The sequence below is a fragment of the Fontimonas sp. FW305-C-3 genome (assembly GCF_058783185.1).
This window is the reverse complement of sequence record NZ_JBYSYK010000005.1, coordinates 170,402-228,072: the sequence shown is the minus strand read 5'-3', so window position 1 is coordinate 228,072 and position 57,671 is coordinate 170,402. Positions and strand designations below refer to the sequence as shown.

At 66.6% G+C, this 57,671-nt stretch carries 45 protein-coding genes (1 of these 45 cut by a window edge); 21 read left to right on the top strand and 24 right to left on the bottom strand.

From position 1 onward, the window contains the following. Positions 1 to 22 precede the first annotated feature (22 nt). Positions 23 to 844 carry a methyltransferase domain-containing protein gene (locus AC3WUF_RS19705; RefSeq protein ID WP_492428841.1) on the top strand — a complete coding sequence of 274 codons (822 nt, stop codon included), beginning with the start codon at positions 23 to 25 and terminating at the stop codon, positions 842 to 844. A gap of 142 nt (positions 845 to 986) precedes the next feature. On the opposite strand, the gene AC3WUF_RS19700 is transcribed toward AC3WUF_RS19705, so the two are convergent. The 7 genes from AC3WUF_RS19700 to AC3WUF_RS19670 all read right to left on the bottom strand — a co-directional run bounded on the left by AC3WUF_RS19700 (position 987) and on the right by AC3WUF_RS19670 (position 19,643). Beyond that, on the bottom strand, positions 987 to 1,181 hold the full coding sequence (locus AC3WUF_RS19700) for a hypothetical protein (RefSeq protein ID WP_492428839.1): 195 nt from the start codon (positions 1,179 to 1,181) through the stop codon (positions 987 to 989). A 16-nt stretch (positions 1,182 to 1,197) separates the two neighbouring features. Next, complete coding sequence (locus AC3WUF_RS19695; RefSeq protein WP_492428837.1) at positions 1,198 to 2,067, bottom strand: CatB-related O-acetyltransferase; 870 nt, start codon at positions 2,065 to 2,067, stop codon at positions 1,198 to 1,200. Positions 2,068 to 2,204: 137 nt separating this feature from the next. Beyond that, the gene (locus tag AC3WUF_RS19690; protein ID WP_492428835.1) at positions 2,205 to 3,830 is read right to left on the bottom strand and encodes an alkaline phosphatase family protein; all 1,626 of its coding nucleotides are present in this window, start codon (positions 3,828 to 3,830) and stop codon (positions 2,205 to 2,207) included. A 48-nt stretch (positions 3,831 to 3,878) separates the two neighbouring features. Then, the gene (locus AC3WUF_RS19685) at positions 3,879 to 8,702 is read right to left on the bottom strand and encodes a beta-ketoacyl synthase N-terminal-like domain-containing protein (RefSeq protein ID WP_492428833.1); all 4,824 of its coding nucleotides are present in this window, start codon (positions 8,700 to 8,702) and stop codon (positions 3,879 to 3,881) included. Positions 8,703 to 8,713: 11 nt separating this feature from the next. Beyond that, positions 8,714 to 17,629, bottom strand: a complete 8,916-nt coding sequence (locus tag AC3WUF_RS19680; RefSeq protein WP_492428831.1) for an SDR family NAD(P)-dependent oxidoreductase — start codon at positions 17,627 to 17,629, stop codon at positions 8,714 to 8,716. A gap of 75 nt (positions 17,630 to 17,704) precedes the next feature. Next, positions 17,705 to 18,520, bottom strand: a complete 816-nt coding sequence (locus tag AC3WUF_RS19675) for a sulfatase-like hydrolase/transferase (RefSeq protein ID WP_492428829.1) — start codon at positions 18,518 to 18,520, stop codon at positions 17,705 to 17,707. Between the two features lie 295 nt (positions 18,521 to 18,815). Next, positions 18,816 to 19,643 carry a symmetrical bis(5'-nucleosyl)-tetraphosphatase gene (locus AC3WUF_RS19670; RefSeq protein ID WP_492428827.1) on the bottom strand — a complete coding sequence of 276 codons (828 nt, stop codon included), beginning with the start codon at positions 19,641 to 19,643 and terminating at the stop codon, positions 18,816 to 18,818. Positions 19,644 to 19,843: 200 nt separating this feature from the next. On the opposite strand from AC3WUF_RS19670, the gene AC3WUF_RS19665 reads away from it, so the two are divergent. The 13 genes from AC3WUF_RS19665 to AC3WUF_RS19605 all read left to right on the top strand — a co-directional run bounded on the left by AC3WUF_RS19665 (position 19,844) and on the right by AC3WUF_RS19605 (position 33,514). Beyond that, entirely contained in the window at positions 19,844 to 20,038 is a 195-nt protein-coding gene (locus AC3WUF_RS19665; RefSeq protein WP_492428825.1) for a Flp family type IVb pilin, read from the top strand. 36 nt (positions 20,039 to 20,074) lie between these two features. Next, complete coding sequence (locus AC3WUF_RS19660) at positions 20,075 to 20,494, top strand: prepilin peptidase (protein ID WP_492428823.1); 420 nt, start codon at positions 20,075 to 20,077, stop codon at positions 20,492 to 20,494. 11 nt (positions 20,495 to 20,505) lie between these two features. After that, complete coding sequence (locus AC3WUF_RS19655; RefSeq protein ID WP_492428821.1) at positions 20,506 to 21,015, top strand: TadE/TadG family type IV pilus assembly protein; 510 nt, start codon at positions 20,506 to 20,508, stop codon at positions 21,013 to 21,015. Positions 21,016 to 21,103: 88 nt separating this feature from the next. After that, complete coding sequence (gene cpaB / locus AC3WUF_RS19650) at positions 21,104 to 22,009, top strand: Flp pilus assembly protein CpaB (protein ID WP_492428819.1); 906 nt, start codon at positions 21,104 to 21,106, stop codon at positions 22,007 to 22,009. Between the two features lie 8 nt (positions 22,010 to 22,017). Beyond that, the gene (locus tag AC3WUF_RS19645; RefSeq protein WP_492428817.1) at positions 22,018 to 23,370 is read left to right on the top strand and encodes a type II and III secretion system protein family protein; all 1,353 of its coding nucleotides are present in this window, start codon (positions 22,018 to 22,020) and stop codon (positions 23,368 to 23,370) included. A 50-nt stretch (positions 23,371 to 23,420) separates the two neighbouring features. Further along, a complete protein-coding gene (locus AC3WUF_RS19640; protein WP_492428815.1) occupies positions 23,421 to 24,611 on the top strand; it encodes a CpaE/TadZ family protein in 1,191 nt (396 codons plus the stop codon). 13 nt (positions 24,612 to 24,624) lie between these two features. Next, positions 24,625 to 25,854 carry a TadA family conjugal transfer-associated ATPase gene (locus AC3WUF_RS19635; RefSeq protein ID WP_492428813.1) on the top strand — a complete coding sequence of 410 codons (1,230 nt, stop codon included), beginning with the start codon at positions 24,625 to 24,627 and terminating at the stop codon, positions 25,852 to 25,854. After that, positions 25,851 to 26,774: a type II secretion system F family protein gene (locus AC3WUF_RS19630; protein WP_492428811.1), complete on the top strand. Its 924-nt coding sequence runs from the start codon at positions 25,851 to 25,853 to the stop codon at positions 26,772 to 26,774. Before AC3WUF_RS19635 ends, AC3WUF_RS19630 begins: the two co-directional genes overlap by 4 nt. Next, positions 26,771 to 27,706 (top strand): type II secretion system F family protein, encoded by a 936-nt coding sequence (locus AC3WUF_RS19625; protein ID WP_492428809.1) that lies wholly within the window; start codon positions 26,771 to 26,773, stop codon positions 27,704 to 27,706. The genes AC3WUF_RS19630 and AC3WUF_RS19625 overlap by 4 nt, the downstream gene beginning before the upstream one ends. Then, positions 27,699 to 28,364, top strand: a complete 666-nt coding sequence (locus AC3WUF_RS19620) for a tetratricopeptide repeat protein (RefSeq protein WP_492428807.1) — start codon at positions 27,699 to 27,701, stop codon at positions 28,362 to 28,364. Before AC3WUF_RS19625 ends, AC3WUF_RS19620 begins: the two co-directional genes overlap by 8 nt. Positions 28,365 to 28,390: 26 nt before the next feature. Beyond that, the gene (locus tag AC3WUF_RS19615; RefSeq protein WP_492428805.1) at positions 28,391 to 28,696 is read left to right on the top strand and encodes a DUF3613 domain-containing protein; all 306 of its coding nucleotides are present in this window, start codon (positions 28,391 to 28,393) and stop codon (positions 28,694 to 28,696) included. 2 nt (positions 28,697 to 28,698) lie between these two features. Further along, complete coding sequence (locus AC3WUF_RS19610; protein WP_492428803.1) at positions 28,699 to 30,420, top strand: pilus assembly protein TadG-related protein; 1,722 nt, start codon at positions 28,699 to 28,701, stop codon at positions 30,418 to 30,420. Positions 30,421 to 30,541: 121 nt separating this feature from the next. Further along, positions 30,542 to 33,514, top strand: coding sequence for a sensor domain-containing protein (locus tag AC3WUF_RS19605; protein ID WP_492428801.1), 2,973 nt, complete (start codon positions 30,542 to 30,544; stop codon positions 33,512 to 33,514). Positions 33,515 to 33,517: 3 nt separating this feature from the next. Here the strand turns inward: AC3WUF_RS19605 and AC3WUF_RS19600 are convergent, their stop codons facing one another. The 15 genes from AC3WUF_RS19600 to AC3WUF_RS19530 form a co-directional block, all read right to left on the bottom strand. Further along, the gene (locus AC3WUF_RS19600) at positions 33,518 to 34,039 is read right to left on the bottom strand and encodes a hypothetical protein (RefSeq protein WP_492428799.1); all 522 of its coding nucleotides are present in this window, start codon (positions 34,037 to 34,039) and stop codon (positions 33,518 to 33,520) included. Continuing rightward, positions 34,036 to 34,464, bottom strand: coding sequence for a VOC family protein (locus AC3WUF_RS19595; RefSeq protein ID WP_492428797.1), 429 nt, complete (start codon positions 34,462 to 34,464; stop codon positions 34,036 to 34,038). Before AC3WUF_RS19595 ends, AC3WUF_RS19600 begins: the two co-directional genes overlap by 4 nt. A 17-nt stretch (positions 34,465 to 34,481) precedes the next feature. Further along, complete coding sequence (locus AC3WUF_RS19590) at positions 34,482 to 35,204, bottom strand: hypothetical protein (protein WP_492428795.1); 723 nt, start codon at positions 35,202 to 35,204, stop codon at positions 34,482 to 34,484. Between the two features lie 29 nt (positions 35,205 to 35,233). Further along, entirely contained in the window at positions 35,234 to 35,620 is a 387-nt protein-coding gene (locus AC3WUF_RS19585; protein WP_492428793.1) for a DUF488 domain-containing protein, read from the bottom strand. Then, complete coding sequence (locus AC3WUF_RS19580) at positions 35,617 to 36,099, bottom strand: YybH family protein (RefSeq protein WP_492428791.1); 483 nt, start codon at positions 36,097 to 36,099, stop codon at positions 35,617 to 35,619. Before AC3WUF_RS19580 ends, AC3WUF_RS19585 begins: the two co-directional genes overlap by 4 nt. A 32-nt stretch (positions 36,100 to 36,131) precedes the next feature. Then, positions 36,132 to 36,590: an SRPBCC family protein gene (locus AC3WUF_RS19575; protein WP_492428789.1), complete on the bottom strand. Its 459-nt coding sequence runs from the start codon at positions 36,588 to 36,590 to the stop codon at positions 36,132 to 36,134. Further along, a complete protein-coding gene (locus tag AC3WUF_RS19570) occupies positions 36,587 to 37,051 on the bottom strand; it encodes a GNAT family N-acetyltransferase (RefSeq protein WP_492428787.1) in 465 nt (154 codons plus the stop codon). Before AC3WUF_RS19570 ends, AC3WUF_RS19575 begins: the two co-directional genes overlap by 4 nt. Positions 37,052 to 37,073: 22 nt before the next feature. Further along, positions 37,074 to 37,496 (bottom strand): hypothetical protein, encoded by a 423-nt coding sequence (locus AC3WUF_RS19565; RefSeq protein ID WP_492428785.1) that lies wholly within the window; start codon positions 37,494 to 37,496, stop codon positions 37,074 to 37,076. A 160-nt stretch (positions 37,497 to 37,656) separates the two neighbouring features. Beyond that, positions 37,657 to 38,061: a VOC family protein gene (locus AC3WUF_RS19560; RefSeq protein WP_492428783.1), complete on the bottom strand. Its 405-nt coding sequence runs from the start codon at positions 38,059 to 38,061 to the stop codon at positions 37,657 to 37,659. A gap of 9 nt (positions 38,062 to 38,070) precedes the next feature. Then, positions 38,071 to 38,421, bottom strand: a complete 351-nt coding sequence (locus AC3WUF_RS19555) for a hypothetical protein (protein ID WP_492428781.1) — start codon at positions 38,419 to 38,421, stop codon at positions 38,071 to 38,073. Between the two features lie 20 nt (positions 38,422 to 38,441). Continuing rightward, a complete protein-coding gene (locus tag AC3WUF_RS19550) occupies positions 38,442 to 38,882 on the bottom strand; it encodes a universal stress protein (RefSeq protein ID WP_492428779.1) in 441 nt (146 codons plus the stop codon). 81 nt (positions 38,883 to 38,963) lie between these two features. Then, positions 38,964 to 39,785 carry a 16S rRNA (adenine(1518)-N(6)/adenine(1519)-N(6))-dimethyltransferase RsmA gene (rsmA, locus tag AC3WUF_RS19545; protein ID WP_492428777.1) on the bottom strand — a complete coding sequence of 274 codons (822 nt, stop codon included), beginning with the start codon at positions 39,783 to 39,785 and terminating at the stop codon, positions 38,964 to 38,966. Beyond that, positions 39,782 to 40,789, bottom strand: coding sequence for a 4-hydroxythreonine-4-phosphate dehydrogenase PdxA (gene pdxA, locus AC3WUF_RS19540; RefSeq protein ID WP_492428775.1), 1,008 nt, complete (start codon positions 40,787 to 40,789; stop codon positions 39,782 to 39,784). Before pdxA ends, rsmA begins: the two co-directional genes overlap by 4 nt. Positions 40,790 to 40,810: 21 nt before the next feature. Further along, on the bottom strand, positions 40,811 to 42,157 hold the full coding sequence (locus AC3WUF_RS19535; RefSeq protein WP_492428773.1) for a peptidylprolyl isomerase: 1,347 nt from the start codon (positions 42,155 to 42,157) through the stop codon (positions 40,811 to 40,813). A gap of 84 nt (positions 42,158 to 42,241) precedes the next feature. Further along, positions 42,242 to 44,404, bottom strand: a complete 2,163-nt coding sequence (locus AC3WUF_RS19530) for an LPS-assembly protein LptD (protein WP_492428771.1) — start codon at positions 44,402 to 44,404, stop codon at positions 42,242 to 42,244. 106 nt (positions 44,405 to 44,510) lie between these two features. Between AC3WUF_RS19530 and AC3WUF_RS19525 the strand changes: the two genes are divergently transcribed. From AC3WUF_RS19525 to pmbA, 3 genes are read left to right on the top strand one after another with little or no spacing between them, the layout of a single operon-like run. After that, the gene (locus tag AC3WUF_RS19525; protein WP_492428769.1) at positions 44,511 to 45,539 is read left to right on the top strand and encodes an aminoglycoside phosphotransferase family protein; all 1,029 of its coding nucleotides are present in this window, start codon (positions 44,511 to 44,513) and stop codon (positions 45,537 to 45,539) included. A 14-nt stretch (positions 45,540 to 45,553) separates the two neighbouring features. Further along, on the top strand, positions 45,554 to 46,234 hold the full coding sequence (gene murU / locus AC3WUF_RS19520) for an N-acetylmuramate alpha-1-phosphate uridylyltransferase MurU (RefSeq protein WP_492429083.1): 681 nt from the start codon (positions 45,554 to 45,556) through the stop codon (positions 46,232 to 46,234). A gap of 8 nt (positions 46,235 to 46,242) precedes the next feature. Continuing rightward, positions 46,243 to 47,598, top strand: a complete 1,356-nt coding sequence (gene pmbA, locus AC3WUF_RS19515) for a metalloprotease PmbA (RefSeq protein WP_492428767.1) — start codon at positions 46,243 to 46,245, stop codon at positions 47,596 to 47,598. 86 nt (positions 47,599 to 47,684) lie between these two features. On the opposite strand, the gene AC3WUF_RS19510 is transcribed toward pmbA, so the two are convergent. Continuing rightward, positions 47,685 to 48,278, bottom strand: a complete 594-nt coding sequence (locus tag AC3WUF_RS19510; protein WP_492428765.1) for a TetR family transcriptional regulator — start codon at positions 48,276 to 48,278, stop codon at positions 47,685 to 47,687. A 234-nt stretch (positions 48,279 to 48,512) separates the two neighbouring features. On the opposite strand from AC3WUF_RS19510, the gene AC3WUF_RS19505 reads away from it, so the two are divergent. Together AC3WUF_RS19505 and AC3WUF_RS19500 are read left to right on the top strand one after the other, a co-directional pair. Then, the gene (locus AC3WUF_RS19505) at positions 48,513 to 49,613 is read left to right on the top strand and encodes a ferredoxin reductase (protein ID WP_492428763.1); all 1,101 of its coding nucleotides are present in this window, start codon (positions 48,513 to 48,515) and stop codon (positions 49,611 to 49,613) included. A gap of 29 nt (positions 49,614 to 49,642) precedes the next feature. Beyond that, the gene (locus tag AC3WUF_RS19500) at positions 49,643 to 50,743 is read left to right on the top strand and encodes a fatty acid desaturase family protein (protein WP_492428761.1); all 1,101 of its coding nucleotides are present in this window, start codon (positions 49,643 to 49,645) and stop codon (positions 50,741 to 50,743) included. 75 nt (positions 50,744 to 50,818) lie between these two features. Here the strand turns inward: AC3WUF_RS19500 and AC3WUF_RS19495 are convergent, their stop codons facing one another. Then, positions 50,819 to 53,722, bottom strand: coding sequence for a thrombospondin type 3 repeat-containing protein (locus AC3WUF_RS19495; protein ID WP_492428759.1), 2,904 nt, complete (start codon positions 53,720 to 53,722; stop codon positions 50,819 to 50,821). A 559-nt stretch (positions 53,723 to 54,281) separates the two neighbouring features. On the opposite strand from AC3WUF_RS19495, the gene AC3WUF_RS19490 reads away from it, so the two are divergent. Both AC3WUF_RS19490 and AC3WUF_RS19485 read left to right on the top strand, forming a co-directional pair. Next, positions 54,282 to 56,426: a glycoside hydrolase family 31 protein gene (locus AC3WUF_RS19490; RefSeq protein WP_492428757.1), complete on the top strand. Its 2,145-nt coding sequence runs from the start codon at positions 54,282 to 54,284 to the stop codon at positions 56,424 to 56,426. Beyond that, on the top strand, positions 56,423 to 57,671 hold the 5' portion of the coding sequence (locus AC3WUF_RS19485; RefSeq protein ID WP_492428755.1) for a metallophosphoesterase. The gene runs 128 nt beyond the window's last position; the window shows 1,249 of its 1,377 coding nt (coding positions 1–1,249); it begins with the start codon at positions 56,423 to 56,425; its stop codon lies beyond the right edge, outside the window. Before AC3WUF_RS19490 ends, AC3WUF_RS19485 begins: the two co-directional genes overlap by 4 nt.

Below are 57,671 nucleotides of genomic sequence, written 5' to 3'. Positions count from 1 at the left end.
GGTATTTGAGGAGTCAGCAGCAATGACGTCGGAGCATACGGAAGGCATCGTCAAATACTACACGCGCCGCCACACGCAGCGCAGGGATGCCTTCGACCGGCCGTATGCCAACTACGGTTACTGGACGCGGCCCGGCCTGTCGATGGCGGACGCCGCCGAGGCGATGGCCGGCCTGGTCGCCGGCGCGGCGGGCCTCGGCCCGCAGGACGAGGTGCTGGAGGTCGGCTGCGGCTATGGCGCCTGCGCGGTGCGCTACGCAAGCTGCTTCGGGCCGAAGTCCATCGTCGGCATCGACATCACGCCGACCCGCATCGAGCATGGCCGTGAGTACGTGGAGCAGTGCGGTCTGTCGAAGACGATCGACCTGCGCCTCGGCGATGCGACGAATCTCGATTTTGCCGACGCCAGCTTCGACAAGCTGATCGCGGTCGAATGCGCGTTCCACTTCGACACCCGCCGCGACTTCCTGCGCGAGGCCGGGCGCGTGCTGCGGCCGGGCGGCACACTGGTGCTGACCGACCTGATCCCGAAGCGCGGCACTGACATCGCGCGCTATGTCGCCGCCGAGAACGAGCTGGCGGCCGACATCGACATGTACAACGAGAAGAACGCCTACGACGCCGACGTCTACACCGGCTATCTGCGCGAGTCGGGCTTTGCCGAGATCCGCATCGAGTCGATCCTGCCGCTGGCGCTTGCGCGCTTCGTGCCCGCCTGCCGCGAGTACGCGCAGCGGCCGACGACGGTGGGTGGCGACAAGATCATGCAGCACGCCGACAAGCTGCAGGCGGTGATCGACGCGGGCGAGGACTACGTGCTGGTGGTGGCTCGCAAGGCCGAGTAAGGGTTGGCGCTAGTCTCTCGATACACCGTGCGCCTTGCGCACGGCACTCGAGACGAACGGCATTTTGTTGTAGCCCGAAGGGGGCAGCCAAAAGCCCGTTCGTCTCGAGTGCCGCCGAAGGCGGTGTATCGAGAGACCGCCGCTACGCCGTGTGCGCCGCGATGTACTTCGCAATCTGCCCAATCGACAGATCGTCGACATACCGCCCATCCTTCATCAGCAGCGCATCGAAGGACAGCTTGCGGCGGACAACTTCTTCCTGGATCGCGACGACGAGCTGGATGATGTCGATCGATTCGAAGCCCAGGTCGGCGAGCAGCTTGGTGTCGCTGCCCATCGGGCCTTCGAAATCGTTATCCCAGTCTTGCGTGAAGTCTTCGAGGAGTGCGATCAGTTTCTGCTGGTAGGGGTCGCTGGGGGACATCGTTGTCTCTGGGGTAGTACAGCGACTCCGGCAGCTTTTCGAGGTCAAAGCCCTCGCAGTTGCGGCGGACGCAGTAGGTATCGGGTTTCAGGACCCGCAGTTTACCCATTGCGCGCTGTTCTTCCAGATAGTCCAGCGTGGCTTCGACATCGGCGAAGTCCAGCTCCCCCTTGTGCGGGGCGAGATCGTAGCGCCACCACTCGAGCGCCAGCAGGCGTTCGATCTGGTCTTCCGGCAGCCGCATGCGCATGAGCTTGGCCGGCGTGCCGGCAACGATCGCGTACGGCGGTACGTCCTTGGTCACCACCGAACGCGCGGCGACGACCGCGCCGATGCCGATCGTGACGCCGCGCTTCACGAAGGCGCCGGCACCGACATAGGCGTCGTGGCCGATGACGGTCTTCTGCGGCAGCGTGAACGCTGTCGGTGTCGGGCCATCCGGCGCCAGGCGCGCGGCTTCCGGCAGTTCATAGAAGCGCGGCAGATATTCGCGCTGGGTGAACGTGAACATGTGCGTGCTGAACCAGTCCATCGGATGTTCCGGCGGACCGATCACGCAGGATTCGCCGATCTGGCCATAGCGGCCCACCTCGGTTGCGTACATGCTCGAGGTGCTGTGGCCGTTGAAATAGGTGAAGGCGCCGACCTTGCAGTTCTTGATGCGCCGCGGGTCGAGAATGAAGGCCGGATTCTCGTAAATCAGCGTGCCGGCAATTCCTTTGCCTTCGTAGATCTTGAGACCGTGGTCCAGCAACTGCTTGGCCGTGAGGCCGGTCAACCGGTTCGTCTGAGGTTTCATGTCTGGCGGGCTCATGCGGGGGGACACTGAGGCTCCATGCTGCAAATATGCAGCAAGCATCATGCCCGCGCAGAGCCCTGGCGCCTGCCAGAAAAGCCCTACGCGGAAGTCAGCATTCGACGTTGTCTGCTCTTCGTTTACTCCATGTAGCCGAGCATTTGCAGCTGCTCGATGATCTGCTTCTGCTCGCCGGCGTCCATTTCGGTTTCCAGCTCGCGACGCTGCGGTGCCTTGGTGCGTGCACCCTTCTTGACCGGGTTCGCGGCGAGCCATTCGGCGCTGAAGAACGTGTCCGGCACCTGGCCTTCGAAGTCGACCGGTACGGCGAGGCCGACGCTGTGCAGCAGCGTCGGCGCCACATCGACGATCTGCCGCAGACCGACCATGCCGGCCGCCGGAATGCCGGGACCGACGGCCATGAAGATGCCATCCGGATGATGCGTGCCGGCCGCATGCGGGCGATCGGCGACGCAGGGCTGCAGGTTCTTGATCGACACGAAGCCGTTGTCCGACAGCACCAGCGTCAGGTCGCAGGCGCGCTGCATGTGCTTGCCGGGAAACCACTCCTCGCGCTTGAGCACGTCGGTGATGATCTGCTCGCCGGTTTTCGGATGCTTCAGCGACTTGAGGTCGGCGATGAGTTTTTCGCGGAAGCTTTCGTAGTCTTCCGGCTTGATGCCCGGATCGCCCGGCTTCTCGGCGACGCGGATGTGAATACCGTTGCTCGACGGCGTGCGGCAGTACGCGGTGGTCTTCGACCAGTCGAGGTTCGCGAAGTCGGCGGCTTCTCGGCGGATCGCCATGTCGGTGCCGTCGCTCTTCGCCCACGCGAGATAGCCCTTCTCCTCGAGAAAGGCGTTGATGCGCAGCACATAGGTCGATGCGGTGAAGCCGTGGTCGGACGCGAAGAACACCTGCGTGTCCGGCCCCGCCAGCTTGACCAGCTTCTCGATATAGCCGTCGAGATTGCGGAAGTATTCGATGCAGACCTCGCGCATTTCCTTGTCGTGGCCCTGCGGATTCGCCGGCAGCAGATCCTTGTCGAGCCACGGCCAGGCCTGGTGCTGGATCTTGTCGGTGCCGTCGAACATCACGGCCATCAGGTCCGGCTGATCGTTCTGCAGAATGAATTCGGCGACGCGGAACCACTGTTCCTCGCGCGGCAGGTGATAGCGCACCCACTTCGCGGTCTCGTCGGCCGACAAGGATTCCATCGCCTGCTTTTCCTTGTCGAAGTCCCAGGCCAGCTCCTTCGGATCGAAGCCGGGAATCTGCGTCTTGATGCGCTCGAACAGCTCGCGCGGATGGGTGTTGCGACGCAGGTGCTTGGCCGGGATGAAGCCCGGCACGATCGAACCCTTGAGGTCCTCGGCGGCCGGCGCGGTGAGCGGGAAGTTCAGTGCCGCGACGGACTTGGCCTTGCGCGAGCAGATCGACCAGATCGTCTCGCAGTCGATGTCGCGCGCGTCGTACAGCGTCCAGTAGACCTCACCGCCGCGGTCTTCCGCGCGGATGAAGTCGAACACGCCGTGCTCGCCGGGATTGCGGCCGGTCATGATCGAGCACCAGGCCGGCGGCGTCAGCGGGTTCGGCGTCGAGCGCAGCTTGGCGCGCACGCCGCGTTCGACCAGCGATTTCATGAACGGCATCGTCACGCCTTCGCCGGGCAGATCGCTGATCATCTGGTCGAGCACGGTGAAGGTGCAGCCGTCGAGGCCGATGAACAGGGTTTTGGTGGCGCTTTTCGGGGCGGTTTCAGACATTGGGGGAATCGGAGGTGACGCGGGGGGATGAGTAGTGTGCTTCAGTTTCTATGAAGATGTGACGCGCTGGCCGCCGGCATGCGCGGCGACGACGCACAGCGCGCTGACCGCCGCGGGTTCGACGAACTGCAGCGCCACATCGTAAAGCTGCCCGTTGTGGCTGATGCGTGCCGAGCCGAAGGCCACGGCGCGCGGATCGAGCTGACAGGCGGTCACGGTCCAGTCCTGCGGACGGCCTTCGAGACCGCTGCCGGCGGCTTTCGACGCGGCTTCCTTGGCCGACCATAGCGCGGCGGCGGCGAGGCCGCGGTCCTTCGCATCGAAGCCGGCGAACCATTTCTGCTCGGCATCGCCGAAGCCGCCCTGGATCAGTTCGTCGGCCTGCACGCGTTGCAGCGGCTGATAGTCGAGGCCGACCGCGAGGCCCGGATCGGCGACGACTGCCGCCGCCCAGCCGTGGCTGTGCGAGATCGACACGGCCGGCATCTGTACGTTGTTCAGCGCCGCAATTCGCAGCAGCGGCCGGCCGCGCGCGTCGTTGTCGACTTCGATGTCGGCGGAAGCCAGTTCCAGCTGCAGGCGCGTGCGCACCCAGTCGCGCGCCGCCTCCTTCGCGGCGATGCGGCCCATCAGCCATTCCTCGCGGCGCGGGCCGCTGGCCGGCAGCGCATACCAGGCGGCGCGTTCGCGCACGCCGAGCACCATGTGCGCGAGGCCGCGGCCCCAGATGCCGCCACCCTGCGCGAGCAGATCGTTGTCGAACGGCGCGACGCGGCGCGCGTGCAGGCCCGGCGGCAGCAGGCCGTCCATCCAGACTTCGCCGAGGAAACCGCGCGGCGGGTCGAGGCGGAAGCGGTAGTAGCGATCGGCGACGTCGAAGGTGCGGTCTTCCCAGTTCGTCGCGCGCATCAGCACACGGCCGTCGGTGGTCGTCGCCTCGACATCGCCGGCGAGGCGGTCAGCGGCGGGCAGGCTGACCAGTGCGCGGCTCAGCACCGTGGTGCCTGCGGGCTGCGGCGGCGCATACAGCGCGATGCGTTCGATGCCGAACGGGAAACAGTTGATCTGGCCGCCGTGCTGCTCCTGCAGCCAGTAATAGAACGTCTGGCCCAGCACGTCGGCGAGTGTCGGATCGATCTGCAGGCGCGGGCTTTGCGTGAAGCTGAAATAGTCCTGCGTCGGCAGGATGCGCAGTTCGGCATCGAGGTGCTGGGTGTTCCAGCCCAGCAGTTTGTGCGCGCCCTGCAGGCCCGGGCCGTGGAACATGCCGCGTGCGTAGAGTGCGTCGTCGCTGTTGAAGGCGGCGGGCTTGCCGGCCGCCGGTGCGCTCAATGCCGCAGGCGCGGACGGATACGTTGCGGCGAGCGCGACCTGCGCTTCGAAGACGACCAGCCCCATCGCGGGGCCGCCCTGGCCGAGCAGGAACAGGCGCACATGCGCGCGCGCCGCCTCGCCGGTGCTGGCGCCGACGCGTTCGGCGACGATGCGCAGCTGCAGCTCGCCGTCGTCGAGCGCCAGCCAGCGCGAACCGCGCGCCTGCTCGATCGCGGTGACCTTCAGCGCCGGATCGCCGATCAGACGCGCGGCGGCTTCGGCACAGATTTCCAGGCTGAACGTGAACGGGATGACCGGAATCGCCAGCAGCGACGGGTCGCGCAGGCTCGGCGTGCCGCCGACGCAGTGATCGCGCAGGAAGCGATCGGTCTGCAGGTCGTAGCGGCGCTCGCAGACTTCGCGCGCGTCGCTGCGTTCGAGCACCGGACCGAGCAGCGGGAAGCGGGCATCGAGGCCGTTGCTGGTCGGCGCCGTCGTCGATGTGGCCGTTGCAGGGCCTTGCCCGGTCGCCAGGCCCAGCACGCGCGCCTGGCTGTCGAGGAAAGCCTGCATCAGCGAGAAATGGCTTTGCAGCACGGCGAGGCGTCGATCGTCGGCCGCCGGTGCAGCGATAACGGGTGCGACGGCCGCAGCCGGCGCAGCACTGGGCATTGGACGCTTCCAGTGTTCGGGCAGGCTGATCTGCGGCATCTGCAGCGCGACTTTCGCCGGCTTCTTCTTCGCGACGCGCGGTGCCGCGAGCAGATCGAAGCTGGCGATGTCGCGCTGCGCATAGAGGCGCCGCGGATCGAAGGACACGCCGGCGGCGAACAGCTGCGCCAGCGCGCCGTGCAGCTGCGCGAGACTGCCGCGGCGACGGTTGTCGCTGGCGATGGAAATCACATCGGCCTTGTCGCGTAGCGTGTCGGTGACGAAGGAACTCAGGTTGCCGCCGGGTCCGACTTCGAGAAACACGCGATAGCCATCGGCATACAGGCGTTCGATCGTCGCGGTGAAGCGCACCGGATTTTCCCACTGCTGGGCGGCGAGCTCGCGGATTGCATCCGGTTCCTGCGGGAAAAGGCCGACGCTGCGCGCGCTGTACAGCGTCGTGCGGCCGGGGCCGAAGTCCAGCGTGCGGAAATACTCGCGGAAAGCATCCGCCAGCGGCTTGAACAGCGGCGTGTGGTAGGCGCGGCCGAACGGCAGGGCCTGGCAGATCGCACCTTCCGCCGCGCAGCGTTCGCGCAGGCGTTCGGCCGCGGCCGGCTCGCCGAACATGACGAGCTGGTTCGGGCAGTTGTCCATCGCCAGCTGCATGCCGTCGCTGCCGGCCAGCAGGCGTTCGCGCGCCGCCGCATCGAGGCCGCCGATCGACAGCAGCGTGCCGTGCACGATCTGCTGGCGGCTTTCGAGCGTCTGGTAGATGCCATGCACGGCCTCGACCGCGTCGTCGAGTTCCTCGCGCGATGCATAGCGGCGCAGGCCGCTGGTCGTCAGCGCGGTGTTCTCGCCGGTGGAATGACCGAGCATCGCGTCAAACTTGAGGCCGAGCTCGTCGTACAGCGCCTGCAAGGCCAGGCTCGCGGTGAACACGGACTCCGCGCCGAGATCCATCGCATGCAGCGCCTGCTCGTTCGCGGCTACCTGACCGGCATCGAGTCCGGTCGGCGCGGGGAACAGCACCCGGGCCGGCGGGGTCGCACCGCGCCGCGTGGCGCCCGCGGCCATGCGGTCGAAAGCCTCGCGCACCGGCGGAAAACGCAGGCAGACGTCGGCGAGCATGTCGGGATACTGCGAACCTTCGCCCGGGAACAGCAGGCAGACCTTGCCGTTCAGCGCGCCGTGCGCGTAGGCCACGCCGGTACGCGTCTTGAACGCCTTGGCACCGGGCACGGCGAGCTTGTCGAGTGCGCCGCGCAGTTTCTTGATGAGATCGGCGCTGCTGTCGCAGCTGGCGGCGAGGCGATGCATGCCGTCGCAATAGGCGGACGCCGCGGCGGCGCACTCGGCGAGCGTCAGCGGCAGCGGCCCTTCGAGCTGGGCCAGCGTCGCATTGATGCGCGCGATCAGTTCGGCCTGCGAGTTCGCAGCGAGCAGGAAGACTTCGCCGGTCTGCGGTGCGTTCAGCGCTGCGGCCTGCGCCAGCGGTGTCGCGCGCGGCACATACTCCTCGAGGACGACGTGCGCATTGATGCCGCCGAAGCCGAAGGCATTGACGCCCGCGCGGCGCGGCGTCTCCGCGCCGTGAATCCACGGCCGCGTCTGGTTGTTGATGTAGAACGGCGTCTGGTCGAGATTCAGTGCCGGGTCCGGCTCGTCGCACAGCATGGGCGGCAGCACCTTGTGGTGCAGCGCCAATGCGGTCTTGATCAGCGATGCGGTGCCGGTGGCCGGCAGGCAATGGCCGATCATCGACTTCACCGCCGAGATCGCGATCTGCGGCCCCGCGCCGCGCGCGCCGAAGACTGCGTTGAGCGCTTCGATCTCGGTCTTGTCGCCGACGACGGTGCCGGTGCCGTGCGCTTCGATCAGGTCGACCGTCAGCGGATCGACGCCGCTGGACTCATAGGCGCGATGCAGCGCGAGCACTTCACCTTCCAGGCGCGGCGCGAGCAGGCCCTTGGCCTTGCCGTCCGATGCGCTGCCGATGCCCTTGATGACGGCGTAGATGCGGTCGCCGTCGCGTTCGGCATCCGCAAGACGTTTCAGCACCAGCATGCCGCTGCCTTCGCCGATCAGCGTGCCGTCCGAGCCTTTCTGGAACGGCCGCAGGCGGTCGCGCGACAGCGCCTGGATCTGGCAGAACTGGATGAACAGCTGCGGCGGCGTCTGCGCCTGCGTACCGCCGCACAGCATCAGGTCGCAGCGGCCGTTGACGAGTTCCTGCACGGCCTGGTCGAGTGCGATCAGCGACGACGCGCAGGCGGCATCGACGATGTAGCTCGGCCCCATCATGTCGAGCCGGTTGGCGATCAGGCCGGCAATGACATTCGGCGTCAGCACGCCGACGAAGTCGCCACCGTAGGGCGGCAGCTGCTGCTTGAGATCGGTCTGCAGTGCGCGGATGTCGGTGTCCGTGAAGTCCGGGCGCAGGCCGCGGATCACGTCCATCATCTGATCCATGAAGAAGCCGCGCGACAGCATGCTGGCGAGGCCGCGGTTGCCGTAGGTGCCGCGCGCAATGACGACGCCGGCGCGCCGGCCGTCGAAGGCCTTGCCGCCGGCCGATGCGAGGTAGCCGGCGTCGGCAAGCGCATCGCGCGCCATCTTCAGCGCGAGCAGATGATCCGGATCGCTGCCGACCGCGACGCTTGGCATGACGCCGACTTCCATCGGATCGACATGCGCCAGCTCGTGCAGGAAGCCGCCCTTGGTCGTGTAGATGCGGTCGTCGGCGCTGGTGCCGGCTTCGAAGTAAGGGCCGACCCAATCCGCCGGCGCATCGCTGATCGCGTCGACCTTGGCGCAGATGTTCTGCCAGAACGCACGCGCGTCGGGCGCGCCGGGATAGACCCCGGCGAGCCCGACGATGGCGATGTCGAGTGGCTGGCTCACGAACGCGGAACTTAGCGTGCGCCGCCGATGGCGGGGTCAACGTAGTCCGGCGAGCTCGGCGCGAGACGGTTGAGCGCGGTGCTGATCGTGCTCTCGGCGTCCTCGATGACGTAGCGCACGGCGCCGCTGCTGTCGACGAACTCGGCGACCGAGGTCAGCTGTTCGTTGTCGCCGGCGACGAAATGCTGCACCAGGGTCAGCGTGCCGCTGACCGGCTGCAGGCCGAAGCGACGCAGGCGGCCGATGCGTTGCGGCATCACGCCCTTGCCTTGATGGCGCTGCGCCCAGACGAAGGCGAGCTGCGCAGCAGCGTCGAGCAGTGCGGGGTCGAACAGCCATGCGGCGCTGCTGCCGGCGATGAAGCGATCCGGCGACGAAGCCCGCACGCTGGCGACGGCGCCGTTGGCGGCCAGCGCGCCGATGTGGTCGACCGCGCGCAGGCGTTGGCCGCGGCACAGATGCTGTGCGTAGGCTTCGCCGGCGCTCATCGGATCGAGTTCGCTGAGCGCTGCCAGTTGCGCGGCGATGCCCTTCGGCAGCTGCTGCATCAGCACGACGGTGGCGCGGAACCAGGGCTCATCGGCGCGGTTCGGCGTGCCGAGTTGCACGGTGATGCACTGGCTGCCCGGTTCGGAATGCGTCGCCGCCTTGGCGCGCAGCTGGATGTCGGTGCCGGTCTCCGGATCGACGACCAGCGCCGCGTGCGTGCGCAGATCGCGGATCTCCGCGACCGTCCATTCCGGCCAGCCGCAGGCGACAAACTGGGCGATCGTCTCCAGCGCAATCGCCAGCGGCACGACCGGCTGACCATCGACGACGTGATCGCGCAGCCAGGGGTCCTCGGCGACGTTGAGCTTGTGATCAAGCGTGACAGCGCCGCCGACGCCGATGCGTACCGGCTTGCGCGCGAAGGCGTAACGCAGGCCAGCCGCAGCGCCCGGTGCTGGTGCCGCAGTCGCGAGGGCGCCCCAAGGCCCCTGACCGGCGACGAGTTCGACATCATGGCGCGGGCCGTTGGCGAGTTCGTCAAGGAAGAACTGGCAGCCGGAAGGCAGCGGGATCGGCTCCATGCCGCGCTCGCGCAGCTGGCGCTTGATGCCCTCGCTCGCCATGCCGCCGTCCCAGGGGCCCCAGTTCACTGCCATCACGCGGGTCTGCGTCCAGCGCCGATGCAGGTCCCAGGCGAGGCGGTTGAGGGTTTCGTTGGCGGCGGCGTAGTCGCTCTGGCCGCGGTTGCCGTAACGGCCGGCGACCGACGTGAAGAAGGCAATCAGCTTCAGCGTGTCGGGCTTGAGCTTCTGCGTCAGCACGAACGCCGGATCGAGCTTGGTGCCAAGCACGCGCTCGAAGGATTCCGCCTGCTTGTCGGCGAGCAGCTTGTCCTCGATGACGCCGGCGCCGTGAATCACCGCGTCGATGCGACCATGCTGCGCGTAGATGCCGTCGATCAACGCACCAAAGGCGGCTTCATCGCGGACATCGCAGGCGCGGTAGTCGACGACTGCGCCGGCGGCGCGCAGGCTTTGCAGGTTCTCGCGCAGTTCGCGATCGACCTGGATGCGGCTGACCTCGCGATCGATGTCGACCGGCCGCGGGCGTTCGCCGCGGGCGAGGCGCTCGGCGAGCAAGCCCTTGCGCAGCGCGTCGGTGTCGGCGAAGGCGCGCGTCGCGGCGGCTTCCTCGCCGGGCTCCGCGGTGCGGCCCAGCAGCACCAGGCGCATGCCCGGCTTGACCATGCGTTCGATGATCTGCGCGGTGATGCCGCGCGCGCCGCCGGTCGCAAGCAGCACCCAATCGCCGTCCGGCGTCAGGTGCGAGCCGAAGGGGCTGACGGCGAGCGCCTGTTCCAGCGTTGCAGCGCCGTAGCGTTCGCTGCCGATGTAGCCGGCCTCGGTTTCGCCGTCGTCGGCAAACACTTCGTCGATCAGCAGGCGCACGACCTGCGCGTCGCTGTGGCCGTCGAAGTCGACGGCGCGTGCGACGCAGCCCGGCACTTCGATGCGCAGGCAGTTGAGGATGCCGTTGGCGCCGCCGGAAATCGGCAGGCCTTCGCCGATCGCGTCGCGGCCGAAGGTGCCGCCGTTGCGGCTCGCGGCGATGACGCGTGCGGCCGGCAGGTCGACGAGCGAAACCTGGATTGCGTGGAACAGACCGACGATGTCGCGCTGCCAGGCCTGCTGCCAGCCGCGCAGATCGCTGACCGGCTGCATGCGCAGGCCGTGCAGGTTCAGCAGCAGCTTGACCGGACCGTGCGCGCTGCGCGCCTGTTCGATCTGCGCGCGCAGCGCTGTCGCATCGGCGGAGCCGATCAGCACCGGCTGCAGGCCGCGCTGCTTGAGCTGCGCGACGAGTTCGGTGGCGATCGCGTCGCTGTCGCCGAGCAGGACTGCGAGGCCCGACAGTGCGACGTTCGCGGCGGCAAGAGGCGCCGGACGCGACTTGATGACGTAACGCGGCGTGGCGGCGACTTCGACCTGGGCCGCCGGCACGGACAGCACCGCAGGCACGGCAGGCAGCGCAGCGGCCGGCGCGGGCGCCAGCGTGGCTAGCGCGGACAGGATCGCGTTGAGCGACTTGGCCTTGGTGTAGCGCTCCATGTTCTGCTGGATCGCGGCGGCGACGGACTCAGGCACTGCCTTGCGCAAGGCGCCGACGATCTCGACGCGCTTGATCGAGTCGATGCCGAGGTCGGCTTCGAGATCGGCGTCGAGCGCGAGCATGTCGGTCGGGTAGCCGGTGCGCTCGGCGACGATGCCGAGCAGCAGCGTCTTGTAATCGACCGCGGCAACCGGCGCCGCATTGCTGACGGCTGCCGGTGCTGCCGCCACGGCGACGGCCGGTGCGAGCGCGTTGAGCGCGGACAGGATCGCGTCGAGCGACTTGGCCTTGGTGTAGCGCTCCATGTTCTGCTGGATCGCCGTGGCAACGGATTCCGGCGCCGCCTTGCGCAGCGCGCCGACGATCTCGACACGCTTGATCGAGTCGATGCCCAGATCGGCTTCGAGGTCGGCGTCGAGCGCCAGCATGTCGGTCGGATAGCCGGTGCGTTCGGCGACGATGCCGAGCAGCAGAGACTTGTAGTCGACAGCAGCGACGGCGGTGGCTGCGACGGGGACGGCCGCGGCAGCGGGCGCGCTGCTTGCCGGTGCGATGGTCGCCAGCGCCGACAGGATCGCGTTGAGCGACTTGGCCTTGGTGTAGCGCTCCATGCTCTGCTGGATCGCGACGGCGACGGACTCAGGCACCGCCTTGCGCAAGGCGCCGACGATCTCGACGCGCTTGATCGAGTCGATGCCGAGATCGGCTTCGAGGTCGGCGTCGAGCGCGAGCATGTCAGTTGGATAACCGGTGCGCTCGGCGACGATGCCGAGCAGCAGCATCTTGTAATCGACCGCGGCAACCGGCGCCGCATTGCTGATAGCCGCGGGTGCTGCCGCCACGGCGACGGCCGGTGCGAGCGCGTTGAGCGCGGACAGGATCGCGTCGAGCGACTTGGCCTTGGTGTAGCGCTCCATGTTCTGCTGGATCGCCGCGGCGACCGACTCAGGCACCGCCTTGCGCAAGGCGCCGATGATCTCGACGCGCTTGATCGAGTCGATGCCGAGGTCGGCTTCGAGATCGGCGTCGAGCGCGAGCATGTCGGTCGGGTAGCCGGTGCGCTCGGCGACGATGCCGAGCAGCAGCGTCTTGTAGTCGGTCGAGGCGACGACGTTTGCCGTCACAACGATCGGTGCGACCGGAGTGGGGGCGCTGATCGGTGCAACCTGCTGCGCCGGCGCGACAACGGGCACCGCCGGTGCCGCCAACGTCGGCATCTGCAGCGCCGCGCCCTGCGGCAGCGGCGCGCCGCCGAGATACTGCTGGACGACGCGTTCCTGCAGGTCGAGGAACTGGCGCATCGTCTGCTGATAGGCGATCAGCGCTTCGTTGCTCAGCGCCGTTGCCGCAGGCGCGGAACCCGTCGCGGCAACGCTGGCCGGCAGACGGGCGCGGATCGTCGCTTCGAGCTTGGCTTCGATCTGTGCGCGGGCCGATGCCGCGCTGGCGCGGGTCAGCGCCGGCAGCTTGCCGGTGCGCTGCTCCGGCTCGTGCTGCGGGCGTGCGCAACCGCCGCTGAGCATCCAGACGTGCTTCGCGAGCACCGGCACCGCGGCGCGTTCGCGCAGCTGCGCGAGATCGAGCAGCGGCAGGTCGCGCTGCGCATACAGCGCGCTGATGTCGAAGTGGACGCCGGCGACAAACAGTTCGGCGAGGCCGAGTTGCAGGCTGCGCAGACCCTGCGCGCCGGTGTCGAGCGAGATCGCCTGCGCGTCGCGGCCTTCGAGAATCTGCCGGGCGAGGCCGGCGCAGATGCCGCGCGGTCCGAGCTCGACGAATACGCGTACGCCGGCGGCGTGCATCGCTTCGATCTCGCTGACGAACTCGACACTCGACAGCAGGTGCTGGTCGAGCTGCGCCTGCATCGCCGCCGCATCCTGCGGATACGGCTGGCCGCTGCTGTTGGAATAGACCGTTAGCTTCGCGGCACGGAACGGCGTCGCATGGATCGCCGCCGACAGCGCGACCTTGGCCGGCGCGACGAGCTCGGTATGGAAGGCGCCGGCAACCGGCAGCGCAACGGCGCGCCGGCCGGCGGCTTCGAGCCGCTGCGTCGCGGTCTCGAGCGCGGCCTTGGGCCCGGAGATCACGCTCTGCTGCGGCGCGTTGTGGTTGGCGACGACGACGCCGTCGAGATCGGCGATGTGCGGCTGCACGTCCGCGCGTGCCGCCTGCACGGCGACCATGCCACCCGGCACCGAGACCGCGGCAGCCTGCGCCATCGCGCGACCGCGCTCGGCGGACAGGCGCAGGTAATCGGCGGGGTCGAGCACACCGGCGGCGAGCAGCGCGGTGTATTCGCCATAGCTGTGGCCGGCAGTTGCGATGGCGCGCAGGCCGAGGCGTTCGGCGAAACGCAGATAACCGAGCGACAGCGCGCCGATGGCGGGTTGTGCGTAACGCGTGTCGGTGACCGCCTTGGCCTGCAGCTGTTCGGTCTCGGCGTCGAAAGCCGCCGGCGGATACATGCGCGCGCTCAGGCGTTCCGGCAGCTGCTCGGCGAGCGTGTGTTCGGCGAACTCGAGCGCGCTGCGCACTTCCTCGATATACAGCGCGGCCTCGCGGCCCATGTTGACGTGCTGCGCGCCCTGGCCCGGGAACAGGAAGGCGACCGTCGGCGCTTCGGCCGGCACCGCGCGGTTGATGCGGATGTGCGGCGGCAGCGGACGGGCATTGCCGTTGAGGCTGTCGATCGCGGCTGCCAGATCCTTCTTCAACGCCGCCAGATCGGCAGCGACGATGGCGACGGCGACCGGCAGGCCGCGCTTCTGGTCGGCCTCGCGTGCCAGTGCCTGCGCGAGCTCGCCGGCCTGCAGCGGACTGTTGTCGGCGAGTGCGTCGATCGTGCGCTGCAGCGCGACGCCCAGCGCCGCGGCGTTGGCACCGCGGAACACGAACAGCTCGCAGGGCCAGCGGCGTGCACCCGGCGTCGCGCGCTGGCCGCGGTACTCCTCGAGCACCGCGTGGAAATTCGTCCCGCCGAAGCCGAAGGCGGACGCCGCGCCGCGGCGCGGATGATCCTTCGGCGCCAGCCAGGGGCGCGGGTCCTTGAGTAGATAGATCGGTGCGGCCGGATCGCTGATGACATCGATCGGCTTGGTGACGCCGGCATGGCCGGGCAGCACGCGGTGATGCAGCGCCAGCGCGACCTTGATCAGGCCAGCGGCGCCGGCGGCGGCCTTGGTGTGGCCGAGCAGGGTCTTGACCGAACCAATCGCCGCGCTGCGCGGTGCGGCGCCGCTGTCGAGCAACGCGCGCGACACGGTCTGTGCTTCGGTGCGATCGCCGACCGGCGTGCCGGTGCCGTGCGCTTCGACCAGATCCAGCGTCGCCGGCGAGAAGCCGGCCTTGGCGTAGGCGCGGTTCAGCGCGCGCACCTGACCTTCGGTGCGCGGCGCGGTCAGGCCCAGGGCCTTGCCGTCGCTGGAACCGGCGGTCGCCTTGATGACGGCGTAGATGCGGTCGCCGTCGCGTTCGGCATCCGCCAGTCGCTTGAGCGCGACCATCGCGACGCCTTCGGAGATCGCAATGCCGTCGGCGTCCTGATCGAAGGTGCGCGGCTTGCCGCTGGCCGACAGCGCCTGCGTCTTGGCGAACGCGGTGAACGCGTAAGCCGACTGAGTTGTGTCGAAACCGCCGGCGAGCACGAAATTGCTGCGGCCGGTTTCGAGTTCATTGACGGCGAGGCTGATCGCCGCGAGCGAGGAGCCGCAGGCGGCATCGACGACGAAGTTCACGCCGCCGAAATCGAGGCGGTTGGCGACGCGGCCGGCAGCGACGTTGAGCAGCGTGCCGGCGAAGGATTCCTCGGTCCATTCCGGCAGGCGGTCCCAGACTTCGGGCGACAGATTCTCGACGAAGCGCGGCAGCTCGGCGCGCATCGCGTATTGCTGGCCTAGGTCGCCGGCGCCGCCGCCGGCGCCGAGGATCACCGACGCGCGTTCACGATCGAACTGTCCGTCGGCATAGCCGGCGTCAGCGAGCGTGCGCGCAGCGGTTTCCAGAGTCAGCAGCTGCAGCGGGTCGATTGCCTTCATCGACTTCGGCGGGATGCCGTACTTGAGCGGATCGAAGGCGATCTCGTCGAGGAAGCCGCCCCACTTCGAGTAGACCTTGTCGCGCGCCTTCGGATCGGCGTCGTAAAGCAGCTCGGCATCCCAGCGCTGCTGCGGCGCTTCGCGGATCACCGAAATCTGCTTGAGGATGAGATCCCAGTAATCGTCCGGTGTGTTTGCGCGCGGCAGCGTGACGCCGACGCCGATGATCGCGATGTCCGACGGTTTCGCCGCGATCGGTGCAGCAGCACTTTCCGCGCAAGCGGCCAGCACTTCGCCCGCGCCGTCGCAGACCTGGCTGTGCAGTTCGGCGATCGACACGACCTGGTCGCGCAAGGTCGCGACCTGGCCGATCATGAACATGCCGTCGTCGCGCTGGCGCTGTTCGCTGACGACGACGACCTTGCCGGTCGGATCGCGGTCGAGGCCCTTCGATGCAATGCGCAGGCGGCCGAGGTTGAGATCTTCCAGCGCGTCGCGGATGTCCTCGACGCTGCGGCCTTCGCGGATCAGCTGGCGGCGCGTGTCGTAGAAATCGCGCGCGAAGCGGGTGTCGACGCAGCGCGATGCGTGGCCGGGGCCGGATTCGAGATTGAGCGTCTGCGTGCAGCTCAGCGCTACATCCTGGAAGCCCGGCACGATCGCGCCGGAGCTGACGATCTCCTGCGTGAACAGATAAGCGGTGCCCATCAGCACGCCGACCTTCATGCCGCGCGCGGCGAGCGGCGCGGTCATGGCCGCCACCATCGCCGCCGACGTCGCGTCGTGGATGCCGCCGGCGAACAGCACGTGGATGTTCTTGTCTTCGCCGGCCGGCACCTGTGCCAGCAGCACGTCGATCATCTGCTCCCACAACGGGAAGCTGGCGATCGGCCCGACATGGCCGCCGCACTCGCGGCCTTCGAACACGAAGCGGCGCGCGCCCTGTTCGAGGTACAGCGCGAGCAGCGCCGGCGCCGGCGCATGGATATAGGTCGGAATGCCTTCGCGCTCGAACTCCGCCGCCTGGTCCGGACGGCCGCCGGCGATCAGCGCGAAGGTCGGCTTGCAGGCGAAGACTTCGGCGCACTGCTCGTCGCGCAGCGCCTGCGGCACGAAGCCGAGCATGCCGACGCCCCAGGGCTTGCCGCCGATGCGCTTCTGCGTGTCCTGCAGCATCTCGCGCACCTGCGGACCGCGCATCAGCGCGAGCGCGAGGAAGGGCAGTGCGCCGCCGGCTGCAACATCAGCGGCGAAGGCCGGCGAATCGGAGACGCGCGTCATCGGGCCCTGCGCGAGCGGATAGCGCGTGCCGTGCGACTGCGCGAGCGCGGCGTTCTCGGCGAGCGGCTGCAGCGCGATCGCCTGTTCGATCTGTTGCTGCACGGCGCGACGCAGCGCCTGCAGCAGGCGTGCGGTGCTGCCGTAGCGCTGCCGGTAACCGGCGGCAAGACCGATGCCCTGGCCCAGCGGCAGCAGCTGATCGGCCGACCAGCCGATGCGCGCGCCGAACTGCTGTGCCCAGTCGGCGACGGTCAGATGGCCGCCATCGAGCAGGCGCAGATCGCTTTCGGCGGCACTGAGCGCAGCGCTGCCGGCGCGCGCGTAGACGCGGCACGGACGACCATGCAGTTCGCCGTAGGGTTTGCACTCGGCGCCATTGAGGCGCGCGAGTTCCTGCTGCTGGCCGACCGGCAGTGCGGATTCGGCGAGCAGCCACAGCACATCGTCGAGGACCACGCCGGCGGCGCCGGCCGCGCGGCAAGCGGCCGCGGCACGGATGCCGATGCCGCCGTGAACCAGAACCGGGCCGCGCACCGGAGCCGGCCCGCTGCGAGCCTGCATCAGCTTTTGCAGCAGGATGGAGCTGCTGTCCTGCGCGACCCAGCCGCCGCCTTCGTGGCCGCGGGCGATCAGCGCGTCGAACTGACCGTCGAGCTGGCGCGCCGCTTCGAGTGTCGTGACTTCGGCCAGCCAGCGTGCGGAGAGCTTCTTGAAATGGCGACGCAGCTGCAGCGCTTCATCGGCGCTGCCGCAGCAGATCAGGGTCAGGGTGCTGCCGGGGTTCGACGCGAGGAGCTGTTCGGCCAGCGCAAGCTGGGCAAGACCGAAGCGCAGGCCGATCGAAGATTCGCCAGCGGCGCACAGGCTGCTGAAATTCTGCCGCGCCCTTTCGGCGTCGACGCAGAATTCGAGGTCGAGGACGCCCGTGCCGCCGTTACGGCTGAGTGCGACGGCAATGCCGGCATGACTCCACTGCGCCGGCACCAGACCAATGACATCGAACTGCTTCATGTTGCTGCGCTCCGTGCGCTGCGCCTATTCCCCCCGGATGGCGCATTGATGGAACCGCCCCTCATTGTTCTGAAACTAGCGCTTCTTGCCTTCCAGAAAAGGCACCTGCAAAACTTTTTCATGAACGATCGGGCCGTGGCCGAAATAGCCGCCTTCGCCGAAGCACTCGCCATGGTCGGCGGTGATGATGAAGTGCGTGTTAACCGGCGCCTTGGAAATCAGCTCGTCGAGCAGCGTGTCGACATGCTCGACGCATTTGATCTGCTGCTGGTGGAGCGAACGCATCTGCTCTTCGTCGAAGAAGCGATCCTGCGTCGACTCGCCCAGATTGTCGTCCATGTGCTTGAAGACGCCGTGGACGCCGGACACGTGCGGCAGCTTGGCGCCGTCAAGCATGTACGGATAATGCGTTTCGCCGAGGTTGAGGAACAGGAACTGCGACTCGTCGTCGTAGAAGTCCGCTTCCTTGACCATGCCGCCGAAGTCGTTGTGATCGGCCATCAGCTTGTAGTCGTCGAAATGCTTGTTCAGGTGCGAGGTCGGATTCAGCACCGGCATCGACACGCGCGCGATCGTCCGGTAGTCGTTGTCCTGCAGCACCTTGGGCAGCGATAGCTGCGGCACGAAGCTCTTGAACGCGAGGCCTTCGATGCCGAGGCGATCGACCCACTTCACGAAATCCTTCTTGTAGACCTCCGACGCGAACACGCCCTGCGGGCTGTTGTGCGGGATCATGCCCATCAGATACGTGTAATGCGAAGGTGACGTCCACGACGCATACGCATAGCGCGCTTCACCGGCGCCGATGCGGTCCATGCTCGGCGTCCGTGCCGCGGCGTAGCTGTCGAACCGGCAGCTGTCCATCACGATGAAAACGAGGTTATTGCTCATTGCGCCTGAAAGATGACCCTGCACGCGCCCATCGGGGCGTAGAAAAATGACGACGCGCGCTGGCTCTTGGCTTGCGCTGGATTTTTTTCGAGCCGTGCGTTGCGGTCGATGTTGTTGGGTGCGGTTCGGACCCCACCGGCGCTACAAAAACAGCCCGATATCTGCATGTTAGTAACTTCGTCTGGCCACCACTCGAAGGGGAACTAAACCCACTTAAAAACAGTATGGCCGACAATATCTTAGCGCTCTGTCAGATAATACCGACAAGCGCGCACTACGGGAAGACGCAAGAGTCTTACTGCGGTCTTGCCGAGGGTTGTCCGGGGACCTGCAGCAGCGCCCTGTCTTCGAGCCGCAAGGCGGTCAAGGGGCCGCCCCAGATGCAACCGCTGTCGAGCCCCCAGACCCGCTGTCCGGGCCATGTGATCTGGCCGAGCGAGGACCAGTGGCCGAAGACGATGTCGTGGTCGAGATGCTGCCGGTTGTCGGCCATGAACCAGGGCACCAGGCCGGCGGGCTGACTGCCCGGCGGACCTTTTTCGGCGTACTCGAACTCGCCCCGCGGCGTGCAGTAGCGCGCTCTGGTCAGGCAATTGATCGTGAAGCGCAGGCGTTCGGCGCCGGCCAGTGCCGGATGCCAGGCCGCCGGCTCGTTGCCGTACATCTGCGGCAGGAAATCCCTGCGGACCCGCGGGTCGCGCAGCATGGCGTGGACCTCGGCCGCCAGTTCCAGCGCCAGATCGACGGTCCATTGCGGCGCGAGGCCGGCATGGACGACCAGAATGCGGCGCTCCGCGTCATGCCAGGTCAGCGGCTGGCTTGCGACAAATTCAATCAACTCCGCGCAGTCCGGCGCCGCGATGATCGTGTCGAGCCCGTCCTTGGGCTTGCGCAGGCCCTCGGCGACGGCGAGCAGATTCAGATCGTGGTTGCCGAGGACGGTCGTCGCGGCGCTGCCCAGATTGCGGACGTAGCGCAGGGTGCCGAGCGAGTCCGGCCCGCGGGCGACGAGGTCGCCGGCGAAGATCGCATGATCGGCCGCAGGGTCGAAACGGCAGTGGTCGAGCAGGCGCTTGAGCGGCTCAAGGCAGCCTTGAAGATCGCCGATCAGGTAGGTCGCCATCTGCTTTTTGCGCGGAAAACTGAAAAATCCGGGTAGGGGGCCAACCGACAGACGGTACAAATGAGGCCGTCAACGAGCTTTGACCCTGACTCGGGCTGCCGACCATAGTATGCACACGTTCGGGGTACAGCCGAATGTCGCGGCAAACGTCCCGGCAGGAGCGCTGGAACGTGGACCCAAACACCTGACCGGAGTTGATCATGCTGAACAAAACCTTTGCTTCCATCAAGAATTTCTTCCGCAACGAGGAAGGCGCCAGCGCCGTGGAATACGGCCTGATCGTCGGTCTGATCGCCGTTGCCCTCGTTGTCGTGCTGGGCCTTGTTGCCGGTGACGAAACCACGGGTCTCCAGGGTCTGTTCCAGCGCGTCGTCACCGCCGTCGGCGGCGCCTGATCGCCGGGCCCGGCCCTGGCCGTCCTGAGTGTGTGGATGGTGGCAGCCTGGGCTGCCACCATCGCCGTTTGGGATTTGCGCTACCGACGGGTGCCGAACTGGATGCTGCTGCTGGCCCTGCCGCTGTTGCTGGCCAGTTTCGGCATCCTCGGACAGGCCCCGCTCGGCGCGAGTTGGCAATCCAGTCTGATCGGCGCCGGCCTGGCACTGATTTTGACGCTTCCCGGTTACGGCCTCAAAAGGCTGGGCGCCGGAGATGTGAAAATGGCTGCCATACTCGGCGCATTCGCGGGTTGGGCGGGGACGATTGAAATTTTGCTGATTGCGGCGCTGGTGCTCGGTCTGATGGCCCTCGGCGCAGTGATCATCGGCCGGCGCAACGCGCGTCTGCCGGCGGCGGTGGCACTGGCCGCCGGTTTGTTCGTCGAATGCCTGATGGGTCCGATCTGGCTATAGGGGGCGAGGCAATGACAAGCGCTTCAAGACTTGCCTGCAGGCCGCAGCGCGGTGCCGCGCTGGTCGAGTTCGCCTTCGTTTTCCCGATCCTGTTCATGCTGGTCTATGGCGTCATCGTCTACGCCTATGTTTACGTCATCCAGCAGGCGCTGACCTTCGCCGCGCAGGAAGGCGCCGCCGCCGCGGTGTCGGTCGACCCGACGACGGCGAATCCGCTGACGGTGCAGCAGGAAGTCGTCCGATCGACGGTGACTTCCACGCTCTCCTGGCTGCCGGCATCGCAGCGCGCGCGCGTGCTGGGCACCAGCGGCGAGCGGGTGCAGGTGCTGCTGTGCCCACAGGGCGCCGGCGGCTGTCCGATCGACAGCAATGCGCTGCGCGTGACCCTCATTTTCACGGTACGCCCGAGCGGCAGCGAATGCTCGACGGGCGCGCTGTTTCCGATGCTGAACCTGTTTCTGGTCGGCTGCATTCCGCCGTTGCCGGAAACCCTGAGCGCCACGGCGGTGGTGCGCATATGAACAGGCATTTGAATTTCGCACTTGAACTCATGGAACCGAAGCAGATGGCCAATATTGAGCGGACCGCGACAGCGACGGGGGCAGCGCGATGAGCAGCACCACGATCAAGATGATTGCAGTGGTTTCGGTGCTGGCGGCCATCGTCATGGTGCTGCTGGGCTTCCAGTTCAGCCGCAACTTCGCCGAGCAGGCGCAGAAGGCGCAGGAACAGGTCAGCGTGCAGGAAGCCAAGCAGACGCTCGCGGTTGTCGCGCTGCGGCCGCTGGCGGCGTACGAGCCGATCCCGCGCGACGCGATCGCCCTGGTGCCGGTGTCCATCGTGCCGCCGGCCAATTACGGCAACATCGATGATGTGGTCGACAAGATACCGCTGGTCGATATCGACGCCGGCGCGCCGGTCACCCAGCGTTATTTCCGCGAAGGCAATGCGCTGGTCCGGGTGATTCCGCCGGGGCATCAGGCCGTGTCAGTCGAGGTCAACGACGTGGTCGCCGTCGGTGGATTCGTCCGTCCGGGCGACATCGTCGATGTGCTGCTGTTCCTGCGCAGCGGCGCCGGCATGGGCGATCCGCAGTCGCGCGTGCTGCTGGAGAGCACCCGTGTGCTGGCCTACGAAGAACGCATCATCGATCGTCCGGAAGGCATCAAGTCGGAGGACAAGCAGCGCGCCCGCGTGCGCACGGCGGTCCTCGCGGTGCCGGAAAAGGACACCACCAAACTCATGCTCGGCGCGAGCATCGGCGAGCTGCGCCTGGCGCTGCGCGGGCAGTTGCCGGCGGCAGACTCAGCGGCAGCCGATCCCGCGGCGCCCGCGACGCCAGAAGCAGTTGCAGCCGCCCCCGATAGCGCCGCGAAGTCGACAGCCGCACCGGACAAGGCGATCAGCCTCGCCGAGCTGTCGCGTCTGCAGCAGAAATCCAGCGGCCAGGCCCCACCGCGACCGAAGGTGGAAATCCTGCGCGGCAGCGCCCTTGAAACCGTGACGACGCAATAGGCCCGCATATGAAGCAGACCCCTTCCTCATGGTTTCTTGCGCCGCTGCTCGCCGCGCTGGCGATGTGCCTGACCTTGCCGGCCGGCGCCGCCAATCCGGGCGATGTGCTGCAGATCGAACAGGGCACGCAGAAGCTGCATCGCGCCGCCACGCCGGTCACGCGCGTCGCCGTCGGCAATCCGGAGATTGCCGACGTCAACGTCGTCAATCAGCGCGAGCTGCTGCTGACCGGCAAGAAAATGGGCATCACCAGCCTGATGATCTGGACCAAGGGCGAAAGCGCGCCGCAGCAGTACCGCATCCGCGTCGGTGAAGCGATCGATCCGTCGCGCAGCCCCGCCCCCGATCCGGAACTGCAGGCGGCGATCATCGACCAGGGCCGCGGCCTGTCGGGCCAGCTGCCGAATCTGATGGCGCACCGGCGTGCCACGCTCGCCTCGAAGACCGCCAAGGAAGGCGAGATCAGCGATCGCAGCGATGTGCAGATGGATACCCAGGTCATGACCTCGGTGCGCATCGCCGAGATCAGCCGCAGCACGATGCGTCGATTCGGCCTGCAGGGTTCCAGAGCGCGCAACGGCGACTCCGGCGGTCTGTTCGCGCCCGGCAGCCTCAACAGCGTGTCGCAGACCACCGGCGGCGACGATGAAGGCATCACCTTCAACCAGAGCCTGCCGATCCAGAGCGCGTTCAACCTGGTGTTCGGCAATCCCAGCAAGGGCGTGCTCGGCGTGCTCAGCCTGCTGGAAGGCAAGGGCCTGGTGCGCGTGCTCGCCGAACCCAGCCTGGTGGCGATGAGCGGCCAGACCGCCAGCTATCTCGCCGGCGGCGAGTTCCCGGTGCCGGTCAGCCAGGGCGGCTCTTCGGCGGCGGGCGGCATCTCGGTACAGTACAAGGAGTTCGGTGTGCGCCTGTCGCTGACGCCGACGGTGCTGTCGCGCAGCCGCATCGGCCTCAAGGTAGCGCCGGAAGTCAGCGATCTCGACTTCAGCGCCGGCATCCAGATCGGCGGCGTTGCCGTGCCTGCGCTGTCGGTTCGGCGTACCGAAACCACCATCGAACTCGGCGACGGCGAGAGCTTCGTGATTTCCGGCCTTGTCAGCAGCAGCCTCAGCGATCAGGTCGACAAGCTGCCGTGGCTGGGCAGCATCCCAGTGCTCGGCGCGTTCTTCAAATCGACCAACTACGACCGCAACGACCGCGAGCTGATCATGGTCGTCACGCCGCATCTGGTGCGGCCGCTCGCCAAGGGTGCGGCGCTGCCGAAACTGCCGGGCTCGGAATACGACACCTACAAGCCTTCCGCAGCGCGCACGATCTTTCTCGAGAGCGGGGATTTCGATTCCGGTTTCAGCCGCTAATATCCAGCCAACTAAAACAAGACTTCGCAAAATCACTGGATGCCCGCCCCATGAAAACCCAGGCCATCGTTGTCGCCGACGATCCCGTCTATGTGAGCTGGCTCGAGAACTCGGCCGGACAGGGCGCCGAGTTCTCGCTGGTGCGTCCGCTCGACGCCGAGGACCTGATCGAGCGCGTCCAGCTGATGGGCCGCATCGACGTTGCGTTCTTCCAGTTCGAAGCGAGCAATCTCGATGCGCGCATCAGCATGATGGAGCGCCTCGCCGAGCGCATGCCGGATCTGCCGCTCGCCGGCCTCGGCGCCGACAGCAACCCGGACATCGTGCTCGCGGCGATGCGCGCCGGCGCGCGCGATTTTCTGGTGCTGCGGCGCGATGAGGGCGATGTCTCCGCGCTGCTGAGCAAGCTGCTGCGTCGCACCGTGCCGACGGCGCGCGCCGCGCAGAAGGAGGGCCAGCTGTTCGGCGTCTTCGGGCCGCATCCGAGCGAAGCCATCGCCTTCGTCGCGGAGCACCTGGCGCTGGCCGTGCAGGCGCAGCTGCCGCGTACCGAGCAGGTGCTGTTCATCGATGTCGCCTCGCCGGCCGGTGCCGGCGCGATCTTCATGAACATCACCCAGGCCTACAGCGTGCTCGACGCCGTCAACGACGTCTATCGCTGCGACCAGACCCTGGTCGATACCGCGTTTTCCAAGCACGCGAGCGGCCTGTACGTGCTGAGCCTGCCGGAAGATCTGATCGGCCCGGTGCCGACCAATTTCGACGAGTTCATCAAGTTGCTGAAGGTCGTGCGCGGATTGTTTGCCGCCGTCGTCGTCGCCTTCGACGGCCACCTGCCGTTGACCACGCTGGCTGGATTGCTGACGCAGGCCGATCGCTCGGTGCTGCTGTCGGATCAGTCGATCATGAAGTCGCGCCACAGCAAGTACCTGCTGCGGGCGCTGCGTCTCGAAGACTGCCCGCTCGACCGTACCGCGCTGGTCGTCGACAGCTACCAGCGCCGTCTCGGTCTGGAGCCGGAGAATCTCGCCGAGATTCTCGATCTGCCGGTGCTCGGTACCTTGTCCGCCAGCAGCGGTCATGCACGCGTGCAGTCGATGAACGCCGGCGAGCCGCTGTTCGTCACCGCGCCCAAGGATCCGTTCTGCGCCGACATCCGCCGCCTGGCCGCGGCGCTGATGGGGGCGCAGCAACGCATGGACAAGCCGGCCGCCGGTTTGTTGGGCCGCCTGCTCGGCTAGCCGATTTCCGACCGTGAACAGTTCCGCACCCGATCTGCAGATCACCCGCTTCCGCCTGTCGGAGCAGTATCAGCAGCTCAAGCACAGCTTTCACCAGCATCTGATCCAGCAGATCGAACAGCGCGATCTGGACATCGATGGTTGGGACGCGGCGAAGATCGATCGCTTCATCATGGAGCAGATGCGCCGCTACATCATCGAACAGCGCCTGCCGGTCAGCCAGCGCGAGTCCGAAGTGCTGGCCCGCGATGCGCGCGACGAGCTGGTTGGTTATGGACCGATACAGGCGCTGGTCGACGACGACAGCGTCAACGATATCGTCGTCAACGGTCCGAACACGGTGTTCGTCGAGCGCGAAGGCCGGCTGTACAGCGAGCCGCTGCGCTTCTTCAACGACACGCACGTCATCCGCGTGATCCAGCGCATCCTCGCGCCGATCGGCCGTCGCGTCGACGAATCGACGCCGATGGTCGACGCGCGCCTGCCGGACGGTTCGCGCGTCAACGCGATCATTCCGCCGATCGCCCTCGACGGCCCCTGCCTGTCGATCCGCAAGTTCCGCAAGCAGCCGCTGAGCGCGGACGATCTGCTGCGTTTCGGCACGCTGACCCCCGCGGCGCTGAGCTACCTGCAGGATCGCGTGCGCGAGCGCACCAATCTGATCGTCATCGGCGGTACCGGTTCCGGCAAGACCACCTTCCTCAATCTGCTCGCGCAGTGGATTCCGCAGGACGAGCGCGTCATCACGGTGGAAGATGCCGCCGAGTTGAGATTGGGCCACGGCCATGTCGTGCGTCTTGAAACCCGTCCGCCGAACCTGGAAGGCGAGCGTGCCGTCTCCGCGCGCGATCTGGTCCGCAATGCGCTGCGCATGCGGCCCGATCGCATCGTCGTCGGCGAGGTCCGCGGCGACGAGGTACTCGACATGCTGCAGGCGATGAATACCGGCCACGACGGTTCGATGACGACGCTGCACGCCAACGGCCCGCGCGATGCGTTGCATCGCCTTGAGTTGCTGGCCGGATTCGCCGGCTATGCCGGCAGCGAGATCACCTTCCGCGGCCAGGTGGCTTCGGCGATCCAGCTGCTGGTGCACGTCAGCCGACTCAAGAGCGGCGAGCGCCGGGTCATGTCGATCACCGCGGTCGAGGGCGTCGGGCCGCAGGGTCTGGCGATGCGCGAAATCTTCCGCTACGACCTGGACCTCAAACAGTTGCTCGATTGCCGGGAGCAGCGCGCATGAGCATGTTCGTCGTTTTCGCGATCGCTGTTCTGCTCGCCGCAGTCGCGATCTGGCTGTTCGCCCACGCGAATCTGCGCGAGCACGAAGAGGAAGTCCTGCTGCGCCTGCGCGCCACCGGCACCGAACCGGCCATGGCCGGCGGACGCCAGGACAGCGCGCAGATCCGCAATCCCCTGCTGCGCTGGGCCTGCTATCAGGTCTGGCGCACCGGCGTCGAGCTTTCGCAGGCCGCGGTCGCGCGCGTGCTGCTGGTCATCATCGTGCTGGTCGTGCTGGCGATCGCATTGCTGGGCCTGTTCGCCGGCTTCTCGACCGCGGCAGTGCTGCTGACCCTGGGCTGGGCCTGGCTCAATCACGTCGCCGATCGGCGCCGTGCGCAGATCGTTTCGCAATTGCCGGCGTTCCTCGAGGGCGTGATCCGCGTGCTCGGCGCCGGCAATACGCTCGACGAGGCGATTTCATCCAGCGCGCGCGAAGCGCAGGATCCGATCCGCCCGCTGTTCCTCAGCGTCGGTCGCCAGGTCCGTCTCGGCGCGCCGATCGAATCGGTGTTGATCGAGACCGCGGAGATTCATCGTCTGCACGATCTCAAGGTGATGGCACTGGCTGCGGCCATCAACCGCAAGTACGGCGGCAGCCTGCGCAATGTGCTACGCAGCCTGATCCAGGCCGTGCGTGCACGCGATACGGCGGCGCGCGAGCTGCGCGCCCTGACCGCCGAGACCCGGTTTTCCGCCGTGGTGCTGTCGATCATCCCGATCGGTCTGATGGCCTACATATTTGCGCAGAACCCCAGCTACTACCAGGTCATGTGGGCCGACGGCACCGGTCGCTGGCTGCTGATTTTCTCGGTGTCCATGCAGGTCTTCGGGGTGTTCTGCATCTACCGGATGATGCGGTCGACCGGAGACGGCGCATGAGCCCGACAGGCTTCGGTGTTCTGGTCGCCAGCACGATCCTGGTCTGCCTGATCGGCATCGCGACGCTGGTGATTCTCGGCTTGCGCGCGCGCGGCAAGCTGCAGCTGCAGCGACGCCTGGCGCCGGAGCGCGGCGACGGCGATCGTTTCGACGAGGCCGATCGCTACAGCGTGCTGACGTCCGTCGCGCGCGGGGGGCGCAAGCTCGAGGGTCTGGTCGACAGCGACGGCGAAAGTGCGCGCCTGCTGATGCAGGCCGACCTGCGCAGCGCCGAAAGCCGGTTGGTCTGGTACGTATTCCAGGGCGTGCTGCCGGTGCTGACGATCGTGCTGGTCGCGGCCTATTGGGTGCTGGCCGATACCGACAAGCATCGCTCGGTGACGCTGCTGCTCAGCCTGACGGCGCTGGTCTTCACATTCCTGTTGCCGCGCTGGATTCTGCGCGGCATGGCGGCGGCGCGGCAGCGGCGCATCAAGGCCGAAGTGCCGATGCTGATTCACCTGCTGGCATTGCTGTTTGAGGCCGGCCTGTCGACGCGCCAGGCGTTGGCGAGCCTGATCCGTGAAGGCAGCGGCGTGCTGCCCGAGATCGGCCGCGAGTTCGAACTGGCGATCCGCCAGATCGAGGCGGGCGGCGATACCGCCGTCGTTCTCAAGAGCGTGGCCGACAACATGGCGGTCGACGATCTGTCGACCGTGCTGTCGGTGCTGCGTCAGGTCGATCGCTACGGCGGCGAGATCCGCGAGCCCTTGCTCGAAACCCTGGAAGTGCTTGAAGAGCGACGCAGCCTGGACCTGCGCGAGCACGTCAATCTGCTGTCCGGTCGCATGACGGTCGTCATGGTGCTGTTCTTCTTCCCGGCCTTGCTGGTGTTCGTTTCCGGCCCCGCGTTCCTGGCGCTGATCCGTGCCCTGGGTGAAATCAATGGTTAGGCTGGCCGCAGCGCTCGCGGTGCTGCTGGTCTTGAGCGGCTGCGCGACGCCGCCGCGAAACGACGGCGGCGCCGAAGCTTTGTCTGTTGATCGTGAGGTTTATGCCGACCTGATCCGCGGCATGCTCGACGAGGGCCAGTACTACGCGGCGCTCGCGCACATCCAGCAACGCCAGCGCAGCGGCGGCGGCGATGCCGAACTGCTGCGTTATTTCGAGGGCGAAGCGCGCCGCGGCCTGGGCCAGATTCCGCAGGCGCACGCGCTCTATACCGGTTTGCTGAAGTCGAAGCTGGCCGCGCAGGCTTATCACGGCCTGGGGCTGCTGCACGCGGGTACCGATATCCATCGTGCCGTGTCGTATCTGCAGGAAGCCGCGACGCGGGCGCCGACGAACTCGGAAATCCGCAACGATCTTGGCTACGCACTGATGCGGGCCGGCGCCTACGACGCCGCGCTTGCCGAACTGGCGACGGCCGCGGAACTGGCACCGGGCTCCGACAAGGCGCGCAACAACCTGATGCTGTTGCTGATGGTCCGCCGGGACGAAGCCGGCGTGCAGCGTTTTGCCAAAGAGGCGGCAATGCCGCCGGAAACCGTACAGCGTCTGCGGCAGCAGGCGCGTACATTGATGACGTCGAAAGCGCAGACGCGACCTTGAATACGACTGCGGCGAGGAACCAGGCCATGAAGAACACGCTGAACAGCACCGTCAACACAATCCGTCTTTCGATCCCGGCGATGCTGATGCTGGCGTTTCTGCTGCTCGCGGCGGCGGCGCAGGCGGCCGAGCCGGTGCCGCCGCAGGGTGCGGCGACGCAGGCCTGGCTGGATTTGCAGATCAGCGGCAGTGCGGCCCCCACCGACGAGCGGCCGATGCCGGGCGAGATCGCCGACAAGGTGTATCAGCGCTACGTCGAGAGCTTCGACCGGCCGATTCCGGAATCTCTCAAGCGCGACAACTTCGTCAGCGCGGGTAGCGACGGCGGCTGAGCATGCGCCTGAACAACCGCCCGGCGAAGCAAGGCGGTGCGGTCAGCGTCTTCGCCGCGATCTCGATCGGCGCGGCCTTGTCGGCGCTGGCGCTGGCGATCGACGTCGGCAGGCTCTATGCGGCGCAGCGCGATCTGCAACGCGTCACCGAGCTGGCGGCGCTCGACGCGGCGCGGGTGTCCGGCGGTTGCCTCGGCATGCCCGACGATCCGGCGACCGCGGCCTACAACGAAGTTCTGCAGAGCGTCACCCGCAACAGCAGGCGCACTGCCAACGTCAGCGCCGATCAGGTCGAGATCGGCCTCGATGTGCGTGCCGACAACGGCCTGCGGGGATTCCAGCCGTCCACGCCGGCCGCGCACAACGCAGTCCGCGTCAGCCTCAGACAGCCAGCGCCGACGCGCTTGCTGCCGCTGATGCCGACGCCGCCGACACTGCGCGCATCGGCCGCGGCGCGCTCGCGGCCCAGTGCGAGCCTGCATGTCGGCAGTATGCTGCTGTCGACCAATCCGACCGGACTCAACCGATACCTGAGCCAGATTCTGAGCGGCCGCGACGACGCGCTGAACATCGATGCTTTCGGTTACAACAGCCTCGCCGCCGCCGCCGTGCCCCTGAACGAAGTGTTTCCGCCGGACGAGGACGACGAGATTCCGCAGACCTATCCGGTCGCCGGCATCTTCCGCAATCTGGCGACCGCGCTGTTCGATCTCGGCAACTCCGCGGCCGGAACGGTCGCGCGCCAGCTCGCCGCGGTGACCAACAACCAGCTGCGCATCAATCCCGAAGACATCCTGTCGATCGGCGACGGCGTTCTGGGCGATACGCCGCAGGTCAACGTCGCGCAACTGACGCTGCTGGCGACACAGGCCGCTTCGGAGCTGGCCGCGGTGGAGCTGCTCTATCGCCTGCCGCCGCCGTTCGGCGACACCGTGTCGCAGGTCAGAGTCATCGATCCGGGCGAGATCGCTGACCTGACGCCGCAGAGCGCCGGCGACCCGGAGGAGTTCGCATCGAACACGCAGGCGCTGGTCAATGCCGACGTGCGCATTCCCCTGGCCTTGCTCGGCACCGAAATTCGTCTGCCGCTATGGCTGCAGATCGCGCAGGCCACCGCCGTCGTCACCGACATCGAATGCGCGCGCAGCGGCCAGCCGGAAGATATCGTCACGGTGGATGCGCGCTCGAGTGTGGCGCGCCTCGGCATCGGCAGCTTCCAGGACATCAATGCGCCGAGACTGCAAGCCGAGCCGGTTGCGCTGATCGACAGCGCGCTCGGCGCCGGTTTGCTCGGCATCCCGGTGCCGGTGCGGGTCAGGATACTTGCCGCCGCGATGACCGAGATTCCGAGCGGGCAGCGCGAGATGGTGATCCCCGGACCGTTCCCGTCGCAGCCGCAGGCGATCGGCGGTTCGGACCGGCAGATGCTGAGCCGTGCCGTCAGCCAGCTGATCGGCGAGTTGCGGCTTTCGGTGGAAATCATTCCGCTCGGGGCTGACGGTGCTGCGCTCAGCGGCTTGCTCAACCCGGTCGTCAAGGCCGCGGTGGATCTGGCTCAGGCTCCCCTCGAGCGGGCCGTGCAAACCGGCATTGCCGATGCGCTGGCGGGAACGGTCGATCCCTTGCTGGCGCAGGTGCTGAGCAGCGCGGGGCTCAGCATCGGGACGGCCGATGTGCAGGTGATGAGCGTCGACGGCAAGGAGCCGCAGCTCTTCATCCGCTAGGTAAGCCCGGCGGCTGCGAGCCCGCCATGCAAGAGATGCGTTGCTCGTGTCACGATCACGCAGGACGGATCGTCGCCGGACCGGTCAAACAGAGGAGCAGGCCGTGCGCCAAAGCTGGCGTGTGGACAGAAGCCTGGGTATCACCGTGCTGTCAGTGGCCTGCCTGGGCGTGCTGATCGGCCTCGCGGCGCTGTGCGGCTGGCAGGCGCGCGCCTTGCAGTTGAGGCTCGATCATCACTACGTCAGCGGCGCCCTCTTCGAGGCGCTGGCGCCGGTGTTGCGGACCTCGGGCGGACAGAATCAGTTGGGGGCGACGGTCCAGGCACTGATGCAGCGGCGCGATCTCGCGCTCAAGGCGATCCAGGTGCGCGATGTCGACGGGCTGGTCCTCGCCAGCGCCGGGCGCTTCGACTCGCTGCGGCTGCCGCTGGTGCCGCGCGAGTTGCAGCAGCGCGGCCGCGAGTTCCTCTACGACCTCGTCGGCAGCCGGGGCAAGCGCCCGATCTATTCGAGCGAACGGCGCGCGCTCGGAAGCCTCGACTACGTGATCGATCTGGGCGATGTCGAAGGCGTTCGCGTCGAAGCGGTGACGGCGCTGCGGTTTGCCGGCTGGATCGCCGTCGCGCTGGCCTTGCCGGTGCTGCTGATGCTGGTCATCGGCATCCGCCGCGAGCTGCGCAAGCAGCCCTTGTGGACTTCGCGGGCGCAGCCGCCCGCCGGCAATCTGGGTCTGGATTTCGGCTCGGCCGATCGTGTCGAGTTCCGCAACCGCGCGGCGAGCACGATGGACGTCCTCAAGTACGGCATCGTCGTCGCCGACCGCGGCGGCTGCATTCGCCTGATCAACCAGACCGCATCGCGGCTGACCGGATGGAGCGCGGAAGACGCGAGCGGACGCCTGCTGCGTTCGGTGATTCATGTCGTCGACGCCGACGGCATGCCGCAAAGCAGCGTGCTCGACACCGTCAACGAAAGCTCGCGCCCGGCGCCAACCCAGACGGCCTATCTGAAGCAGCGCTCCGGCGGCGTGCTGCCGGTCGAGCTGACCGTCAATGTCTACCGCGGCCGCGACGGCGGTGTCGATACGATCACGCTGCTGTTCCGCGACACCAGCGTCTACCAGCGCGAGCTGCAGCAGACGCAGCGCCAGGCGCGTCTGGCGCAGGCGGTCGTCGATCATCTCGACGAAGGCCTGCTGACGACCGACATGGCCGGTGTGGTGCGCTCGGCCAATGCACGCGCCGAGCGCATGTTCGGCTACTCGCGCGACGAGTTGAATGGCTTCACTGTCAGCAAGCTGATGCCGGTGCCGTTTCTCAATGTGCCGGCAGTGCGCATCGCCGACTTCGTCAACGGCGCCGCGGCGGCGGCGCTGCCCAAGGTCGTCGGCTGGCGCAAGGACGCCACGACTTTCCCGGTCGAGCTGCAGGTGCAGACGATGCGCGCCGAAGGCACCCAGTTGCTGGTCGTGATCATCCGCGACATCAGCGAGCGGCTGCGCGGCGAGAACCTGGCCAACCGTCTCGGCCGCCTGCTCGACGGCGCCAAGGAAGAGGTCTATATCTTCGACGCGCAGTCGCTGTGTTTCCTCGAGATCAATCGCGGCGCGACGGACAATCTGGGCTATCGCTCGGACCTGCTCGCGCGCATGGGTCCGCTGGACATCAGTGAAGAACTCGATCGCGAGACACTGGAAAACTATCTGGAAAGCCTGCGCCGCGGCGAGCGCGAGCATCTGGTCTACCGTTGTCGGCACCGGCGTGCGGACGACAGCAGCTACCCGGTGGAGGTGCGCCTCAACTACTCGCCCGATGAAGAGCCACCCGTGTTCATGGCGATCGCGACCGACATCACCGAGCGCCTGGCCGTCGAGATCAAGCTCAACCAGATGGCGCTGTTCGACGCGCTGACGGGTCTGCCAAACCGCGTGATGCTGTTCGAGCGCATGCAGAGCATGGTCGCCGATGCGCGCCGCAGCGATCGGCTGCTCGGTGTGTTCTTCGTCGATCTGGACCGGTTCAAGCTGATCAACGACCAGTATGGGCACGACGTCGGCGATCAGGTGTTGCGCACCACCGCCGACCGCCTGCGGGCGGTGGTGCGGCCGGTCGACACCGTCGCACGCCTGGCCGGCGACGAGTTTGTCGTGCTCGTGTCGGATCTGGAGACGCCTTTGCGGGCGCAGGAGATCGCCGAGCAGATACTCGAGCGTTTCGCGCAGCCGATGGACCTCGGCGGTCCTTCGATCACGGTCCTGCCGAGCATCGGCTATACGCTCAGCCCGCTCGACGATGGCGATGCCGAGGGTCTGCTGCGCCATGCCGACACGGCGATGTACCTCGCGAAGCAGCGCGGTCGCGGTCGCTACGAGATTTTCTCCGGCAGCAACGATTCCCGCGGTGAACGCGAGCTGCGCCTGGAGCGTGAGATCCATGCCGCGGTCGCGCTCAACCAGTTCCAGCTGGTGGTCACGCCCGCCCTCGACAGCGAAAGTCATGTTGCGGCTGTGCTGGCAGGCATCGTCTGGCGCCATCCGGATTACGGCGACATCGACCAGCAGCAGATCCTGCAGGTCGCGACCCGCGCGGGTCTGCGCGCGGATCTTGAACTCTGGTTGCTGTGCCGCGCCTGCGAGCAGTTCGGCGCCCTTGCCGAGCGCGGCGAGTCGCCGGCCGTGATGATCATTCCGATTTCCGGCTGGCAGTTCCGCGACCATGAATTTGCGCGCCATCTCGGCGGATTGCTGCAGCGCTACAGCGTGCCGATCGAGAAGCTGGTGCTGAGCCTGTCGCCCGATGGTCTGATCGAGTTTCACGATCGTTACGAAGGAATCCAGCCGCTGCTCGATCGCGGTCTGCGCTTTGCGCTGCGCGGTTTCAACGCCTGGCCGGCGACCGTGCCGGAGGCGGTGACGCTGTCCTATGTCGTGCTCGACGCCAGCCAGTGCGCGAATCGGGAAGGCTTGGCCGCGATCCGCGCGGCGGCGTCGCCGCAGGCAATCTTCATTGCGGCCGAAGTCGGCGATGCCTCCGGGGCGGCGACCTGTCGCGACGCCGGTATCGAGTTGATTGCCGGCGCCGCGGTGACCCGCTGAACCTTACTGCGGCGCTGCGGTGCTCAGCACCCGCGCTGCCGCGGTGCGCAGCAGGACTCTCGAGTAGAGCTGATGGAAGCCGAGCAGGGCGCGGAACATGAATCCCATCGACGCCTTGCCGCTGCGGCCGGCAACAACCGGCGTGACGGCGGAGCCCAGGTAGAGCCGTGTCGTGCGCTGCCCGGCATCCGCCACGCTCATCAGCCATAGCCGCGTACGTCCGGTGAAATCGCGCATCAGCAACTGATCCGGCGCGCGCGCCTCGACCGCCCAGGCGGCGTAGGCGTCGCGCGTGCCTGCGGCGAGCTCTTGAGCCTGAGCATCGGTCGACGGCCGCGCGACGAACCAGGCCAGCAGCTTTCTCTCGATGCGAAAGACGCCCGCGGTGCAGAAGGCCTGCACGTAGTCCGCCTGCGATACGGATTGTGGAATGTTGATCCAATAGCAGTCCGTATAGCCCTGCCCATATTTGCGCAGCAGTGCCGTCGCCGGCAGTTCGCCCTTGTGTATCGGCGGCGGACTCACGGCTGACGATGCTCGAGATGCCCCTTGCCCGGAACAAAGTTCGCCTCGATGCGAATGCCGTCCGGATCCTCGAACAGCACCGAGTAATACCCTGGTGCCCAGCTGCCGTCCTGCGGTGCGCGAATGATCTTGGCCGACAGCGCAAGCGCGGTCTGGTAGATCGCGTCGACGTCCTCGCGGCTGCGTGCCCTGAAGCAGAAATGATGCAGGCCGGCGCGCAGCTGGTTGTAGGTCTGCTCGCGAAATTCCGCAGCGGCCGGTGCAATCGCGACGCCGGTACGTCCGCCGATGCAGTAGAAGTATTGTGGGTTGTTGACCAGCGTGACCATCTCCAGAGAATGCAGGAGCTTCTCGTAGAACGGAATCGAACGCGCCATGTCGAGCACGGTCAGCTGGATGTGTGCAATGCCGTTGATGCTGGCCATGGCCGTTCTCTCCTCGCTCAGGGCAGTTTTGCGACGTTGCGGGCCAGTGCCTGCTTGGCGCCGCCCAGCTTCGGCGTGCCGTGGCCTGCAATCAGATTGTCGAAATCGAGAGCCAGCACGCGTTCGAAATCGGCACGCATCGAGCCGTGCTTCGGCGTCGTCATCTTCAACCAGATCGGACCGATGACGCAGGGCGTGAAAAAGCCCATCGGATACATGACGGCGCGACCGAGCGGCGAGATCAAGCGGTCCTTCTCGTAGTGCTGCACGCTGTCGCAGGTCACCAGCAGACGATGCTGCGGCAGGCAGACCACGCACTCGGCCAGTTTGCCGCTGCTGAAGACTTCGACCTTGGCGCCGGGGATCGGGAAGGCGCCGTCGCGGCTGAGCGTGTGCTCGATCGCCGGTTCGGCGTAACTGTGGATTCCCGGTGGAGCCCAGAACTCGAGGCCGAACTTCTCGACGTAGTAACGATCATCGCGGCCATGCAGGCCGCCAAGACGCACGGCATGCCTGAACGGCGCGATGGCCAGCAAGGCCGCCTCGGCAGTGTCGGAGAGCCGGACCGGATTCAGCAGCACCCAGCCTTCGCCGGTCAGCACCGCGACCATGTTGCGGCTGAACGTGATCTTCATCCTGAGGGGGATCGTCATCTCGATCGAGCTCGATGCCAGCCAGACCCCAGGAAAGCATTCGCGGATCGGCAGATGAAATAGCGGTGGCGGGTGCGCGGTACTCAAGGCAGGCTCCTGAGGCTGGTCATGATTCGCTATGCAAGCTTCGCGCCTTTCTCGCGCAGCAGTTCACGCAGGATCGAGCGATGGCAATGCGATTCATCTTCGCAGTAGCAGCCGACCGAAAAGTTGCTGGTCCGTGACAGCGCCGCCAGCAGTTCCAGCGTGCGGCTCGCTTCGGGCCTGGCCATTTCGGCGCGGTACTTCTTCATGAATGCAGCCCACTGCGCGGCGGTCTGCGCCTGCTGGCCGCGCTTGAGGGTATCGACGCTCGGTGCGAGCTCGGGATACCAGACGTCGTACCAGTTCTGCGTGGAGAACTCGGCTTTCGGTACGCCGCGCGGCGGCCGCCGCACCGTGCCGATGCGCAGGCCTTCTCCAGCGCTGCGTACGCTGCCCAGCCGTACGATGCGGACGCTCACTGCGGTGCGCCCGCAGCCTTCTGCTCCGCAGCGCTCAAGGGGCTGCCCTTGTCGAAGACGACGCGCCAGGTGCCGGGCCCTTCGAGTCGCCAGATCGAATTGAAGCGCGATACGAGCTTGCCGTCCGGACCCCAGACCGGACCAGAGCTGTGTGCCAGGGTGCCGGACTCCAGCACTTCGACCTGATCCGGCGCCCATGAAAATGGTGCGGGGCCCTTGAAGAAGGCGGACCAAGCCTCGACGACCATCGGTTTTCCACGCAGGACATTGGTGCTGCCGAAGAACACCGCTTCGTCCGAAACAAACACGGAGAACGCTTTCAGATCGCGATCGGCCATGGATTTCGCGAACGCACGTTCGGCGGCGAAGACCTGTTCCTGCGCGGTGGGCGGTGCGGCGATGACCGGCCCCGCCGAGAACGCAACAGCCAGCGCGCCGAAGCCCGCGGTGCGCAACCATTGTTTCATGATGTTCTTCATGCGGCTCTCCGTCATCTTCAAGGTTTGCGCCTTCAGTCCGTTGCTTCCATCCGCTGTTTCAGATTCGACAATGCAAGCAGGGACATCGCGGCCATTCGTGGTCGCAGCAAGGGCATCAGCAGCCGATTGATGCCGCTGACGCCGTAGCTGAGCGTGCGCGTAAACCGGGTGCCGGCCGCAATCGGCTCGAACTCGTACTCGATGCGCAGCCAGCCATCCTTCATCCTGCCCTCGACCCGCCATAGCAATGCCGGTTCGGCGGACAGAACGCGATAGCGCGTCGCTCTGCGCATGCGCAAGGGCAGCGGCGCCAACGGTTGAATCTCGACGACTTCGTCGAAGCTGTCTCCAGCCTGCAGCGTGGCGACGGTCGCGGCTGCCGACTTCGAGTTCGGATGCCATTCGTGCCAGCGCCAGGGTTGGGTGACATAGGCGTAAAGGTCGGCCGGTGTGCAGCCGATCTCGATGCTGTTGCGGATCGCGCTTGTCACGGCAGTTCCTTTCTCATGGCGAACCTTCTGAAGCCGACCCCGCGTCTGAACACATGCTGCTCCTCGACGATCTCGAATCCCTCGCGCTGGAAGAACGGCCTGGCGACCAGGCTGGCCTCGGTGAAGAGCGTGCGCACGCCGCGGGCTCGCAGACGCGCGGTAGCCTCGTGCAGGAGGGTGGCTGCGATGCCGCGCTGCGCGACATCAGGCGCCCGGTACAACAGGTCGATGTGGCCGTCGTCCTCGAAGGACAGAAAGCCGAGACAGGCGCCATCGTGCTCCGCCACCAGTGTCGACAGACGCTGGAAGCGCTGTTGCCACTCGACGAGGTCCGGTGGCACCGGTGCCCAGGCGGCGCGCTGCTCTGCGTTGTAATGGCCGGCTGCGAGGGCGTGGATCGATTCGGTGAACAGCGTCGCCAGGGTTGCGGCATCCGTGTCGCGGTAGTTGCGCAGGTTCATTGTTCTTGCCAAGGGCTGAGCGTCAATCGAGTCCGAGGGTCCGCAGCGCGGTCCAGGCAGCGCCCTGCAGGATGGGCGCGATCGCGCTCACGGCGATGATGAACAAGATCGGCGACGCGGCGATCTGCAGCGACTCGTTGAAGTTCAGCGCGGGACGCACGATCCGGCCGACGAGCCAGTGCGCGCCGACCCACAGCGGCGGCGCGATGACGAGCAACATCACGTAGAAGACGCCAAGTCCTTCCATGCCCGGCGTGGCGCGTGCGGGAAGGATGACGAGCGCCGCGGTCAGCAGCGCGATCGGTATCGTCGCGAGGCGGACGACGAGCCAGGGGCCGCCCTGATTGCGCTGCAGGAACTGGCGGCGTTCCCAGCGCAGCATCAGGCCGAATCCCAGCAGGCTGATCGAAGCAAAAATCGTGAACAGAATGTGGAACGGATGCATGCCGAAACCCCCGAGGCCGGAGCGTGCCGCGCCAGAACCTGTCCGACCGCAGAAAGCCGATGCGAGCAGAGTCCCCCGATACGGCACGCCGGATCAATATAGCCTGACCGGTACGGCAAAGCCGCCGGAAATCCAGCGCCCGTCGCGCTCGGCAATCAGATCAGTCTGCAATCTCGTCGTAACCGCGGCCGACGAACTCGACCAGGCACAGGCCGTGCCCGAAGGGATCGGCCAGCAATGCGAGCTTGCCCCATTTGCTGGTGACTGCCGGTTTCTCCAGCGTAGCGCCGGCTGCGATCGCCTTGTCGAGCGCCGCCTCGATATTGTCGACGACGATATCGAGATGCACTGGCGTCCAGTGCCGTTCGTAGGAGCGACGCTGCTCGCTGGTTTCGGCGGCCTTGCTGCCTTGATCCTTGACCAGCAGATAAATCGGCGCATTGCCGCCCAGCAGTTCGGCGCCGCCGGCGCCGAAACGCCGGCCGACCGTCAGGTCGAACGCCGAAGTGTAGAAGTGGATGGCCTGGTTGAGATCGGCGACATCGATGTTGACGAGCAGGTTCATGTAACGACTCTAGAAAATCATCACGTGGTCGACCTGGTGCTTGCCGTCGCGTTCCACCAGGACCATCTCCGCGACGAACTCACCGGGATGCTCGGTGAACCACTGACGCCAGATGATTGCCAACGAATCCGGCCGGCGGAAGACGGCGACAGCCTCGCGTCTGGCGAAAAAACCCTTCGCGCCCTGGTAGGCCGCGCAGGCTGCGCGAAAGCGATCCGCTGGCAAGGCGCGTCTTGCACGGTCGGTGAAATCCTGCACATGCCGTTCGTAGTCGATCGCCGTGGAGGCTTCCATCAGCCGGTCCATGATCGGATTGGCAATCGCCAGAATCTCCGCGTCCGATTTGCTTGCCAGGTTCATGAAGAGAGCGAAACAGATCTTCAGGTTTCGTCGGTCATGCACACCGCGAGCACGTCGCACTTCGCGCGGGTCAATACGTTCTGTTCTGTGTGGTTGAACAGCGACGAGAGTCCGTGACGCGGGTGATGGCCGACGACGATGAGGTCGGCACCGACCTCTGCCGCGGTGCGGTGAATTTCGCTGGCAACACCGCCGCTGGCGACACACAGCGCGGTCTGCGTCAGTTGATGGCGCTCGCAGATCTCGCGCAGACGCGTCTCTGCCTGTTGCTGGAGTTGCAGCGCCAGATCGGGCGGCGCGGCCATGATGGCTTCGCCGGTTTCGAGTGGAATGTATTCGACGACGTGGACGATCGACAGTCGGGCGTTGAAAGCAGCGGCGAGTGTCTTCGCGCGCACGGCAACACCTTCACCGTGTTCGTCGAGGGCAATCGCTGCCAGCAGGTGCGTGTAGGTGGCCATGGGGGCTCCGTTTCGTCTGCGGAGGTCCAGTGTCCCGCTAATGCGCGACAGATGCCAGCCGACGCCGGCCTCAGGCTTGCTTCAAACTGAACCGCTGTCCTTCAGCACGGCGGTCAGTCGCGCGTAGTCGCGTGCATGCAGGGTTTCGGCGCGCGCCTTCGGGCTGATGCCCGCGCGTTCCATCTGCGCGCTGTCGGCGGTGCCCTTGAGCGCGTTCGACAACGTCTTGCGCCGTTGCGAGAACGCCTGCGTGACGACCTGATCGAAAAGCTTCAGATCGACGATCTCGAAATCCGGCTTGCGCGGCACGAGGCGGACGACGGCGGAGTCGACTTTCGGCGCCGGTGTGAATGCGCCGGGGCCGACATGGAACAGATAGCTGACTTCGCAGCGCGCGGCGAGTGCAACGGACAGGCGGCCGTAGGCATCGTCGTCCGGGCCGGCGCACATGCGGTCGACGACTTCCTTCTGCAGCATGAAATGCATGTCGCGCACGCTGTCCGCCTGCGACAACAGATGGAACAGCAGCGGCGTCGAGATGTTGTACGGCAGGTTGCCGACCAGGCGCAGCGGGGTTCCGGCGGGCGCCAGCGTGCGGTAGTCGAGACGCAGCGCATCGGCCTCGATGATCGTCAGATGCTGCGCCTGCGCGCCGCAGCGTTCGCGCAGCAGCGGAATCACGTCGCGGTCGATCTCGATGACGGTCAGCTTGCCCATCCTGGCGAGCAGCGGAATCGTCAGTGCACCAAGGCCCGGCCCGATCTCGATCAGCGGATCGGCCGGCTGCGGATTGACCGCGCGCAGGATGCGCTCAATGACGTTCTGGTCGTGCAGGAAGTTCTGGCCAAAGCGCTTCTTGGCCATGTCGCCATCGTTCTTCTTTGGCGGCGGTTTATGTTTCATGCGGAACCTGCGCGTGCATTGGCGAGCTGGATGGCGAGTTGCAGCGCGGCCTGCAGGCTGCCGCTGTCGGCACGGCCGGTGCCGGCCAGATCGAGCGCGGTGCCGTGATCGACCGACGTGCGGATGATCGGCAGGCCGAGCGTGACGTTCACAGCGGAGCCGAAGCCGGCGTACTTGAGGACGGGCAGGCCCTGGTCGTGAAACATCGCGAGCACGGCGTCGGCCTGATCGAGATGCTTGGGCGTGAACAGCGTATCGGCCGGCAGCGGGCCGGTCAGCAGCAGGCCTTCGCCGCGCAGGCGCTCGAGCACCGGAATGATGACGTCGAGTTCCTCGCGGCCAAGGTGTCCGGATTCGCCGGCATGCGGATTGAGTCCGCAGACCAGCACGCGCGGCGCGGCGATGCCGAAGTACTGACGCAGATCCTTGACGAGGATGCGCAGCACCTGCTCGAGCAACGGCGCATTGATCGCATCGGCGACGGCGCGCAGCGGAAGATGCGTCGTCGCCAATGCGACACGCAGGCCGCCGCCGACCAGCATCATCACCGGCAGCGGTGCGGCGCAGAACTCGGCAAGAAATTCGGTATGGCCGGAGAAAGGAATGCCGGCATCGTTGATGACGCTCTTCTGCACCGGTCCGGTGACCATCGCCTGCGCGATGCCGTCGCGGCACAGGCCGGCGGCCAGGCGCAGGGTTTCAAGTACGTAGTGCGCGTTGGCGGGATTGAGACTGCCCGGAGAAACCTTGGCCCCGAGCGCGACCGGCAAGATGCGCAGCGTGCCTGCGGTCTGAGCTTGCGGCGCTGCCGCACTGTCGAGCATCCGCAGCTCCAGCGGCAGCCCCAGCTGCTGCGCGCGTTGACTCAGCAGATCGGGATCGCAGACCGCAACGAGTTCGGCCCCGCAGGCCTGTTGCGCGAGTGCGCAGACCAGATCGGGGCCGATGCCGGCGGGTTCGCCGGGGGTGATGGCGATGCGCGGCCGAAGGGGCTCAGGACTCACGCATCGCTCACGGCAGGTTTTTTACGACTTCAGATTGGCCGCCGCGTCCTCGGCGACCCGGTACTCGACATAGGCTTCGTTGCGCAGGCGGCGCAACCAAGTTTCGTACTCTTCGGCCGCCTTGCGGTTGCCGATCGAAGCGCGTGCGCGTGCGCGGCGCGACTCGTCGGTGGTGTCGCGCGTGCGGCGTTCGATGAGGCCGGCGACGTGCCAGCCGAACTGCGTGCGGAACGGCGTCGACAGTTCGCCCGGCTTGAGCTGGTCGATGCGCACCTGGAATTCAGGCGCGAACACGCCGGGCGGCTGGAAGCCGAGATCGCCACCGCTGTTCTTGGAACCCGGATCGTCCGAGTATTCCTTCGACAGCGCGGCAAAATCCTCGCCGGCGACGAGGCGGTTGTAGATGTCGCGCGCGAGCAGGCGGCTCTGGTCGTCGTTACGCACGGCGTTCGGCTGCAGCAGGATGTGGCGCGCGTGGCTCTCGGTGACCATCTTGCGTTCTTCGCCGCCGCGGATGCTGACGAGCTTGATGATGTGGAAGCCGCCGGAGGTCTCGATCACGCTGCTGACCTGGCCCTGCGACAGCTTGCCGGCTTCCTTGGCGAACAGTTCGGGAAGATCGTCGGCGCGGCGCCAGTCGAGGTCGCCGCCCTTGAGGGCCTGCTGGCCGTCGGAATTGGCGATCGCCAGTTCGGCGAAGTCGGCGCCGTCGTTGATCTGCTTGAGCAGGCCGTCGGCCTTCGCGCGGGCGGTATCGCGGGCCTGTGCGCTGCTGCCTTCAGGGACCGAGATCAGGATGTGCGACATGCGGAATTCGGCGTTGGAGTCCGCCCCCTGATTGGCGAGCATCGCATCGACGTCCTGATCGGTGACGTTGACGCGGCTGTCGACCTCGCGGGCGCGCAGGCGCTGGATCGTGACGTCGTCGCGGATCTGCTCGCGAACGGCGAGGTAGTCGAGGCCGTCCTTGCGCACGGCATCGGCGAACTCGGCCAGGTTCATGCTGTTCTGCTTGGCGATGTTGCCGAGCACTTCGTTGAGCTCGCGATCGTCGACGCGGATGCCGGCCTGCTGGGCGCGCTGAGTCTGGATGCGCGTCAGGATCAGGCGCTCGAGTACCTGGCTGCGCAGCGCGGCTTCCGGCGGCGAGGCGATGCCGCGCTCCTTGATCTGGCGCCTGGCGTCGCCCATCGCCTGTTCCAGCTCGCTTTGCAGCAGCGCGCCGTCGTTGACCACGACAAGAATGCGGTCCAGCGGCTCGCCGGCCGAGACGGCCAGAGGAGCCAGCAGCGCGGAGCAGGCCAGCAACAGGCTGACGACCGGTTTGGCGAGGGCGGACGGGGCGGAATTGGCAGACATCAGCTTCATGAGCGCAGGGTCTTAAAGACAGGTGGGGCCCGGGTGGGGCGCGGTCAGGCCGGGATTATCGCGTATTGCGGGAATGCCGGGGCCTCATTCGACCATCGAGTTCGGAAATAGGTCCGTCATGCCGGAGCCGATCCGCGCCAGGCCCTTGAGCTCGAGCTGCACATAGACGCCGGAATTGAAGTCGCCACGGGTATCGGCCACGTAGCGCCGGTACGAGGTATGCACGGCCCAGCAGCAGGTTTCGTAGGACAGGCCGGCCATGCTGTCGAGGGTGTGGTCGTCCGCGATCGAATAGCGCCAACGGCCGAGCAGGCTGACGCCGCCGTAGACCGGGGTCGAGACGATCAGGTCGGTCTGTTCCAGCAGATCCTCGCGGAACCGGTAGGCCAGCTCGGCCCAGCGGCGGTCGCTGCGGTAGCGCAGGCCGGCCGCGGTGCGGGTGAAATTGGAGCTTTTCGGCGACCACTGCGTGTCCACCAGCGCGGTCCAGTGGTCGAAGATCTGGATGTTGGCGCTGCCGATGAAGTCGGTCGCACCGCGCGGCGGCGCCTGCTCGCCCGGCAGCTGGACCTCGGGCGCCTCGAAACGGAACAGCTGACCGAAGCTCGCGCTGGCGCGGACATTGCCGCTGTTGGCATCGAGCTGGCGCCCGGTCAGCGCAACGGCGAACTGGTTGGCGTCCGAAATGCGGTCTTCGCCGGAGAAGCGGTTGCGCGCGAACAGCTGGGTGAAGTCGAAGTCCGGCTCGCCGCTGTCGAAGACCGGCAGCGAATCCTGATCGACCGTCGGCACGAACAGGTAATACAGCCGCGGTTCCAGGGTCTGCAGCGCGCCCGAGCCGTCGATGCGCTCGAAGCGCAGGCCGTATTCGGCGCTGAACTGTGGCAGTGCGCGGTCCTGGCTGGAGGCAATCCCGGCGGCGGTGTCGGTCAGCTCGTAGGCGGTATAGCGGTAGTCGATCTGCGATTTCGCAAACCAGGCCACGCGGTCTTTTTCCCAGCGCAGGTAGGGATGCAGGTCGACGCGCTGGCCTTCCACCGAGTTGCTGCGGATGAAGTTGACGTACTCCGCATCGGCGCCGGCCCGGGTGTTCCACAGGCTGTTGCGGGTCATCGCGTCGATGCGCAGCTGCGGCACGCGCCGGTAGGGATCGTCGATCGGATCGAGGTTGCTGGCGATCGTCTGATAATCCTGGAACAAGGCCTGCACCGTGTACGCCGCCGGCGAGTTGTAGATGAAGCGCGCACTGCGTTCCAGGTGGGTGATCGAGCTGAGGTCGACCGTGCCGCCGAGGTCTTCGAAGTAGGCCGGATCGGAGACTTCGGCGTAGTGGATGTCCATGCCCAGCCGCGGCGAAAGCACGCCGCGATGGCTGAATTCGGTGAAGTCGCGACGCTCGCCGGTCGCGCGGTCCTGGTCGAGAATTTCGTAGCCGATGCTGCCTTCGGCACGCTTCAGCAAGTACTGACCCTGCGTGTCGATCTGGATGCCGCGGTCCGACATATAGCGCGGCGTGATCGTCGCGTCGTAGTTCGGGGCCAGATTCAGGTACAGCGGAACGCGGAAATCCCAGCCGGTCTTGTCGGTATCGCCGATGACCGGGAACAGCAGGCCGCTGCGGCGCCGGTCGTCGATCGGAAACTGGAACCAGGGTGCGTACAGAATCGGCACGCCCATGAAGCGCAGACGCGCATGCTTGGCAGTACCCAGCCCCTCGTCGGTGTCGAGCTTGATCTCGCTGGCTTCCAGGTACCAGGTGTCGGTGCCCGGCGCGCAGCTGGTGTAGCGCACGTCTTCGAGCTCGACGGTGGCATCGGGTGCCAGCTCGACACGCTGCGACGTGCCGCGCGCGGCGCGTTCGGTCAGCACGAAGCTGGTGTCGTTGAACAGGCCGGATTCGGTGTTGAGATCGAAGCTGGCAGACTCGGAACGGATCAGCAGCTCTTCGTTGCGGAAATTGGACTCGGCATTGACCGCGATCGTGCCGGCTTCCTTGTCGAAGTCGAGCTGGTCGGCGGTGAACTCCTTGTCGCCGTAACGCAGGCGCACCGAGCCGGTCAGGCTCGACAGGCCGCCGGACAGCAGATCGGCGCGGTCGGCGTCGAGAATCAGGCGCGGATCGGGGGAGAAGTCCAGCTTGGGCAGCGGCTCGGCGAGCTGCACGCAGGTCCCGACCTCGGCGTGAACCGAAGGGGCGGCGAGCAGGCAGGCCAGCAGGGCTGGCGGGATCAGGCGACGGACAGGCAACAGACGGGTTCCGACCTCAGGGCCGGGAAGTATTGACGCTGAGTCCTTCCGGTGCAATTGGAAGGCCGGTTTGACCGCTGGTGTAAGCTTCGCGCCGAATTTGAAGATGGCCCCGCCTGTGACCCAGACCGCGACTCCGCAAGCGACCGAACCGGACCTTCGTGCTGACGATGCCCGTCAGTGGGCCTTGCGCCATTTGAACTTGGAGACAGCGCCGGACGTGCAATTTGCACCGGCCTCGGCAGATGCGAGTTTCCGGCGCTACTTCCGCATTGTTGCGGGCGCTCAGAGCTGGGTCGTCATGGATGCGCCGCCGGATCGCGAGAACCTCGAGCCGTTCATCGAGGTGGCCAGGCTGTCGACCGACGCCGGGCTCAATGCGCCGCGGGTGCTGGCCGAAGATCGCGCGCGTGGCTATCTGTTGCTTAGCGACCTTGGCCGGCAGACCTTCCTGCATGTGCTGAACGCGGACAACGCCGATGCGCTGATGCAGGACGCCATCGCCGCACTGATCCGCTGGCAGCTGTCCAGCCGCGACGGCGTGCTGCCGCCCTACGATGCCGCGCTGCTGCAGCGCGAGCTCGACCTGTTTCCGGACTGGTATGTCGGTCGCCACCTCGGCCGCGAGCTGAGCCCCGCGCAGCGCAAGACGCTGGCCGGCATCGAGCAGCTGCTGATCGCTTCCGCGCTGGCGCAGCCCAAGGTCTACGTGCACCGCGACTACATGCCGCGCAACCTGATGGTTTCCACGCCCAGCCCCGGCGTGCTGGACTTCCAGGACGCGGTCTACGGGCCGATCAGCTACGACGTCGTCTCGCTGTTCCGTGACGCCTTCCTGTCCTGGCCGGCGCGGCGTGTCGAGCAGTGGATGCACAGCTACTGGCAGCAAGCCGCCGCCGCCGGCCTGCCGGTCCATGTCCGCTTCGAGGACTTCCGGCGGGCCGCCGACTGGATGGGCCTGCAGCGCCATCTGAAAGTCATCGGCATCTTTGCGCGCATCTGCCACCGCGACGGCAAACCGCATTACCTGGCCGACGTGCCGCGGTTCATTACCTATGTGCGCGATGTCGGCGCTCAATATCCGGAACTCGCGCCGCTGCTGAAGCTGTTCGACGAGCTGGGCCTGCAGGCGTGAGCGGCGAGCAGGCCATCAAGGCCTTCATCCTCGCCGCCGGTCGCGGCGAGCGCATGCGACCGTTGACCGATCAGACGCCCAAGCCGCTGATTGCCGTTGGCGGCACGCCGCTGATCGAGTTCCATCTTCGGCGCTTGTCCGCAGCAGGTTTTCGCGAAGTCGTCGTCAATCTCGGCTGGCTTGGTGCGAAGATCCGCGACGCGCTGGGCGATGGCACGCGCTTCGGCGTGCAGATCACTTATTCCGACGAAGGCTGGCCGGCCTTGGAAACCGGCGGTGGCATCCACAACGCACTGCCGTTGCTGGGCGATGCGCCGTTCGTCGTCGTCAATGGCGATGTCTATTGCGATGTCGATCTGCAGGCGCTGCGCCTGCGCGCCGGGACGCTGCCGGCCGGAATGCTTGCGCATCTGGTCATGGTCGCCAATCCGCCGCAGCATCCGAACGGCGATTTCGTGTTGAACGACGGCCGGCTCAGCGAAGGCGAGAACGCGCGCCTGACCTACAGCGGCATCTGCATCATGCGGCCGGCGCTGTTCAAGGATTGCAGCCCCGGGGCTTTCAGCCACGTCCCGCTGTTGCGCGCGGCGATGCGCGAAGGCCGGGTCGGCGGTGAGCTGCATCGCGGACTGTGGTCAGATGTCGGGACCGTCGATCGACTCGATGCGTTGAATCTGCAGCTGCAGCACTCATAAAGCACTTAATGACCCTCACCAAAACCGACCCCGCCAAGCTGCTTCCCAGCGCCGAAACGCTGGAACGCAGTGCCCAGCTTGCTCTCGACTACGCGCGCACAGAAGGCGCGACGCAATCGGAAGTCAGCATCTCCGCCAGCCGCGGCCTGTCGGTCAGCGTGCGCAAGGGCGAGGTCGAGAGTCTGGAGTTCCAGCAGGACCGCGATCTGGGCGTGACGGTCTACCTGGGCCACCGCAAGGGCAATGCCAGCACCGGCGATCTCAGCGATGCCGGCATCCGCTCGGCAGTGGCCGCGGCGCTCGATATCGCCCGCGCGACCGGCGAGGACCCGAGCAACGGCCTGGCCGATGCCGCGCTGATGGCGAAGTCGTTTCCGGACCTGGATCTCGATCATCCCTGGGACCTCAGCGCGGATGCGGCGATCGATCTCGCCGCCGCCTGCGAAGCCGCCGCCTTTGCCGCCGATCCGCGCATCCAGGGCAGCGAGGGCGCCGGCGTTTCTTCGCACCGAGGCCGCAGCCTGTATGCGAACTCGCACGGATTTCTCGGTGCGCGCCTCGGCACCAATCACAGCCTGAGCTGCGCGGTCGTCGCCGGCACCGGCGAGCACATGCAGCGCGATTACTGGTACAGCAGCGCCCGCAGCGCACAGGATCTGCTGTCGCCGCAGGCGATCGGCCACAAGGCCGGCACCCGCGCCGCCGCGCGTCTGGGTGCGCGCAAGATCGATACGCGCACAGTGCCGGTGTTGTATCCGACCGAACTCGCGCGCGGATTGTGGGGCCACCTGATCGGCGCCATGTCCGGCGCCGCGCTGTATCGCAAGGCGAGCTTCCTGGTCGACCGCCTGGGCGAAGCCGTGTGCTCCGACATCGTCACGCTCGAACAGCGGCCGCATATCCCGCGCGGCGCCGGCAGTGCCGCTTATGACGGCGAAGGCGTCGCCACGACCGAACGCTCGCTGATCAAGGCCGGCGTGCTGCAGGGCTGGCTGCTCGGCAGCTATTCCGCGCGCAAGCTTGGCCTGCAGACCACCGGCAACGCCGGTGGCGTGTTCAACCTGTTCGTGCAACCCGGCAGCGACGACTTCGACGCGCTGCTCAGGCGCATGGATCGCGGCTTGCTCGTCACCGAGCTGCTGGGGCAGGGCGTGAATCTGGTCACCGGCGATTACTCGCGCGGCGCCGCGGGCTACTGGGTCGAGAACGGCAAGATCGCGTATCCGGTCGAGGAACTGACGATCGCCAGCAACCTGAAGGACATGTTCAAGGGCATCGTCGCGATCGGCAATGACATCGATCCTTTGGCGAATACGCGCAGCGGATCGGTGCTGATCGACCGGATGACGATCGCGGGGCACTGACGGTCGGACTTGTAGGCTGGGATGAAGCGCCGCGGAATCCCAGCATTTGCGCATTCTGCCGGGATTCCGCTGCGCTTCATCCCAGCCTACGGACTGCTACGCGCCGTCCCACTGTCCCACAGGGCCGTGCCGAGCATCACAAGGCGCATCTGCTTCTCCGCGTAGCGGTAGATGCGCTGCAGCGCGTCCTTGTCTTCCGGCGCCGTATCGAGCAACAGCTCGGTCGCGGCGATGACGACGTTGACCATCAGGCCGGCAAGCATCTGTAGGTCTTCGGCGGTGAATTTCTTCAGGGCGGGGAAGCGCGACAGGTCGACCGCGAGTTCGCCGACCCATAGCCGGGTTTCCTTGCGGATGGCGATGCGCACCGCAGAGGAACCGGAGAAGCGTTCCTTGGCGATGAAGCTGAAATGCGCGCGGTGTGCGGCGACATGGTCGAGGAATACCGCGACCGACGCGCGGATCATGTGCGCGGTCGGGAACTGGCCTTCGCGCGCCTGGCGCATCAGCTGGTGCAGCGACTCGAAGGAATCCTCGATCAGCGCGTGGCCGAGCGCCTCCATGCCGGAGAAATGACGGTAGAACGCGGCCGGCGTGATGCCGGCGCTGCGCGTGACTTCGCGCAGGCTCAGGCTGCTGAAGCTGCGTTCGCCTTCCAGCAGTTCCAGCGCGGCGTCCATCAGCCCGCGGCGAGTACGGCGCTTGCGCTCGTCCCGGCCGCCTTCGCGGTCGCCAGAATCACTGCTCTTTGAGCGCACATGTCTCGTCATTGAGCGGCTATACTAGCATACGTAAACCCATTTAACGTCTAATAAATCAAATAAAAACAGTCACAAGCAGTAATTCAGTAAACAAGTGTTGACTGCAATGCTGCGCTGCGATTACAGTGAACACATGTTTACTGGAGTGCAGCCGTGATTGAACGTTCGAATGCTGGTTTGACCGCGGGGCCGATCGCCAGGCGCTGGAGCCGCCGCGCGCTGGCCGTGCTGACCGCGCCGCTGACTTATCCGCTGAACCCCGTCGAATATCTGCGCCCGGCGGTTGCCGAGAACAGCGCGGTGATCGAAGGCCTGGACTTCGCGACAGCCGATGCCCTGACCCTGACGCTGCGTCCGCAGCGCCGCCTGCCGCCGCACCAGGCCGGCCAGTTCATCCGCTTCGGCGTGGATATCGACGGCGTGCGCCACTGGCGCTGCTACTCGATCTCGTCGGCGCCGGAGCGCGCCGATGGTTGCCTGACCATCACGGTCAAGGCGATTGCCGACGGCCGCGTGTCCACCCATGTCGGTCAACACCTGAGCCTCGGCGAACGTGTCTATCTCGAAGCACCGGCCGGCGAATTTGTATTGCCGCAGGTGCTGCCGGAACGCCTGCTGTTCGTCACGGCCGGCAGCGGCATCACGCCGGTGATGAGCATGCTGGCGAGCCTCGAAGCACGCGGTACGATGCCGCAGATCACCGTGATCCACAGCGCGCCGGATGCGGCGTCGACGATCTTCGGCGACAGCCTGCTCGACATGGCCGCGCGCCATCCGCAGCTGACGCTGCACTGCCACTACACGCGCCAGCACGGCCGCCTCGATCTGGCGCAGCTGCAGGCCCTGTGCCCGGACTGGCAGGATCGCCCGACCTGGGCCTGCGGCCCGGACGCGATGCTGCAGATGCTCGAAGACCATTGGCAGCAGGCCGGCATTGCCGCTCAGCTCAATGTCGAACGCTTCCGTCCGCGCGCTGTGCAGGCCGACAGCGCCACGCAGACCGGTACGGTGCACTTCAGCAAGACCGGCGGCAGCGCCGCCGGCCGCAGCGACCAGAACGTGCTGGAACTGGCCGAACTCAACGGCCTGAATCCGGAGCACGGCTGCCGCATGGGCATCTGCCACGGCTGCACGGTGACGCTCAAATCCGGCTGCGTGCGCGATCTGCGCAACGGCCAGACCTTCGCCGAAGAAGGCGACCTCGTGCAGATCTGCGTCTGCGCGCCGGTCGGCGATATCGAAATCGCGCTCTGAATCCCCGCATTCAAACCAGGAAACGCACCATGACTCACGCGACCTATCTCACTGACGCCCAGGCCGATGCCTTCGGTGCCGAACTCGACGCGATCCGCGACGAGGTCAAGGCCAGCCGCGGCGCGAAGGACGCCGCCTACATCCGCCGCATGATCCGCATCCAGCGCGGTCTGGATCTCGGCGGCCGCGGGCTGCTGTTCGCCAGCATCTTCCCGCCGGCTTGGGTTGCCGGCACGGCGATGCTGTCGGTGGCGAAGATTCTCGAGAACATGGAGATCGGCCACAACGTCATGCATGCGCAGTGGGACTGGATGAAGGATCCGAAGATCCACTCATCGAACTGGGAGTGGGATACCGCGTGCCCGTCCGACCAGTGGAAGCATTCGCACAACTACATGCACCACACCTACACCAACGTCGTCGGTATGGACCGCGATGTCGGCTACGGCATCCTGCGCATGAGCCCGCAGCAGCAATGGCGGCCCTGGAATCTCGGCCAGCCGGTCTACAACGCGCTGCTCGCCGGCCTGTTCCAGTACGGCGTTGCGCTGCATGACGTCGAGTTCGACCAGGTTCTGGAGGGCAAGAAGAGCGTGCGCGCGGCGTGGGAGCGCCTCAAGGCGGTGGCCCGCAAGACCGGCCGCCAGTCGCTGAAGGACTATGTGCTGTTCCCGCTGCTGTCCGGACCGATGTTCCTGCACGTGCTGGCCGGCAACGCGACGGCCAACTTCGTCCGCAACCTGTGGTCGTACATGATCATCTTCTGCGGCCACTTCCCGAGCGGCTCGCACACCTTCAGCGTCGCGCAGCTGGAGAGCGAAAGCCGCGGCCGCTGGTATCTGCGCCAGCTGCTCGGGTCCTGCAACATCGATGGCGGCAAGCTGTTCCACATCATGTCGGGCAACCTCAGCTTCCAGATCGAGCACCATCTGTTCCCGGATCTGCCGAGCAACCGCTACGCCGAGATTGCGCCGCGCGTGCAGGCGCTGTGCAAGAAGTACAACTTGCCCTACAACTCCGGCTCGCTGGCGCGTCAATTCGGCACGACAACCTGGCGCGTGCTGCGCCTGTCGCTGCCGGGTGGTGAATCCCTCGAACCGCAGGTGCCGGCGCACGCGCTGCCGGCGTAAGCGCGCGGCGCGGACTTTTCCGCGGGCAAACAAAAAGGCCCACCCGGAAACGGGTGGGCCTTTTGCGTTGTACGACTAGCGCAGGCGCAGTGCCGCGCGCCGGCGCCACAGAGCGGCTGCGGCAAGCAGCCACAGATTGAACGCACCGCCGCCACCGCCATCCGATTCGCTGTTCGGCGCAACATCCGTCGTCACCGACTCGAAGCGGCCGGCGACACCGCCGATGGTCAGCGTCGTCACCGTCGACGACGCGTAGGCAGCGCTCGAGATGTGGCGCACGCGCACCAGCTGGCCGCTGGTAATCGTGCCGCGGGCCGTCGTGAAGGCGCCGCTGTCGACGCTGTAGCTGCCGCCCGTAACCTCGATCACCGCCGGTGCATTGATGCCGGTGATGCGAACGTACTCGCTCGTCAGCTCATCGTTCACTGCAACGCCGACGGGGCGCGAGAACTGGAAGGCATCGGGCACCACGTCCTGCGTGCCGGCGCCGGTGCCCGGCGTGTTGTCGCAGACGTTGCCGATGCCGTCGCCGTCGGTGTCGGTCTGGTTCGTGCTCGCCACCGTCGGGCAGTTGTCGACATTGTCCGGGATGCCGTCGTTATCGCCATCCGGGCCGCTGGTCGAACTGTCGCAGGCGTCGCCGATGCCGTCGCCATCGCTGTCGTCCTGACTGGCGTTGGTGATGGTCGGGCAGTTGTCGGTGCTGTCCGGCGCACTGTCGTTGTCGCCGTCCGGCTCGTTCTGCAGGTCGCAGACATCGCCCACGCCATCGTCGTCGCCGTCGGCCTGATCGGCATTGCGCACCGTCGGGCAATTGTCCGTCGCGTTGGAAATGCCGTCGCCATCGCCGTCCGGGCCTGCCGTCTGCACGTCGCAGGCGTTGCCGATGCCGTCATCGTCGCTGTCGGCCTGATTGGCGTTGCTGACCGTCAGGCAGTTGTCGAGATGGTTGCGGACACCGTCGCCGTCGCTGTCGACCGTCGATGCGGTCTCGCAGGCGTCGCCGATGCCATCGTTGTCGGCGTCCGCCTGATTCGGATTGGCGACATTCCGGCAATTGTCGATCGCGTTGCCGCGGCCGTCGCCATCGGGGTCCGGACCGTTCGGCGTGGCATCGCAGGCATTACCGATGCCGTCGCCATCGCGATCGGCCTGGTTGGAGTTGCTGATCGTCGGGCAGTTGTCGGTCCCGTTCGGGCGTCCGTCGCCGTCGCTGTCCGCGGTCAGGTTTTCGCAGGCGTCACCGATGCCGTCGCCGTCGGTGTCGGCCTGATTGGCGTTGGCCACCGTCGGGCAGTTGTCGATTTCGTTGACGCGGCCATCGCCGTCGCTATCGACGGTGCAATAACCCGGCGGTGCCGGACTGATCACGACGCCGCAGTCCGGCTCTTCCGGATCTTCAGGGTCTTCCGGATCCGGCGGATTGACGACCGGCGGAATCTCGACGCAGGCGTTGTAGAGACGGATCTCCGACAGCGCGGTGACCGTCGACGGCAGCCTCAGCTCAAGGCCGTCGAACGACTGGTTGGTGTTGATGACGAGCAGCTTGCGGCCGCCCTCGCCAAACAGCTGCAGCAGATCCAGATCGAGCAGCGGCGGCAGCGGCGAGCCGACGTCCTGCTGGTTGGACTGACGCAGCGTCTCGCCGAGATAGGTGTTGATCTGCAACTGAGGCAGGAGATCGGCCGACAGCAGATCTGCCGGGTCTTCGAGGATCAGCGCGGCCTGACGACCGGCCGGGTACACGGTATTGGTGCTGCGAGCGCGCAGCGCCGCGACGCCGGTCAGCGCACCGACCGGACGCAACACCGTCGCGTAGTCGTTCGGGTTTGCGTTGATCGCATTGTCCTGATCGTTGATCGAGCACAGCAGGCAGATCTGCTCGATGATGCCGAGCGTCGCCGCATTCGGCAGCAGCAGCGGGCGGAACTTGTGCGCGCCGTTGGTGCCGCAGCTGACGTTGCCGGGGTTGTCGCAGGCGTCGCCGATGCCATCGCCATCGGTATCAGTCTGGTTGGCGTTCGCCACCGTCGGGCAGTTGTCGGTGCTGTCCGGGCGGCCATCGCCGTCGCCGTCGAGCGGCGGGATGTCGCAGGCGTCGCCAAAGGCGTCGCCGTCGGCGTTAGCCTGGTTGGCGTTCGCAACGAGCGGGCAGTTGTCGGCATTGTCCAGATCGCCGTCATTGTCGTCGTCGGTGTCGCAGGCGTCGCCCTGGGCGTCGTCATCCGAGTTCAGCTGATTGGCGTTGGCATTGGCCGGGCAGTTGTCGCAGGCATTGCCGATGCCGTCGCCGTCGCTGTCTTCCTGGCCTTCGTTGACGACCGTCGGGCAGTTGTCGATGTTGTCGTTGTCACCGTCGCCGTCAATGTCGTTGGCCGGCGAAGCCGGCGCGACGCAGGCGGCATACATCTTGACTTCGGACAGCAGCGTCACCGTTGCCGGCAGGCGCAGTTCGATTTCGTTGAAGCTGTTGTTGACCTGGAAGGCCACCAGACGCTTGGCCTCGCCGGGCAGAATGCTCAGCGCGTTGAGGTCGAGCAGCGGAGCCAGCAGGCCGGGCGAACTCGACGTGGTATCGCGGGCCACGCCATTGAGATAAGTGTTGATCTCGATCTCGGGCAGCAGGTCCGCGGCCAGCAGCTCCGCCGGACCTTCGATCAGCACGCCGACATAGCGGCGCGCGCCGTAGACCGTGTTCGGATTGCGTATCCGCAGCGACACGCCGCCGAAGATTCCGAGGCCGCGCGTCAAAACTGCCGCATCATTGATATTCGTGTTGATCGCCAGGGCCGGATTGAGCACCGAGCAGCCGATGCAGGTGCCGGTGGTCGTCGGCGTTGCCGTCACGGCGGCGCCGCTGATCGGCAGCAAGGTCTGATTTGCGAAAACGCCGCAACCTTGTACGCCTTCCTGTGCTGCCGCGATCGGCGACAACGAGGCCAGCACTGCGCAAGTGGCCGTGATGAGCCAGCCATGCACGCGGCGGCCCATAGCCAAACGATGAGCTAAACGATGTATCGCTTTCATGGTTCTAATCCCGTCAATCGAACAAACATCCCCTGGCACCACACCCCCAAGCCGTCGCTCGACGCGGCAGACAAGGCAACAGAAAACGATTCGCAGACGGTGATGCAGTTTTCGGCTCGTCCGCCCAGCGAACATTGCGGGGCATCGCGAGAAATGGTTTTTACTTTTGCCGAAAAGTGCGTGAAGCAGGCACGTCCCAATCGCAGCCTGTTACAGCCGTACTCTAGGCTTCTTTGTGGTCAAGTTTCAACCAGATGGCCGAGGAACCTAAAGTAAGAGTCGGTAACATTTCGCCGGCGACGGCCTAAGACCGCCTGAACAGCCGCACTTCAATTCCCGAATTTGCCGTTGAAATCATGATGAAGGCGTCGGTGACGGCCGCAGTCGCGGCATGCTCGCTGGTCCCCGCGGAGCCCCAGCAGCCCCAGCCAAGTCACGTGCCTGTCATTGGCGGCTCCTATTCTCGCCGGCTGATCGCAGGGGGATGGGGATGCGTGGCGCTGGATGGTGTTTGGCGGGCGTTCTTGTGCTGGGCGCCTGCAGCGATGGGGGTGATAGCGCCGGCAACGGTTCGGGCAGCTCCAGGCTGACGCTCGAACAGGGTGGCGGCACGATCGCCGTCAGCGACGGGCACAGTCGCTTCGTCATCGACGGCACCACGGCGCAAACCCGCTGGGAGACCGCCGACGGCAGGTTGCTCGTCGAATCGGCGCCGGCCGGCGGGCGAGAGCCGCTGTTCAATCTCGACTACCAACGGAACGACGACCGCCAGGACGGCATCGACCAGGCCTATCCGGGCCTGCCGGATATCAGCTATCGCGCCTATGCCTTCCGCACGGCGGCCGGCTGGCAGTCCGTTCAAGGCTTCGACAATCCCCGCGTGCGAGGCGACACGCTGAGTCTCGATGCGCAGACCAGCGACGCCAGTCCGGCGACGCTGACCGTGCGCTTTGCCGACGATGGCGCGCTGGAGCTGAAACTGGCGGTCGGTGCCGAAGGCGTCCAGGCCAGCGCAATCTCCTGGGCGGCGCCGGCCGGTCAGTCCTACTACGGCGGCGGCCAGCGATTCTCGGCCTTCGACCTGCGCGGCACGTCGCTGCCGCTGTGGATCAGCCATGGGCCGCAGTCGAACCGCCAGACCTCGACCAACGAAATCGCCGCGAGCTTCTTCTGGAGCCCGGACGGCTGGGGTGCCTGGGGCGCGGCCGACACGCGCGGTGAGATCAACTTCGCCAATCCGCTCGAACGCGGCGACGCGGTCAATCTGATGCAGGAGACGGCCGATCTGCGCGTCGTCCTCTATCGCGGCACGCCGGCCGCAATGCTCGCGGCGCACACGGCGCGCGCCGGCCGGCCGCAGTGGGCGCCGCCGGACTGGATGTTCGAGCCGATGGTCTGGCAGGACTCCGACACGACGACCGAATCGGTGCGAGCGCTGGTCGACGGCATGCAGTCGCGCGACATTCCGCTCGGCGCGGTCTGGCTCGACAACCCCTGGGATGCCGGCAAGGGCAGTTTCGATTTCGACCCCGCGCGCTTTGCCGACCCGGACGCGCTGATCCGCGAAGTGCACGACAAGGACGTGCGCTTCATGGTCTGGCTGTCGCCGTACATGACCGGCGAGTACGAGACGATGGCGCGCGAGAAAGGCTGGCTGGTGACCGGCACCCGGCCGGACGGCAACGACGCCACGTACTACCCGCCGCGCGGTTATGACCCGCATCTGGATTTCACCAACCCCGCGGCGCGCGAATGGTGGACCGGCCAGCTGCGCGGCCTGATCCGCCGCGGCGTCGACGGCGTCAAGGTCGATCGCGGCGAAGAGGATCTATCGGACGAGTCGGTCTGGTTCAACGGCCTGCACAATCGCGACAACCACAACGCCTACATCGGCCTCTATCACGAGGCGATCTATGACGCCTTCCGCGCCGAGCGCGGCGACGACTTCACGATCTTCGCGCGCGGCGGCTGGAACGGCTCGGCGCAATGGGCCGGCCATTGGGCAGCTGACAACACGAGCATTTCCGGCGAGCTGGGCCTGACCCAGGCCGTGCGTTCGCTGCTGTCGCTGTCGGTCAGCGGATTTCCGTTCAACGGCGCGGATATCGGCGGCTATGCGGGAACGCGGCAGGACGCCGGTGAATCCTCGTTCGGCAATCCGCTCGCACTGCCGCTGGAAGGCACCTATCAGCGCTGGCTGCAGCTCGGTGCGCTGTCGCCGGTCATGCAGACCTGCATTCCGCCGTGGTGGGTCAGCAACGCCTCGATCGCGAGCTACAAGCGCTACGCGACCTTGCACGATCGCCTCGTGCCTTACATCGCCGCCGCCGCGAAGCGCTCGGTCGAAGAAGGACTGCCGATCGTGCAGCCGATGGCCTTCGCCTTTCCCGACGACAAGGCCGCGCACGGCTTCTGGGACCAATACCTGTTCGGGCCCGACCTGCTCGTCGCGCCGATCCACGACCTGACCGCCGAGCTGCCGCTGACGACGCGCGTCGTCTACCTGCCGGCCGGCGGTTGGCGCGACTTCTGGACCGGCGATCTGTACAGCGGGCCGATGCCGGTCATCGCCATCGCGCCGATCGATCGCATTCCTCTCTATGTCCGCGATGGCGCCCAACTGCCGGAAGGCGTCGCCGCGGATCAACTGCCATGAACCTTCCCATGATGAAGCGCCGCCAATTTCTCAAAGCCGGTTCCGGCCTGCTGGTTCCGCCCTGGCTGTACAGCTGCTCCGGCAGCAGTCCCGGCGCCGCGAGCCCCGGCGCCAAGGGCGCGCCGCGCGGCCTGCATGTCAGCTGGACCGCCGATCCGCACACGACCCGCGCGGTCACCTGGTTCACCGATGGCCTGGACGCGCCCGAGGGTGTCGTCGAGTACGGCCAGGGCGCGCTCGACAAGACCGCGACGGCGACCCAGGAGCAGGCCTACGACAGCGAGGTCATCACCCATCGCGCCGAGCTGACCGACTTCGATCCCGAACTGCCGCTGCGCTATCGCGTGCGCAACGGCACTGCGACGTCGGCGGAGTTCACGCTCAAGCCGCAGCCGCGCGGCGCCTTCCGCTTCGCTCATTTCGGCGATCACGGCACTACCGAGTACTCGCGCGCTGTGCGCGACGGCATCCTCGCGCGCGGCAGCGACTTCGTCCTGATCGCCGGCGATCTGTCGTATGCCAACGGCGAGCAACCGATCTGGGACACCTGGTTCGATCAGACCGAGCACCTGCTCGCGCAGGTGCCGACGCTGTGCTGCCCCGGCAATCACGAAGACAAGGACGGCAACGGCGCGGCGTTCAAGACGCGCTTCAGCCAACCGGGACAAGGCACGTTCTACAGCTTCGATTACGAGCGCGTGCACTTCATGGTGTCGACCGGCGGCGCGCTGATCAGCGACGGCACACTGCCGGCCGAACTGCTGCGCATCGAGACGGATCTGGCCGCGGCCGCGTTGCGGCGTGCGGCGGGCGAGATCGACTTCATCGTCTTCCTGCAGCACTTCACGATCTGGACCGACGAGGAAGGCCGCAGCCCGGCCAATCCGACCCTGGTCGCGCTCGAAGAACACATCATGCTGCTCTATGGCGTCGACCTGCTGCTGGTCGGCCACGATCACGGTTATCAGCGCTCCAAGCCAATGGGCCTGGGCCTGCCGCTGCCTTTTGGGTACACGCAGGTCTGTGGCGGCGGTGGCGGCGTCGGCATCCGCACGTTCTCCGGCCAGCAGGTCTGGAGTGCCTCGCAGCAGCGGCGATACAGCTTCATCGAGTACGCGGTCGAGGCCGGCAAGATCGTCGCGGTGACCTACGCGGTGGATGCCGCCGAAGACGGTGCACCGACCGGCGTACCGGTCGAGATCGATCGCTTCGAGGTGCCCGCGCGCAGCCAGCTGGCGCGCAACG

Bases quoted from the DNA above. Each gene is read 5' to 3' on its own strand.
- AC3WUF_RS19705 (WP_492428841.1), top strand. From the start codon at position 23: ATGACGTCGGAGCATACGGAAGGCATCGTCAAATACTACACGCGCCGC.
- AC3WUF_RS19700 (WP_492428839.1), bottom strand. From the start codon at position 1,181: ATGGGCAGCGACACCAAGCTGCTCGCCGACCTGGGCTTCGAATCGATC.
- AC3WUF_RS19695 (WP_492428837.1), bottom strand. From the start codon at position 2,067: ATGAAACCTCAGACGAACCGGTTGACCGGCCTCACGGCCAAGCAGTTG.
- AC3WUF_RS19690 (WP_492428835.1), bottom strand. From the start codon at position 3,830: ATGTCTGAAACCGCCCCGAAAAGCGCCACCAAAACCCTGTTCATCGGC.
- AC3WUF_RS19680 (WP_492428831.1), bottom strand. From the start codon at position 17,629: ATGAAGCAGTTCGATGTCATTGGTCTGGTGCCGGCGCAGTGGAGTCAT.
- AC3WUF_RS19675 (WP_492428829.1), bottom strand. From the start codon at position 18,520: ATGAGCAATAACCTCGTTTTCATCGTGATGGACAGCTGCCGGTTCGAC.
- AC3WUF_RS19670 (WP_492428827.1), bottom strand. From the start codon at position 19,643: ATGGCGACCTACCTGATCGGCGATCTTCAAGGCTGCCTTGAGCCGCTC.
- AC3WUF_RS19665 (WP_492428825.1), top strand. From the start codon at position 19,844: ATGCTGAACAAAACCTTTGCTTCCATCAAGAATTTCTTCCGCAACGAG.
- AC3WUF_RS19660 (WP_492428823.1), top strand. From the start codon at position 20,075: ATGGTGGCAGCCTGGGCTGCCACCATCGCCGTTTGGGATTTGCGCTAC.
- AC3WUF_RS19655 (WP_492428821.1), top strand. From the start codon at position 20,506: ATGACAAGCGCTTCAAGACTTGCCTGCAGGCCGCAGCGCGGTGCCGCG.
- cpaB (WP_492428819.1), top strand. From the start codon at position 21,104: ATGAGCAGCACCACGATCAAGATGATTGCAGTGGTTTCGGTGCTGGCG.
- AC3WUF_RS19645 (WP_492428817.1), top strand. From the start codon at position 22,018: ATGAAGCAGACCCCTTCCTCATGGTTTCTTGCGCCGCTGCTCGCCGCG.
- AC3WUF_RS19640 (WP_492428815.1), top strand. From the start codon at position 23,421: ATGAAAACCCAGGCCATCGTTGTCGCCGACGATCCCGTCTATGTGAGC.
- AC3WUF_RS19630 (WP_492428811.1), top strand. From the start codon at position 25,851: ATGAGCATGTTCGTCGTTTTCGCGATCGCTGTTCTGCTCGCCGCAGTC.
- AC3WUF_RS19625 (WP_492428809.1), top strand. From the start codon at position 26,771: ATGAGCCCGACAGGCTTCGGTGTTCTGGTCGCCAGCACGATCCTGGTC.
- AC3WUF_RS19620 (WP_492428807.1), top strand. From the start codon at position 27,699: ATGGTTAGGCTGGCCGCAGCGCTCGCGGTGCTGCTGGTCTTGAGCGGC.
- AC3WUF_RS19615 (WP_492428805.1), top strand. From the start codon at position 28,391: ATGAAGAACACGCTGAACAGCACCGTCAACACAATCCGTCTTTCGATC.
- AC3WUF_RS19610 (WP_492428803.1), top strand. From the start codon at position 28,699: ATGCGCCTGAACAACCGCCCGGCGAAGCAAGGCGGTGCGGTCAGCGTC.
- AC3WUF_RS19595 (WP_492428797.1), bottom strand. From the start codon at position 34,464: ATGGCCAGCATCAACGGCATTGCACACATCCAGCTGACCGTGCTCGAC.
- AC3WUF_RS19580 (WP_492428791.1), bottom strand. From the start codon at position 36,099: ATGAAGAACATCATGAAACAATGGTTGCGCACCGCGGGCTTCGGCGCG.
- AC3WUF_RS19570 (WP_492428787.1), bottom strand. From the start codon at position 37,051: ATGAACCTGCGCAACTACCGCGACACGGATGCCGCAACCCTGGCGACG.
- AC3WUF_RS19565 (WP_492428785.1), bottom strand. From the start codon at position 37,496: ATGCATCCGTTCCACATTCTGTTCACGATTTTTGCTTCGATCAGCCTG.
- AC3WUF_RS19560 (WP_492428783.1), bottom strand. From the start codon at position 38,061: ATGAACCTGCTCGTCAACATCGATGTCGCCGATCTCAACCAGGCCATC.
- AC3WUF_RS19555 (WP_492428781.1), bottom strand. From the start codon at position 38,421: ATGAACCTGGCAAGCAAATCGGACGCGGAGATTCTGGCGATTGCCAAT.
- AC3WUF_RS19550 (WP_492428779.1), bottom strand. From the start codon at position 38,882: ATGGCCACCTACACGCACCTGCTGGCAGCGATTGCCCTCGACGAACAC.
- rsmA (WP_492428777.1), bottom strand. From the start codon at position 39,785: ATGAAACATAAACCGCCGCCAAAGAAGAACGATGGCGACATGGCCAAG.
- AC3WUF_RS19535 (WP_492428773.1), bottom strand. From the start codon at position 42,157: ATGAAGCTGATGTCTGCCAATTCCGCCCCGTCCGCCCTCGCCAAACCG.
- AC3WUF_RS19525 (WP_492428769.1), top strand. From the start codon at position 44,511: ATGGCCCCGCCTGTGACCCAGACCGCGACTCCGCAAGCGACCGAACCG.
- pmbA (WP_492428767.1), top strand. From the start codon at position 46,243: ATGACCCTCACCAAAACCGACCCCGCCAAGCTGCTTCCCAGCGCCGAA.
- AC3WUF_RS19510 (WP_492428765.1), bottom strand. From the start codon at position 48,278: ATGGACGCCGCGCTGGAACTGCTGGAAGGCGAACGCAGCTTCAGCAGC.
- AC3WUF_RS19500 (WP_492428761.1), top strand. From the start codon at position 49,643: ATGACTCACGCGACCTATCTCACTGACGCCCAGGCCGATGCCTTCGGT.